The sequence below is a fragment of the Streptomyces sp. NPDC021115 genome (assembly GCF_044333065.1).
Taxonomy (GTDB): Bacteria; Actinomycetota; Actinomycetes; order Streptomycetales; family Streptomycetaceae; genus Streptomyces.
The window spans coordinates 1-54965 of the sequence record NZ_JBIRQF010000003.1 but is presented as its reverse complement, the minus strand read 5'-3'; the positions used below and the strand labels follow the sequence as shown (position 1 = coordinate 54965).

Sequence of the window (54965 nt, the reverse complement as noted above, 5' to 3'; positions counted from 1 at the left end):
GGTCCAGCGGACCGGTGCTGGGCAGGCCGATGCGGCCGCGGGCGTGCTGGAGGCAGGACAGCTCGTGCCGCACGAGCAGGTCGAACAGGAACGCACGGTCGGTCAGCGGTTTGGTCAGCGGGCCGGTCGGTGATTCGGTTCGCGCGGTGGCCGTGGGCGGGTCGTAGCCGCGCCCGGTCAGCATGTCGGCGGCGGCCTTCGACCAGATGACGAGGTTGTCGCCCTCGGCCGTGATGGTGGACTCGATCGGCGTGATCAGGTCCACGATGCGGTTGACCGACAACAGGCCCTGGGCGCCGCAGCGTTCGCGGCATTCGCTCACGATGTCCCTGGCCTGCCAGGTGATCCAGCCCTTCGCCGCCGCGACCAGCACCTCCGCCTCGGCCGACTCGGGATCGTCCTGCCCGGTGCGGTGGCGGGTGGCCTCGCGCAGCAGGAAGGTCGCCGCGTAGGCGCGGGCCGCCGCGCCGAGCAGCCTGGTCTGGTGGCAGCGGTAGGCGAAGAGCGGGACGCCGGTCCGGCTCGCCGGGGCGAAGGTGTGCCGCCGATGGGCGTACCGCACGGCCACGGTGAGGCCCGCCCGGGCCCCGCCCAGTGCCGCCGCTGCCAGGCAGAGCTTGCCCGTGGTGACCCGCTGGATGGACCGCAGGAACCGGCGGCGACGGCTGCCGACCGCGCTGCTGAAGGCGCCTTCGGCGGTCAGGTCCGCGTGGTCCCCGGCCAGCAGCGCCGTACGCTCCAGCACGACCCGGTCGAACGAGGTGATCGCGTGGTCGACGGCCGACCCCGGGGTCTCCGAGAGGGGGCGTATCCGGATGCCGGGCAGCGGCCCCCGCTCGTCGCGCAGCGGCACGAGGAACAGGAACACGCCGCAGTCCTGGCCGCGGACGATCAGCCGGGCGGCGACCAGTCCGCTCTTGGGGCCCCCGGCGGGGCCGGTGTTGGGCATGAACTTCTGGGCCCCGGCCGACGGGGTGTGCAGGACGAAGGTGTCGTCCTGCGGCTGGTGGACGGCCGTGGTCTCCAGCTCGGCCGCGTTGTTCCCGTAGCCCAGCTCGGTGATCAGCACCGCGCCGTACCGCCGCAGCCGGGTGAACGGTGTGAGATCCACGGTGCGGCGGGGGTCGAGGCGGAGGAGGCTGCCGAGAAACAGGTTGTAGTGGATGGTCGCCAGAGTGGTCAGCGAGCCGTCGACCATGCCCAGCCACTCGTGCAGCGACACCAGCCAGTCCGTCGCCCTGACCAAGTCCTCAACGGAATCGATTCGTTCATTGACGATCCGCAAACGCTCATAAGCGAGCTCCGAACGCTCCGACGGCGACAATCCATCGCGGTAATGGAAAATGTCCCGCCGTAAATGCTCCGTCCAGGGACGGTGCAGATCGTCGAATCGCCCGTCGAAAAGCACCTCGGTCAGCAGCGACACCTGTGCCCGGCCCGCCATGACGGCAGTGCCCATCTCCGCCCTCTCCCCCGCCCGCCGCGAACTCAGCTCACAGTGAGCCGAAGAGCAGATGGCTCGCCGTGTTGGCCGGGTCCTCGTCGCGGTAGTACTGCGTGGCGGCGGTCATCAGCTGGTCCTCCGCCAACTGCCCGCCCTGGCCGCCCTGCTCGGTCAGCCGGTCGAAGGCCGCTCCGGCCTCCGCCTCGGGGACGCCGATGGCGGAGATGACGGCCACGAAGTCCGCCCTGCCGACCAGCCCGTCGTCATCCCGGTCGGCGAGCTGGAAGCCCGCCCGGTAGAGCGGGCCGACCAGCAGGTCGAACTGGTCGCTGACCTGGTGCAGGGCCTGACGGAACTCACCCCTGTCGATCCGGCCGTCGCCGTCGGCGTCGGCGGTCTCGCGCAGCGCACGCCAGTACGTCGTCAACGCGTCGGCGTACTCCTTGCCCTTGGCCGCCGTGCGCTCCTCGCCGACGGCGGCCAGTACGCGGCCGCCCATCAGCTCGAAGTCGTCCTCGGCGATCACACCGTCGCCATTGGCATCCAACAAGGCGAACAGCTTTTCATATTTCTGGTCCAGTAGTGCGCCCACAGGGTCCCCACCCTCCAGTGCCGACGGTTCGCCGCGCCTCGAATATTTTCCGAAGCGCATGAAAGATTACCGAGGGCTGTCAGCGGAATTCACCCGTGCGGGAATCTCTTTGGAGTGAAAAACGCGCCTCATACGTGACGTTCAGGCATCGCGGCGGCACACCGCCCGCCAGCCGGCCAGCAGCGCGGCGCCCGCCCACAGCGCCGTCACCGCGAGGCCCGTCCAGGGGCCGAGGCTTCCCTCCGGAGCCTGGTGCAGCACCTGTTGTCCGGCGTGGTCCGGCAGATAGTCGGCGACGCTCCCGGCCAGGTCGCCGACCACGAAGCCCACGATCAGGATGAACGGGATGAGCAGGCTCAGGACCGCGGTGGCACTGCGCAGCAGGAAGGTGAGTCCGGCGGCGAACAGGACCATCAGGGCGAGGTAGATCCCCGCGCCGACGCAGGCCCGCAGCGCCCCCGGTTCGCCGAGGCCGATGGCGTGCTCCCCGAGGAACGCCTGGCCCGCGAAGAAGGAGGCGAAGGACGTCGCGAGCCCCACGGCGAGGGCGGCACCGGCCATGGCCGCCGTCTTGGCCGCGTAGAAGAGGCTCCGGTGCGGTACGGCCCACAGGGAGATCCGCAGCGCGCCGTGTCCGTACTCGGAGGAGACGGCGGTGGCCCCGAAGGCGATGGCGGCGATCTGGGCGAAGTTGATCGCGTAGAAGGCCCCGAAGACGGGGTCGTCGGTGCCGTCCAGCTCCGCCCGGCCGACGGTCGCGAAGACCAGCACGGTGATGGCCAGCGTGGCGGCGAAGACCGCGATGAGGGAGCCGAAGCCGGCCCGGATGGTTCTGATCTTGAGCCATTCGGAGTGCAGTACCGCTGTGAAGGACATGGTCGGGCCTCCAGTCAGGTGGTCGGGAACGCGGTCGTGGGGGCGGCGGTGAACTCCGCCTCGTCCGCGGTGAGGGCCAGATACGCTTGCTCCAACGAGGCGCGCTCATCGGCCAGTTCGAGGACGGGGATGCCTTCGCGGGCCGCGAGCGCCCCGATCTGCTCGGCCCTGGCGCCCTCGACCACCCATCCGCCGTCCTCGCCGCCCAGGACCGTGTATCCGCCGTCCAGCAGCGCGGCCTTCAGCCGGGTGGGGGCGCCGGTGCGCACCCGTACCCGTGCCTGACTGTGCCGTTCGATGAAGCCGGGCATGGAGACATCGGCGAGGAGCCGCCCCCGGGCGAGGACGACGAGGTGGTCGGCGTAGGTGGCCGTCTCGTTCATCAGGTGGCTGGACACCAGGACCGTACGGCCCTCCCGGGCGAGGCGCCGCAGCAGCCGGCGGATCCAGACGATGCCCTCCGGGTCGAGGCCGTTGGCGGGCTCGTCCAGCAGGAGCACCGGCGGGTCGCCGAGGAGCGCGGTGGCGATGCCGAGGCGCTGGCGCATGCCGAGCGAGAAGGTCTTGATGCGGCGGCCCGCCACGGTGGCGAGACCGGTCTCCTCGAGCACTTCGTCCGCGCGGCGGCCCGGCAGGCGGTTGCTGACGGCGAGGCAGCGCAGATGGTCGCGGGCGGTGCGGGAGCCATGGGCCGCCTGCGCGTCGAGCAGGGCCCCGGCGGTGCGCAGGGGTTCGCGCAGCGTCGCGTAGGGGCGGCCGCCGATGGTGGCGGTGCCGGAGGTGGGCCGGTCGAGGCCGAGGACGAGGCGCATGGTGCTGGACTTTCCGGCGCCGTTGGGGCCGAGGAACCCGGTCACCCGGCCCGGTTCCACGCTCAGCGTGAGCCGGTCGACGGCCCGGGTGCTGCCGTGCTCCTTCGTCAGGTTGTGCACGTCGATGCTGGTCATGGCATCAAGCCTGGCCGGGTGGCCCGGTGGCGGGCATCCCCCGCCGGAGGAGACCGGCTCCCCCGTGCGGGGGAGCCGCCGCCCCGCCCGCTCTGCCACGATGACGGCATGCCGGGCCTCCTGCTGCCGCTGACGCGCGCGGTCACCTACACCCGCCTGCTCCATCTGCTGGTGGGGGCGATCGTGCCGTTCGCCTGCGCCATGATCTATCCGGGGCTGGCCCGTCCGTCGACGGCCGAGTGGGCGCTGATCGCCGTCCTGCCGGTCCCCCTGGTCCTGGCGGCGGCCGTGGTGCCCGAGGTGCGCCGGGCGGAGGGGCTTCAGGCGCGGCTGATGCTGTTCCCGGGGCCGCACGCACGCGTGCCCGGCGAGGAGGACCCGGGGGTCTCGGCCGCGCCGTCCGCCTCGTGGAGCGACCGGGCCAGGACCGGCGTGTGGCTGGTGCTGCGGCTGGAGGCGGGGCTCGCCGTCGCGCTGGTGACCGGACAGCTGATGGCCCTGTCCCTGTCGCTCACCGCGGCGGCCGCCGGTGAACCCGGCCTGGGTGACGCGCCGTTGCGGGTGCCCGGTACGGGCTGGGCGTACGCCTTATTGGTACCCGTTCCACTGTTGGTGATGGCCGCCCTGGCCGCCGGGGCAGGCGCTCTCATGGCGGTGGCCGCCCGCCGCCTGCTCGGCCCTTCGGCGAAGGAGCGGCTGGGGGAGCTGGAGGAACGTACCGAGCGGCTACTCGAACGAAACCGCATCGCCCGGGAGTTGCACGACTCGCTCGGCCACGCCCTCACCCTGGCCGTGGTGCAGGCGGGCGCCGCCCGGGCGGCGGGCGACCCGGAGTTCACCGACCGGGCGCTGGAGACCATCGAGGAGTCGGGGCGGGCCGCGCTGGAGGATCTGGAACGGGTTCTGATGCTCCTGCGCGAGACGGCGCGCCCGCCCGGCGCCCGGCCCGCCCTCGGCGACGCGGACCGTCTGCTGGAGTCGGCGCGCTCGTCGGGGGCGCGGATCGACGCCGAGGTGACCGGTCCACTGGAGCGGGTCCCGGGGCCGGTGTCCCGGGAGGGCTACCGCATCCTCCAGGAGGCGCTGACCAATGTGCTGCGGCACGCGGGCCCCGTCGCCGTCCGCGTGCGCATCACCGTGGACGAGGCCCGGCTGCGGCTGGAGGTGCGCAACCCCCTGTCCGCTGCGGCAGCGGTGGCCGCCGGGGGCGGTGGCAGCGGGCTGCGCGGCATCCGTGAGCGCGCGGCGCTGCTCGGCGGCGAGGCCCGCACGGGCCAGGACGAGGGCCACTGGCTGGTCCGCGTCGACCTGCCGCTGCGCTGATGCCAGGGCGCTCAAGGCACCGCCTATGCTGGGCGGATGCTCACCGTTCTCCTGGTCGACGACGAGCCTCTGGTGAGGGCGGGCCTGCGCGCCGTGCTGGAGGCGCAGCCGGACATCGAGGTGGTGGGCGAGGCGGCCGACGGTGCCGCCGTGATCCCCCTGGTGCGGCAACTGCGCCCCGATGTCGTCGCCATGGACGTACGGATGCCGCTGATGGACGGCATCGAGGCCACCCGGACCGTGCTGCGCACGGTGCCTGACCCGCCGAAGATCATCGTGGTGACGACCTTCGAGAACGACGAGTACGTGTACGGGGCGCTGCGCGCGGGCGCCGACGGGTTTCTGCTGAAGCGGGCACGTCCGGCGGAGATCGTGCACGCCGTACGGCTGGTGGCCGAGGGCGATTCGCTGCTGTTCCCGGCGGCGGTGCGCGCGCTGGCCGCCTCGTACGGCGAGACCCGGGGCAGCGCCGAGGGCCGGGCGACCCTGGAACGGGCCGCGCTGACCGAGCGCGAGGGTGACGTACTGCGGCTGGTGGCCCGCGGACTGTCGAACGCGGAGATCGCGGCGCGCCTGGTGGTGGGCACCGAGACCGTCAAGTCGCACATGAGCTCCGTGCTGGCGAAACTCGGCGCGCGGGACCGCACCCAGGCGGTCATCGCCGCGTACGAGTCCGGCTTCGTGTCACCGGGCGGCTGAGCCGCAAGAGGTCGTTTTGCTGTCCCGATGTTTCATCACGGAATGTGTCTTTGCCCCCCTCGCCAGTGAATTGCGTCTGGGTAAATCATTAGTTCTCGGAGCGGAACTCGGGGAGGCCCGGCCGGTCACCGCCGAGCTCCAGATCGATACGGCCATGCCGCAGGTCGTCCGTGTCGCCGGAATGCTCGGCCAGCACCCGTAGCTGTACGCCGGGGGCCTGCTGCTGGATCCTGCCGACCAACACGGGCACCAGCGACGCGGCGAGCGTGTCATGACACTGGATCGTGAAGGTGCGTTCCAGTTCGGCGAGGTCCAGCTCACGGCTCGGCGAGAGTAGCTCGTGCGCCTGTCTGACCAGCCTGTGAACGTCTTCCCGGATCGCCACTGCATACGGCGTCGGGGCCATGTGTGGCCCGTGCGCACCAGGATGTCGTCGCCGGTGACGTTGCGGAGCCGGCCGAGCGTGCGGCTGACCGCAGGTGACGACAGGTGCAGCCGCTCAGCCGCGCCCATGACGCTGCCCTCTTCGAGCAGAGCGTCGAGCACGGTGAGCAGATTCAGATCTACTTGCATGACAGTAAATCTTACTCACCCAAAGATGCTTCGAAAGCAATGAATGAAGAAGTCAATTGACTCATGATCCGCTTGCGGCCACCGCAGCGGCCGTCCGTCACGCCGGCGGACAGCTGTTGCAGCGGTACTCCACCGAGACACGACAGTCCGGACTCACCGAGCTTCTCGCGACGGTCGACGACTACGACGCGATCGTCGTCGACACGCTGCAGCCGGCGCTGAGCGAGATCCTGCCGGACGCGGGCTGGCTCAACGACGAACACGGATCGGGCCAGCTGGACGCTGGTGAGTGGTGGCTCATCGACCCGGTCGGCGGCAACATCAACGCGGTACACGGCATGACCGACTGGAACATCGGCGTGAGCCTGGTCCGTGATGGGCGTCCGGTGCTGGCGGTGCTGTACTTCCCGTTGCTCGACCAGATGTTCACGGCCACCGAGGGTGGCGGGGCATTCCTCAACGGCGTACGGCTGCGAGTGTCCGACAAGACGTCGCTGGACGGTGCACTGGCCGGCACCGGCCAGGCAAAACCCGGCCAGGATGCCGAAATCGCGGACCGGATGGGCTCTTCGTTCGCCGCGATGATGAAAGCGGCCATCTACGTACGGATTTCCGTGCCAGTGACCACCAGCTCGCCCAAGTCGCCGCAGGCCGGATGGACCTGCACCGGCAGTTCGACCACGTACGTTCCCACGTGGCCGGAGTGCTGCTGGTCCAGCAGGCCGGCGGCATCGTCACCGACCTCGACGGCAAGCTGTGGCAGCTGACCAGCAAGAGCTACATCGCCGCCGCACCGGGCGTCCACGCTGCCGCGCTGGAAATCCTCACCAACTGACCAGGAGACAGACGGTACACCGGCCCGGTACGCACACGATTCGGCACCGTTCCAGGAGAACACACTGCTCGCGATCGGTGTCGGTGTCGGGGTGCGTTCGTGGTGACCGGAGCCATCGAGGCCGTACGCCACGTCCGCCGTCGCAGGAGCGCCGTCGCACCCGACGCCGAGTCGGCCGACCGGACGGCGGCGTCCGGTCGGCGCGATCGTCAGGTGAAGAGTCCTATGTAGGACGAGGCCAGGCTTGAGACCAGCCAGAACAGCCCGAACGCGATACCGATGATGATCAGTATCGCCAGGACTCTGTCCACTTTGCCGACGGACGGCGTGAGCGGAGGTTGGGGCTCCGGGTCACGTAAGCTCATTCGCCAAACATACGGCACGAAGTCGATGCGTGTGGAGAGTGGTTGGCGAAGCACCCCCAGAGCGAGGGGCTGCTCACGGGAGGGTTCGAGCGGGTTCCGGTGGTGTGGTAGCGGCGACGGAACACGTATGATCCAGCACGATCAGCGGGATCACGCAGGGTCCAGGGGGATCCAGGGGGAGGAAAAAGTGGCCGTGGTGAGTGAACACGCGGTGGACGGAAGACCGGACGGGCTGCGTTCGCCCCGCACCCTCGCGCTCGTCTCGGCGGTGCTCACCGGAACGATGGCGCTGTACATCGCGCTCGTCGCGTTCGGCAACATCACCGACTTCGGCACCAACCAGCAGTTCGTGCGGCATGTCCTGGCGATGGACACCACGTTCAAGGACGAGGACCTGATGTGGCGGGCGATCACGTCCACCGCGCTCCAGGACGCCGCCTACATCGCCATCATCGTGTGGGAAACCCTCGCCGCGCTCGTCCTCATCGCCTCGACCGCCCTGTGGTGCGTGAGTCTGCGCGGCGGCAGCGGCGATGGAGCCCGGCGCGCCCGCCGGGCCGGGACCGTGGGGCTGTTGATGCTGATGCTGCTGTTCGGCGCCGGGTTCATCGCCATCGGCGGCGAGTGGTTCTCCATGTGGCAGTCGAAGTCGTGGAACGGGCTGGACGCCGCCACCCGCGTCTTCCTGCTCTCCGGGATCGTCCTGGTGCTCACCCACCTGCCCGCGGGCCCGGCATCAGCATCAGCCTCAACTGGGCGAGCCGAGTCCGGCGCCGAGGGCTGACCTGATCGCCGGGACGTCGCCGTCCAGGAAGGCGAGGAGTTCGGCGCGGGTCGGCCCGGTGGCGGGCCCGTGCCGGGTCACCGCGAAGGCGGCGGCCGCGTTGGCGCCCCGTACGGCGTCGAGCGGGACCAGCCCGCTGCCGAGGAGGGCGAGGAACGCACCGGTGTGGGCGTCGCCCGCGCCGTTGCTGTCGACGGCGGCCACCGGACGGCCGGGGACGTGTACGGCCTCGCCACCGGGCGGTACGAGCCAGCACCCGGCCGCGTCGGCCCGTACGATCACCCCGGTGTCCGGGCCCAGCCGGGCCGCGAGCACGGCCGCGGTCCCCTGGACGTCGTCCAGGCCGGTCATCAGCCGCCCCTCGCGCTGGTTGCAGCTGATCCAGTCGCAGCGGGCGAGGGCCGCGCTCAGCACCTCGTCGGGGATCTCGGAGACCAGCGGCCCCGGGTCGAGGAACACCCGCGTGTCCGCGGGCAGCCGCGCGATGAGCCAGGCCAGCACCGGGCCGCCCACCGGGTGGGCGAGCCCGTACCCGGAGATCTGCACCAGGTCGCCGGGGCGCAGCGCGGCGAGCACCGCCGCCGCGTCGGCCTCGGTCAGCCGGGCCTCCGCGCCGAGGCTGGTGGCGAAGGTGCGCTCGCCGTCGTCGTCCACGAGGGCGACGCAGAACCCGGTGTCGGTGTCCGGCATCGGCGGCAGCAGCACCTCGACGCCCTCCCGCGCGAGGTCCGCGCGGACCCGGTCCGCGAACGGGCCCGAGCCATGGCCCCCGGCGTAGACGGCGGGCAGACCGAGGCGGCGCGCGGCGGCGAGGACGTTGAACCCGCCGCCGGTGACGAAGGTGGTGTCGGTGGAGACCACGTCGCCACCGCGTTCGGGCAGTGCGGGGACCCTCATCACCAGGTCGACGATGGCGTTGCCGCACAGCACCATCCGGCTCATGCGTGCTCCTGTGCGGTCGGCTCGGGCAGCGGGTGGGAAGCGGGTACGGGTTCGGCGCCCAGGCGCCGCAGCACCGCGTAGACGCCCGCGGCGAGGGCGAGGGTGACGACCCACCCCAGGCCGTTGGTGCCGATCCAGGTGCCGGAGAGCGGTCCGGCGAACCACACGTCGGTCTTGCTGGTGGCGGCCTCGGTGAAGAGCAGCCCCACCACGATGGCCACCAGCCACGCGGCCAGCGCGGACCACTGGACGCCGCCCCGGAACCAGTAGCGGCTGGTGCGGCTCGTGTCCATCAGCGCGGCCCGGTCGTAGGACTTACGGAGCATCAGGTCGACCGCGAACACCCCGACCCAGGCGGTGATCGGCACGGCCAGGAGGGTGAGGAAGGTGATGAACGGGCCGTAGAAGTCCTTGGCGATGAGGATGAAGTAGATGCCGCCCGCGAAGGTGACGACCACGTCCAGCCCGACGGCAACGGTGCGCCGGACCCGTATCCCCAGGGTGATCATGGTGAGCCCGGCGGAGTACACGGACAGGTGGTTGGAGAGCAGCAACCCGCCGAAGGCCGCGATGAGATACGGGATCGACATCCACGACGGCAGCATCGCGTTGATGGCCGAGACCGGGTCGGCGGCCGAGGCGAGGTCCGGCTGCCCGGCCGCGAGCAGCGAGCCGAGCGAGATGAGCACGACCAGCGGGATGCCCGCGCCGAACGCGGAGGCGGCCACCAGCCTGCGGCCGGGGATCTGCCGGGGCAGATAGCGGGCGTAGTCGGCGCCCGCGTTGGCCCAGCCGATGCCGGTGCCCGCGGCGACCATGCCGGTGCCCACGACCATCGCGCTCACCGGGCCCGCCTGCGCCTGGAAGACCTTGTCCCAGGCCACGGTGGCCCCGAGGAAGGCGATGACGACGAGGTTGAGCACCCCGAAGGCGTAGGTGGCCCACTTGTTGATCCACATGATGGTGGCATGGCCGAGACCGCTGATCAGCAGCGTGCAGCCGATGAAGACCAGCAGGCAGATCACCGTGAGGACGGCGTTCTGGCGCACCCCGAACGCCACGTTGAGCAGGGCCAGCAGCGCGAAGGCCGCCGTGGTGGTGTTGATGGTCTCCCAGCCGAGGCGGCTCAGCCACGTGATGAGGGTGGGGCCCGCGTTGCCGCGCACCCCGAACACCGCGCGGGAGAGGGTGAGGGCGGGCGCGCCACCCCGCTTGCCCGCGATGCTCAACCCGCCCACCAGGGCGAACGAACCGAACGAGCCGATGACGGCCACGATGGCCGCCTGCCAGATGTTCAGGCCGCGGAAGCTGACGAGGGCGGCGCCGAGCGGCAGCCCCAGGATGCTGATGTTCGCCGCGAACCACGTCCAGAACATCTGTCCGGGGTGGCCGTGGCGTTCGCTGTCGGGCACCGGTTCGATGCCGCGGGTCTCCACCGCGCCGACGCGGTCGTCCTGCGAAGCGGCCATGGTCGTACCTGTCTTTCTGTGCGGGGGTGCAGGCCGTCCGCGCCGCCCCGGGGACTGGGCGTGTGGCGCGGGAACGGGCAGGTGGTCACCCGGCTGCGGCGGCCCGCAGCGCGAGGAGGGAGGTGGCCAGCGGCTCCGGGTCGAGGCCGTTGACGGAACGGAGGGTGGTGAGCGCGTCGGCGGGGAGGGCCGAGGCGCCGCTGATGGATCCGGCGATCGCCCCGGCGATGGCGCCGACGGTGTCGCAGTCGCCACCGAGGTTCGCCGCCAGGAGGCAGGCGCGCCACGGGTCGCCGTCGGCCAGGGCGAGCACGGCGAAGGCCGCGGGCACGGACTCCTGGCTGGCGACGCTGGTGCCCACGAGGTCGCTGATGCGGTCCAGGGCGTGTTCCTCGGGCAGGCCGCGGACCAGGTCGACGGCCCATTCGATACGGGCCGCGATGGAGGCGCCGTACACCCAGTGGCCGCGCTCGGCACCGGCCGCGGCGGCCGTGACGGCCGCCGCGAACACGTCCTCCAGACCGCCGCCGCCGACGCCACGGCTCACCGCCGCTCCCACGGCCGCGGCGGAGGCGATGCCCAGGGTGGTGTCATGGGTGACCCGGCAGGCCGCCGCCACGTGGTCGACGAAGGTTTCGAGGGGCTTGTCGGGGAAAGCGACGCCGACCGGGGTGATCCGCATGGCGGCGCCGTTGGTGGAGCCCGACCGCCCCGCCTCCTCGGGCGGCACCCCGCGCGCCACGGCCTCCAGCGCGGCCTTGGTGGAGGGGCCGAGCAGGTCGTACGAGCCCTTGGCCTTCATGCCGCGCTCCCACTCCAGCAGCTCCTCGGCCAGCCGCAGCGGGTCGATGTGTCCGCCGCCCTCCACCAGCAGACGTCCCACGAGGACGGCCTGTTCGGTGTCGTCGGTGACCGACCCGGCGGGCATCCCGGCGCTCACCGGGTTCTCCGCCGGGCCCGGCTCGAACCCGGTCACGGTGCCGAACCGGGCGACGATCGACCGCCGGGGCATGATCTGGGTCGGCATGCCGAGGGCGTCGCCCATCGCCAGGCCGTACAGGGCTCCGAGTGCGCGGTCGTGCTGGTGGTTCATCGGGACTTCCTGATCGTGGGTGGGGGGTGGTGGCGGGCGGGCGGCGGTTCAGCTGGGCGCTTCGCCGAAGCCGAGGTGCAGCTGGAAGCGGGCGGGGTCCAGCAGGCTGGTGACGTATTCGGCGACACGGCCGTCGGCCTCGCGGCTGACCCTGCGGGTCCGCAGGAACAGGTCCCCCTCGGGGCGCCGCAGCAGGGTGGCCTCGTCGGCGTCCAGCCCGGCCACGGACGCCCACTCGTCGCCGTGGGTGGCCCGTACCCCCGCCGCGGTCAGGGTCTTGGTGAGCGAGCCTTCGAGCAGTCCGCGCAGCGGCACGTCGACGAGCGCCGGAAGCAGCGGGACCCGGCTGCGCTCCAGCGAGACGGGGATGCCCTCGGGCAGGATGCGCAGCCGGTCCAGCGCCAGGAACTCGGCCCCCTCGATGCCCAGCTCTTCCGCCAGCCGGACGTCGCGCACGGCCTCCAGGCGCAGCACCTCGGTGGTGATCTTGGCCCCCTGGTCGGCCAGCGCCCTGGTCCAGCCCAGCCGGTTGTCCAGCAGACCGCCGTCGAAGGTGACGAACGAGCCGACTCCGGCGTGGGTGGAGATCAGGCCCCGCTTGCTCAGCTCGTCCAGCGCCTGCCGGACGGTATTCCGGCTCACCGCGAAACGCCTGGTCAGCGCATGTTCACCGGGCAGCCTGCTGCCCGGCTCCAGGGCACCGCTGTGGATCTCACGAGCCAGGACACCGGCGATGCGCTGATGCTTGAGGACCTGTTCAGTCATGTCCAGAAGCTAGCCATACCTGTTCAGTCCTGTCCAGTACCCCGAGCGAAGTCCCTGTCTCAGCGGCCGCCCATCCAGCGCTCCAGGCCCACGGCGTCCAGCGGCAGGTCGGCGGACAGCACCTCGGCGCCTTCCGGGGTCACCAGGAGGTCGTCCTCGATGCGGATCCCGATGCCGCGCAGCTCCGGCGGAACCGTCAGGTCGTGGGCGTGGAAGTACAGGCCGGGCTCCACGGTGAGCACCATGCCGGGCGCCATCTCGGCGCCCTGGTACGCCTCGTACGAGGACTGGGCGCAGTCGTGCACATCGAGCCCGAGGTGGTGGCCGATGCCGCAGACCAGCCAGCGGCGGTGGTGCTGGCCGCGCTCCGACAGGGCCTCGTCCACGGAGACCGGGAGGAGCCCCCAGTCGTGGAGGCCGTGCGCGACGACCTCCATCGCGGCGTGGTGGAAGTCGGTGAAGCGCTTCCCGGGGCGTACCTGGGCGAGCGCCGCGCGGTGGGCCTTCTCGACCAGGTCGTGGACCTGGGTCTGCGCGGCGGAGAAGCGGCCGGAGGCGGGGAAGGTGCGGGTGACGTCGGCGGTGTAGAGCTCGCGGGTCTCGACGCCCATGTCCAGCAGGACCACGTCGTCCGGGCGCACCGGACCGTCGCAGCGCACCCAGTGCAGGGTGGGGGCGTGGGCGCCGCTGCCGACGATCGTGGCGTAGCCGGGGCCGTTGCCGTGGGTGCGGGCGTGGCGTTCGAAGGTGCCTTGCAGCCAGCGTTCGCCAGGGCCTTCGAGGGCGGTGGGGAACTCCGCGACCACGGCGGCGAATCCGGCGACGGTGCGGTCGACGGCCTCGCGGAGCCGGGCGATCTCCCAGTCGTCCTTGATCATGCGCAGTTCGGCGAGGGTGCGTTCCAGTTCGGCCGAGGGCTTGTGGTGGTCGTCGGCGGTGAGGGGCCCGGTGATCAGCGGGTCGGCGAGCCCGGTCAGCGCGGTCTCCAGCTCACCGGCCGGGCGGACGTCCAGCTGGAGCGCTTCCGCCCAGTCGCCGGGGCCGGGTGCGGCGCCGACCCACAGCTCGCCGTAGGCGGCGTCGGTGAAGAACCCGGGCTCGCCGGGGTGGGCCGGGGGCGGCAGATACAGCGTCGCGTCGTGTCCTGCGCCGGTGGGCCGCAGGACGAGGACGGCGTCCTCGGCCCCGCAGCCGGTGAGCCAGGCGAAGTTGCTGTCCGGGCGGAAGTCGTAGCGGGTGTCGTTGCTGCGTACGGGCGCGCCGCCACTGGCCACGACGAGGGCCCGGCCGGGGAACAGCGCGCCGAGCCGGGCGCGGTGTGCGGCGGCGGCCTCGGGCGCGCCGGGGGTGGTGGGCGGCGTACGGTCGGGGGTGGCCCAGCCCTGGCCCATGTACGCGGCGAAGCCGGGGATGTCGCCGAGCCGCGGCAGCCGGGGGTCCGGTGCGGCGGGAACGGGCCCGGAGCGGCCGGGTGGTGTCCGGTCGGCCATGGTGATGCCTCCTCAGGGTCGGTCGTTCGCCCAGTCGTTGGCGCGTCCGCCCGAGGCGGCGCGGGCGCGGCGGGCGCGGTCCCAGGCGGGGTCGATGCGCGGGATCGCGGCCAGCAGGGTGCGGGTGTACGGGGCCTGTGGCTCGGCGAAGACGCGTGCGCACGGGCCCGTCTCCACGACCCGTCCCTCGCTCATGACCGCCACCCGGTGCGCGATGCGCCGCACCACGGCCAGGTCGTGGGCGATGAAGAGGTACGCGTAGCCGCTCTCGCGCTGGAGCCGCCGCAGCAGGTCCAGCACCTGGGCCCGGACCGAGACGTCCAGGGCGGAGACCGCCTCGTCGCAGATGACGAGCCGTGGGCCCACGGCGAGCGCCCGGGCGATGCCGATGCGCTGGGCCTGCCCGCCGGAGAACTGCGCGGGGTAGCGCTGGGAGTGGTCGGGGTCGAGGCCGACCCGCTCCATCAGCTCCTTGGTGAGCGCGCGCCGCCCGCCCTTGGGGGCGATGCCCTGGTAGTCCAGCGGCGCCATGAGGATGCGTTCCACGGTGTGCCGCGGGTTGAGCGAGGAGTACGGGTCCTGGAACACGACCTGGACGCTCTTACGGAACCGGGCGAGCGCGGGCCCTTGGGCCCCGGTGACGTCCTCGCCCGCGAACTCCAGGCCACCGCCGGTCGGTTCCATCAGCTTCGCGGCCATCCGGGCCGTGGTGGACTTCCCGCTGCCGGACTCTCCGACGACGGCCAGGGTCTCCCCCGGGTGGATGTCGAAGCTGACCCGGTCGACGGCGGTGAACGCGACCTTCCGGCCGAGCACCCCACCGGGCCCGCGGCCGGTGAAGGTCTTGGTCAACTCCCGTGCCCGCAGCAGTGGTTCGCTCACGGACGCACCTCCACGTCGTCGTCGACGCGCGGCACGCTCTCCAGCAGCGCCCGCGTGTACGGATGCCACGGATCGGAGAAGACGCGCTCGGCCTCCCCGTACTCGACCTGCTCGCCCTCGCGCATCACCAGGACCCGCCGCGCGAGCGAGCTGACCACGGCCAGATCGTGGGTGATGAACACCATCCCGGTGCCGGTGCGCTCCTGGAGCCCGGCGAGCAGCGCCAGGATCTGCGCCTGCACGGTGACGTCGAGCGCGGTCGTCGGCTCGTCCGCGATCAGCAGCGAAGGGGAGCACACGAGCGCCATGGCGATCATGACGCGCTGGCGCTGCCCGCCGGAGAACTGGTGCGGATAGTGGCCGGCGCGCCGCTCGGCGTCGGCGATGCCCACCTGCGTCAGCGCCTCGACGGCCACCGCCCGCGCGGCCTTCCGGGAGCCGCCGCGATGCGCCCGGTAGACCTCCTCGATCTGGAGGCCCACCGTGTAATAGGGGTTGAGCGAGGACAGCGGGTCCTGGAACACCATGGAGATCCCGTCGCCCCGGATGCGGCGCAGCTCGCGGTCGGGGCGGCCGAGCAGTTCCGTGCCGTCGAGGCGGACGCTGCCGGTGACCGTCGCGCCGCGCGGCAGCAGCCCCATGACGGCGAGGCTGGTCATGGACTTGCCGGAGCCGGACTCGCCGACGATGCCGAGGGTGTCGTCGGCGTCGACCGTGAAGGACACGCCCTTGACGACGTCCACGGGGCCACGGGTGGTGGGCAGGGTGACGGTGAGCTCGTCCACCACGAGCAGTCCGGGCCCGCGCACGGCACTCATCGGATCCTCACTCTCGGGTCCAGGGCGGTGTAGACGAGGTCCACGACCACGTTGCCGACCACCACGAAGAAGGCCGCCAGCAGCGTGACCGCCATGATCACCGGCTGGTCGTTCTTGGCGATGGAGTCGGCGGCCAGCTTCCCGATGCCACCGAGGCCGAAGACGGTCTCGGTGATGAGGGCGCCGCCGAGCAGCCCGGCGAAGTCCATTCCGAGCAGGGTGGTGACGGGGGTGAGCGCGGGCCGGAGCGCATGGCGGCGCAGTACGAGGGACCGCCCCAGCCCCTTGGCCCTGGCGGTGCGCAGGAAGTTCTCGGACAGCGTCTCGATGACATGGGTCCGCGTCAGCCTCGCGTAGAGGCAGGCGTATCCGGCCGCGAGCACCATCCATGGCATCAGATACGACTGGAACCACCGCGCCGGATCGTCCGAGAAGGCGACGGCCGAGGGGAACGGCAGCCATTCGAGCTTGACGACGAGCACGTACTGAAGGACCAGCGCGAGTACGTAGTTGGGGACGCTGATCCCGCCGAGGGCCAGGGCCATCGCGCCGCGGTCCCACCACGTCCCCTGCCGTACGGCGCTGAGCAGCCCGGCGGCCACCCCGACGAGCAGCCACAGCACCGCGGCGCCGACGGCCAGGGTGACGCTGACCGGAAGCCGTGCGGTGATCATGGACCAGACGGATTCGTCGGTCTGGAAGCTGTAGCCGAGGCAGGGCGCCGGGCAGTGGACGAGGGTGGCGCCCGAGCCGTAGTCGCGTCCGGCGAAGAGCCCGCCGAGGAACGCCCCGAACTGGCTGAGGAACGGCCGGTCAAGACCCAGCGCCTCGCGGATGGCGCCGATCCGCTCCTCGGTGCAGGTCTTGCCGCAGATCATCACGGCGGGGTCGGGCGAGAGCTGGAAGAAGATGAGGTAGGTGAACAGGCAGACGGCGAAGAGGATGAGGACGACCCCGGCGAGCCGTCCGATGAGGTAGCGGACCATCAGGCGGCGGCCTCCCCCTCGTCGATGGCGTGCCGCAGCCGGTCCCCGAGGACGGTCAGCGACAGCACGGTGAGGAAGAGGAACGCGCCCGGGATCACGAAGTACATCGGGTCGACCTGGTACCAGCTCACCGAGTTCGCGATCATCTGCCCCCAGGACGGGGTGGGCGGGGTGATGCCGACGCCGAGGAAGGAAAGCCCGGCCTCGGTGCCGATGTAGCCGGGCACGGCGAGCGTGGCCAGGACGGTGATCGGGCCGCGCAGATTGGGCAGGATCTCGCGGAACACCAGATCGCGGTCGCGGGCGCCCGACGCCCTGGCCGCCTCCACGAACTCCCGGCTCGCCAGCGCCATCGTCTGCCCCCGCACGACGCGGGCGAGATACGGCCAGCCGAAGCCGCTGATGACCACCACCAGCAGCACCGGCCGGTTGCCCGTCGGCAGCGAGGACAGGATCGCGATCATGAAGATCAGCGCGGGGAACGCCATCAGGAAGTCCATGAGCCGGGAGATCACCTGGTCCACCCATCCCCGGTAGAACCCGGCCAGCATGCCGAGGACGACGCCGAGCACCCCGGTCAGCAGGGTGCAGGAGAGCGCGATCAGCAGGGACACCCGGGCGCCGTGGACGATGCGCGCGAGGACGTCCCGGCCGTTCTGCGGTTCGACGCCGAAGAGGTGCTCGGCGCCGATGCCCCCGTACGAGCCCCGGGGCGCCCCGCCGAGCCCGGTGTCGACGGCGGAGGAGTCGAAGGCGTACGGGCCCCAGCCGGTGAGCGCGGTGATCAGCGGCGCGCACAGCGCCATCAGGCAGAGCAGCCCGAGGAACACGGCGGCGGCCACCGCGGCGCGGTCGCGCCGCAGCGCGCCGACGACGCGGCGGCCCGAGGTCGGCGCGGGCGACGGGCTCGTGGCCAGGCCCTGCGCCTCGGCGTCGGGGAGCGGTGTGCCGGCGACGCTCATCAGGACTTGTCCGGGTCCGCGAGGCCGACGGAGACGAGGTCGATGCCGCCGGAGAAGCCCGCGTGGAGGTACGCCCCCGCGATGTTGCTGCCCACGACGCCGACGTACTTCTCGTACATCAGGGGCACGACGGGGGCGAGCTTCATGATCTGCTCGTCCAGTTCGCCGTAGGCGGCGTTCTGCTGGTCGACGTCCTTCATGGCGGCGATCGCGTCGATCCGGTCGTTGACGCCCTTGTCGTCGAGCTGCGCGAGGTTCTGGTTTCCCTTGGCGGCGATGTGCCGGCCGTCGAACAGCGGCGGCAGGAAGGTGGCGCCGGACGGCCAGTCCGGGCACCAGCCGGTGATCGCCGCGTCGTGCTGCTGGGCGGGGGTGCCGATGGCCTCGTAATAGGTGGCGGTGTCGATGGTGTTGAGCTTGACCTTGATCTTCAGCGGGGCCAGCGCCTGCTGGAGCGCCACGCCCTGGGCCTGCATATACGGCTGGGAGCGGATGTCGAGGGTGAGGGTGAAGCCGCCGGTGGCCCCCGCCTCGCGGAGCAGCCGCCGTGCGGCTGCCAGGTCGCCCTTGCCGCCCTCGCTGGGGTACGGGTCGTACGCCTTCCGTCCGGCGATGGTCGGCGGCTGGATGGACGTGGCCCGCTGCGCCTTGGCCGTGCCGCCGACCGCGTCGACCTGGGTCGCCTTGTTGACGGCGTACGCGATGGCCTGGCGCACCTTGATCTGGTCGAGGGGCTTCTTGGTGGTGTTCAGGCCCAGATAGGTGGTGCAGCCGGTGAATCCGCTCAGGGTGCGCTTGCGCAGTTCGGGGGTCTGGATGCGGGCGACGGTGGCGGGCTGGATACCGGCCCCGCCCGCGATGGCGCTGGCGTCGTCGCCCTGGCCCGCGATCATGCGCTCGTCGATGGTGGCGCCGTCCAGGCCGAAGGTCCACGCGAAGTGGTCGGGCAGGGCCTTGCGGATGGTGTCCGTGTCCGGGTCCCAGTGCGTGTTGCGGTCCAGCGTGAGCGAGGCGCCGCGCTTGTAGGAGGCGACCTCGTACGGGCCGGAGGCGATGGGCGCGCGGTCGAACTCCCCCTTGCCGCCGGTGCCCTTGGGGAAGGGGACGAACGTGGGCTGGGCGGTGACGCTGCCGAAGTCCGCGTAGGGCCGCTTCAGATGGAAGACGATCGTCCGCGCGTCCGGGGTCTCGATCGTGGGCAGCTCCCCGGAGGCGTACGGGCCCCGGTAGCCGTCGGGGGCGTCGATGAGCTGCTTGGCGTACGGGGAGCCGATGCCGATCTCGGGGTCCCAGGCCCGTGAGACGCCGAACTTCACCTCGGCGCTGGTGATGGGGTCGCCGTTGTCGAAGCGGAGCCCCTTCTTGAGGGTGAACGTCCAGGTCCTGCCGCCGTCGGAGGGGGTCCCGGTGTCGGTGGCGAGGTCGGGCCGGATGGCCGTACCGGCCTTGCCGGGCGCCGCGCCCTGGGTGGTCAGGGTGCGGTAGATCAGGCGGTAGAAGTTGTTGACCCCGCCGTCGAAGCCGCGGGCGGGGTCGAGGTGGGAGAACGCCACGTTGGTCAGGACGCGCACGGTGCCGCCCCTGGCCGCCTTGCCGCCGGGTCCGGCCGCGGACGAGGCCCCCTGCGGGCCGCCGCCGGAGCAGGCGGCGAGGGCCAGGGCCGTCAAGGAGGCCAGCGTGGCGATCCGGAGGGAGCGCGGTCTTTTCGCGGTGCTTTTCACTGTGCCTTCTTTCGGGGCTGGGCCTGAGCTGGGCCACCGACGGGCGCTATGTGACATTGCACTGGTGCTCATGACGGTAAAGGGCGGGCGGGGAGTTGCCAAGATGCCGGATCCGGAACGGTGTTGGAGCCCCCGGCGCGGGCCGGGGGCTGCCGTGGCGGGGTTACGGGCTCAGCGGCCGCAACGCAGGTCGCGCAGCGCGATGGCGTCGCCCATCACCCGCATCCCGGTGTCATTGGGGTGGAGATGGTCGCCGCTGTCATAGGCGGGCAGCATCCGGGTGGGCGCCTCGGGGTCCCGGACGGCCCGGTCGAAGTCCACGACCGCGTCGAACGCACCGCTGGTGCGGATGAAGGTGTTGACCTGTTGACGAACCGTCTCGTCGACGGCCTCGTACTCCCGCCATCCCTCGTACGGCATGACGGTCGCCCCGACCACGCAGACGCCGCGCGCGTGGGACCGGTCGATGATCTGCCGGTAACCGGCGATCAGTTCCTCGGCCGTCGGGCCCGGGGTGGCCTTGATGTCGTTGATGCCCTCGAGAAGGATCGTCGTGCGCACACCGGCCTGGGAGAGCACGTCCCGGTCGAGCCGCTTCAGCGCGCTCTCGGCGGAGCCGTCGGCGAGGATCTTGTTGCCGGAGATGCCCTCGTTGGCGACGCCCTTGAGCGGGGTGCGGGGGTCGGCGAGCAGTCGGCGGGCGAGGAAGTCCGGCCAGCGGCGGTTGGTGTCCTGAGAGGAGGCGGAGCCGTCGGTGATGGAGTCGCCGAACGCGACGACGGCGCCGGTGCCAGGGCGCGGGCGCACGACGGCCGCGTCCAGGTAGTACCAGGAGGTGATCGCTTGCGTGTACGCGTCGGCACCCTCCTCGGCGGCGTGGTCACCGGCCGGTGCGACGTACGAGGTGGCGCGGGCCCCCTTGTGGCCGGTCGCGAGGGTGCCCGCGCTGCGAACGTAGAGGCTGATCGCCAGGTCCGACTGGGCCCGGACCCGGCCCGGCAGCGGATCGCTGTACACGACACCGCCCGCCGGTACGGTCACCGACGAGGCGCCGCGGAAGGTCAGCCGCCCGTTGCTGCCGGGCACGACCGCCGCGCCGGACGCCCGGACGCCCGCGTACGCGCGCCCGAAGGTCACCGGCTGGTCGCCGTAGGCGTTGGAGAGCCGGATGCGCAGGTCCCGGCCGCCGACGCTGGTGTGGATGACGAACCGGTAGGTCAGGTCCTGGGCGGCGGTTCCGGCGGGGTAGGCGCTGGAGCCCCAGGTGACGACGGAGGAGCGCGGGGCGGGGGCCACGGTGGCGGACTGGGCGGCGGCGTAGGACTCGGTTCCGGAGGCCACGACGACCCCGAGGGCGGTGGCGGTCACGGCGAGGATGCCGACGGCACGTACGGATAAGCCAGGTCTCTGCATGATGCGGTGGTTGCCTCTCTCGACAGTGGAGCGACAGTTGAGTGATCGGATGAATTGATACGCATTCCGATCGCCCTGTCGAGAGAGGGCGCCAAACTCCGAAACTTTCGAGACCTATGGCCTTACATCATCGGATCTCTTCGGCCTTTTGGAGATCCGCCCGGTCGGCGGCCGCGACCACCCCGTCCCGCTCGGCGCGACTGAACAGCCCCTCGGACAGCCAGCGGTCGGCGAGGGTGCGCACCGCCCGGACGAAGCGGCCGGAGGACGCGAAGGGGGCCTGCGCCCAGAGCACATCGAGGAACGTGAGGCCGTCCCCGCGGGCGCGGTTCGGCACGCCGGAGTCGGCCGCGCCGAACACGACGACCGGCTCCGCGCGCTTGAAGTACGCGTGGTACGGGACGTCGTCGGCGAGGTGGAACGGCGCGAGGGTCAGGCCGTGGGTGGTGAAGTGCAGCGGCCGGTCGCCGGGCCGGATCGCGTCGGCGAGATCGCCGCGGAGGGTGAAGTCCTTGTAGAAGGAGAACGCGCGGAACTCCGTCGCCCCGCTCCGGGCGACCAGCAGGACCGGCCCGTAGAACACCGACTGCACGGCGGGATCGTCCAGGGCCCGTTCGACGCGCAGGCGGTACGGGGCGGAGATCCGGACCCGGTCGCCGCGCCGCCAGTCCCTGCTGAGGGTGAGATAGCTGCCGGGCACCGCCTTCGCCCGCTGCCGCACCCCGTTGACCGTGACGGTGAAGCCTCCCGTGGCCCAGGACGGAACCCGGAGCTTCAGGTCGAGCCTCCCCCGGCCCGCGCGGAACGCCAGGGTGCGGGCGCCCTCGTCCGGGTAGTCGCTGGTCTGCTCGATGACGAAGCCCCGCTCCGGCCACCGCAGCGTCGAGGCGAGGGAGAGGTTGACGTAGAGCGCGGTGCCATCGGCGGAGCGGAAGTACACCGAGTCCTGGTACTTGGTGTGGTTCTCCATGCCCGTGCCACCGCAGCAGGTGCCGGTGTTGTCGTACTCGCGCCGCACCCCGGGGCCCATCCCGACGAAATAGGTGACCTCCGGGCTGTCCGTGCTCGGGGCGTCCCGGCGGGAGGCGAGGATGTGGTTGGTCAGGCCGCGCTCGTAGTAGTCCATGTACGCGGCGTCCGGCGCGCGGAAGAACAGCTGTCGGCTCAGCTTGAGCATGTTGTACGTGGCGCAGGTCTCGGCGTTCTTGTCGTCCAGGGTGGCCGCGATGGCGTTGCGGGCCCGGAACATCTCCCCCTGTCCCGTGCCGCCCAGGCTGTACGTCCGGGGGCCCGCGACCATGCCCCAGAAGTTGCGGGCCGCGTCGGCGTATTCGGCCTCCCCGGTGTGGTCGAACAGCCTCAAGTAGCCGGTGAATTGGGGGATGTGCTGGTTGGCGTGCTTGCCCTCCAGGGTGTCGCGGTCCTCGGCGCAGGCGCCCAGCAGCGCGGTGTTGTCGAAGCAGCGGGCGGCGGCGAGATGTTCCGGGCGGCCGGTGAGCGCGTACAGGTCCGCCATCACCTCGTTCATCCCGCCGTACTCACCGGCGATGTAGATGGACCACATCCGCTCCAGCTGGGCCTTCGGCAGCCGGCCGAGGCGGCTGTGCACCCAGTCGCCCATCCCCGAGGCGATCTTCAGGGCCTGCTCGTTCCCGGCCAGGGTGTGGGCGTCGAGCAGACCGCGCATGATCTTGTGGCAGGTGTAGTACGGCGCCCAGATGGTGGGGTACGTGGTGTAGCTCTCCAGCAGGATGAACTGGGTCTCCGGATACGCCGCCAGATACCCGGGGCGGCTGGGTCTGGGCGAACCGTGCTCCGCGAGGGCCTGCTGGCACTCACCGAGCGCGCCGACCAGATGGTCGAGCTTGGTCCGGAGCGCGGCCTCCCCCGTGTCGGCGCACGCCTGGGCGATGAGGCTGAGGAAGTGGCCGCCGTAGTGGCCGCGCAGATTGCCGTCTGAGGTCTCCCAGCCCCCGGGCGGCAGGGCGCCACGGGTGTCGAGCCCGGCGTTGGTCCGGAAGACGGCCAGGATGCGGTCGGCCGGATAGGACCGGGCGTAGTCGAGCATCAGATCGCGCTTGCGGCGGAACACACCGTCGCCGAGGGATACCTGGTCCAGCGGGAAAGGGCGTACGGACCAACTCGCCGACGCGTCCGGGGCGTTGGCCGTGGCCTCGGCGGCGTGCGCCTGCGGCAGGGCGTACCCGAACGGGGCGGCGGCCGCGGCTCCGGCGGCGAGCCGCAGCGCGTGGCGGCGGGAGGGGGTCTGGGACATGCTCGGACTCCGATCGTCGGTCGAGGTGACGCGCGATGGATGTGGCGGGGCATGACGCTGTGACGGAAGCGGGCCGCAAGGGCTTTCAGTGACGGTAGAACCCGGCTCATGACCCGTCAACGCGGCCGTGGTGCTCGGCGTCGACCCGTGTGGTGACACCGGTGTCGGCCAGGGTGCGGGTGGCGTCCACCGAGGCGTGGATCCACAGGATGCGCATCGGCTCGGTGGCGGAGGCGTTGCGGAAGCGGTGCGGGGTGCCCGCGGCCACGTAGGTGGTGTCGAAGCGGGTCAGCTGGTGTTCGACGCCGTCGATCTCGGCGATGGCATTGCCTTCGAGGACGGTCACGCCTCAGGGGGGTGTTTCTCCTTGTCAGGGGCGCGGAGTGGGCCTCAGCGCTGCGCGGCGCCGGATTCGACGGCCTTGATGACGGCCGCGGTGAATTCGGTGGTGGAGGCGGTGCCGCCGAGGTCGCGGGTGGAGGTACCGGTGGCGATGGCCTGGGCGACGCCCTTCTCGATGAGCTGTGCGAGCCGGGCCAGTTTCTCGTCGCCGTGTTTGGCGGCGAGCCATTCGAAGAGCATGGCGCCGGAGAGGGTCATGGCGACGGGGTTGGCGGTGTTCCGTCCGGCGATGTCGGGGGCGGAGCCGTGGGATGCCTGGGCCATGGCGGTGGTGGCGGAGGCGTTGATGGAGGGTGCGGTGCCGAGCGAGCCGGAGATCTCTCCGGCGAGGTCGGAGAGGATGTCGCCGAACATGTTCTCGGTGACGATGACGTCGAAGTCCTGGGCGCGGCGTACCAGGTGGACGGTCATGGCGTCGATGTGGAAGTCGTCGACCGTCACGTCCGGGTAGTCGCGGGCGACTTCCTGGCAGACGGTGCGGAAGAGGCCGGTGGTGAGTTTGAGGACGTTGGCCTTGTGGACGATGGTGAGCTTCTTGCGGCGTGAGCGGGCCAGGTCGAAGGCCACGCGGGCGACGCGTTCGGTGGCCTGGCGGGTGATGATGCCCATCATGATGGCCGTATCGGGGGTGGGCATGAATTCGCCGGTGCCGGCGAAGGTGTTGCGGTCGGCGTAGAAGCCCTCGGTGTTCTCGCGGACGATGACCAGGTCGGCGCTGTCGCAGACGGCTTTCGCGCCGGGGAAGCTCTTGGCGGGGCGGATGTTGGCGAACAGCTGGAAGTGCTTGCGCAGGGTGCCGGACGGGTTGAGGGCGGATGCGTGCGGTTCGGGGTAGCTGACGGAGTCGTGCGGGCCCAGGTACCAGCCGTCCAGGTCGGCCAGCACGCTCTGGGTCCCGTCGGGGACCGGGGTGCCGTGCGACTCGATGGCGCTCGCGCCGAGCGGCAGGGTGACCCAGTCGATGGCCACGCCGGTGGCGCGGGCGGCCGCGGTGGCGATCTCCACGGCGGACGGGACGATCTCGGGCCCGATGCCGTCACCCTCCAGGACACCGAGGCGGTACGTGGTGCTCATGGTGTGGGTTCCTCTCCGATGAGTTCACGGGGTGGGCGGCGGCCGCACACCGGGGTTCCCCGCTTCGGTGCCGCCGCGTCACTCTAGGCAGCCCCGGATAACTGGTCAACCGGTTAACCGGATGTGGACGTGCAGGGCCCACTCCCCCGCCGGGCGGCGACGGTCAGTCGTCGGCACCCTGCTCCAGCGCCTCCTTGAGCCGCCGCGAGGCGCCCTCCATGTGCCGGGACATCGCCTTCCGGGCGGCCCGCGCGTCGCCCTTCTCGACCGCCTCGAAGATCGGCACATGGTCGGCGTACGCCACCTCGCGGGTCCGGACGGCGCCGGTGCGCTCGACCCAGCCGCGCTGGATCATGGCGCGCATCCCCTTGAGCATGTCCCGCAGGACGGAGTTCCCGGCCAGCTCGGCGAGCGCGGCGTGGAACGCGGTGTCGGCCTCGGCGAACTCCACGTCGGGACAGCCGCGCATCGTGGCCAGCCGGGCGCGCAGCAGCTCCACCCCGGCCTCGTCGCGGGCCTCGGCGGCGAGCCCTGCGACCACGACCTCCAGTTCGGCGCGGGCCCGGAGCATGTCCTTCGCGCCGCGCTCGCCCAGCACCAGGCCGAGCTCGAAGAGGCGGTAGAGCACATCGGAGTCGGGGCCGCGGAAGTACGTACCGCTGGACTGCCGGATCTCCAACAGACCAAGAAATCCAAGGGACTTGATGGCCTCGCGCACGGTGGGCCGGTTGACCCCGAGCATCTCGGTCAGCTGCCGCTCCGACGGAATGCGGTCACCGGGCTGCACCTCGCCGGACATCAGGTACTCGATGAGGCGGCGCGAGACCTCGGCGGCCAGCGGCTCCCGCGGCTCGACCGTGATTCTCGAGAGTTCGGCCATGGGATTCCCTCACTTCGCTCGCGACGACCGGCGGCGAGTCTAGTGTCCCGCGGGGCGGACCGGTCGACCGGTCGTCCGGATCTCACCCGCCCTGACGGACCTCACCCGCCCGCGCCGACGCCTACGCGCCGCCCAGCGCTCAGGGAGCCGTGGGACGCCCGCGGGGGTCGAAGGCGTACAGGTCCAGGATCTCCGGCAGCGGCGCGACGCCGGGGCCACCGGCGGAGACCCAGGCGGCGATGTCCTCGGTCGCGTCCGCGTCGTTGACCAGCCCCAGCCAGACCGGTCGCGCACCGGCGGCGCGGCCCTCGGCGGAGGGCTGGACGACGACCACGTTGGCCTGGTCGCACACGTCGAGGCAGTCCGAGATCCGCACCGGGGCCACCTCGCGCAGCCGCTCGGTCTGGGCGGCATGGTCGACGCGGGTGATCTTGGAGCTGCCGCAGCAGCAGTCCCGGCACACGACCACACGGCAGGGCGGCGGTACGGGCCTCATCGGCATGAGCTTTACCTTTCCTTTGACAGCGGACGAGCCCACCGCATAACTTCAACATCACCTGTATCGCACAAGGATCCGAGGGGGCGGCCGTGCGGACACCGCTTCTCACCAAGCGCCGGTATCTCGATCTTCGCAGGTCCACCACCACGGGATGTTGAGCGGTCCCTTCCCCGCGGCACCCTCCGTTCTTCTCCCGCGCCTCCCCTGGACCCTCATGCCTCCCGCCCGCATATCGCGGCGCGGCCTGCTGTCGCTGGCCGCCGCCTCGTCCGGTTCCGCCGCGCTGTCGGCGTGCTCCGGCGCCGACTCCGGCGGCACGGTCGTGCCGTTCTACACGACCGAGTCGGACCCCACCTCGCTCGCCTTCTACCGCTCCGTGATCAAAAAGTTCGAGCGAAAGCACCCCGGTGTCACCGTCAAGATGACGCTGTACTCGGACGAGAACCAGCTCCAGTACCTCCAGACGGCCATGCAGACCGGCACCGACATCGGGGTCTTCGCGCCGCCTGCCGCGAACATCCTCGACTGGGCCGTGAAGGGCTATCTGCTGCCCCTCACCGGCATGATCGAGGACATCGGCGAGGACGACTTCCTGCCCGGCACCCGCATCGTGCACCGCGGCGAGGACTACGCGATGCCGTTCCAGGCAGGCGCCTCCGTCCTCTACTACCGCAAGGACCTGCTCGACAAGGCGGGCATCGCCCCGCCCCGCGCTTACGGCCAGTTCCTCGGCGCGGTGCGCGAGCTGCACGGCAGGGACGGCATCGACGGCATCTCGTCCGGCGCGGGCAACACCCCCGGGATGACGACCCAGTTCCTCTCCCCGTACGTCTACCAGGCGGGCTGGGACTACTACGGCCCGGACGGCGAGGTCCTGTTCGGCAAGGACGAGGTGCTGGACGCCGTGAAGCGGCATGTGGCCATCATGCGGTACGCGCGCAAGGGCGCGTACAACACCAACTACCCGGACCTGATGAACACCTACATCTCCGGGAAGGCCGCCTTCGCGACGATGGCGGGCAGGCTCGGCGTCAACCTCGCCCAGCAGAACCCGCGGATCGCCGACGTCACCGGCGTCCTCCCGGTCCCCGCGGGCCCGTTCCGCACCGGGCGGCTGGCGTACGGCGGCAAGAACCAGTACAGCGTCTTCGCCCGCACCCGGCACAGACGCGTCGCCAGGGCCTTCCTCAAGGAGCTGACCACCGGCGAGAACGCACTGAAGTTCGCCCTCACCGTCCCCGGCCACCTCGTGCCACCGCTGAAGTCCGTCAAGGACCGGCTGCGCGAGGAGATCGGCGTCTCGGACGACCCTTACCTGAGGAAGCACGGCGACTGGGTGCGCACCATCCTCGACCTCGTGCCGCACGCGATGAGCCCCGACATGGCCATGGGCTCGGTCGTGAACGGACACTACGACGGCAAGCTCTCCAACCCCTGCCCCTGGGCGGGCAAGGCATGGGCGCCGCCACCGGCCGACGCCACGATGGTTCAGTCGATCCTGCTGCGCGGCGACGACCCCGAGCAGGCGTGGCGCCGGGCCGTGGACCAGTTCGCCTTCGCCGCCCGCGACTGGCGGTCGGCCAACCCGGAGTGGAGGCCCGCGGCATGAAGACGCTCCGTCTCGGGCGGGTCCTCCAGTACGTGGCGCTGGCCGCCGCCGTGCTCATCGCCGATCTGCCGCTGCTGTGGATCCTGTTCACGGCCGTCAAACCGGACGAGGAGATCATCTCCTATCCCCCGACGTTCCTCCCGCACACGCTCACGCTCGACAACTTCCACACCCTCTTCGAGATCTCGTCCTTCGGCTCGTATCTCACCAACTCGCTCATCGTGGCCACGGTCTCGACGCTGCTGGTCGTCGTGCTTGGCACATGTGCCGCGTACGCGCTCATCCGGTTCCGGATCCCCGGGCTGCGGTGGGTCGGGGAGCTGTCGCTGTTCGCGTATCTGGTGCCGCCGATCCTGGTGCTGGTGCCGGTCTCGCAGCTGGTGGCGCGGCTCGGGCTCGCCAACAACCTGCTCGCGCTGATCGTGATCTACACGGCCACGCTGCTGCCGTTCGCGCTGTGGACCCTGCGCTCGTACTTCCACGGGCTCACCGTCGAGCTGGAGGACGCGGCGATGGTCGACGGCTGCACCCGGTTCGGCGCGTTCGTACGGGTCGTCCTGCCGCAGTCGGTGCCGGGGGTGATCGCGACCGCCGTGTTCGCCTTCAACGCGGCCTGGAGCGAATACCTCTTCGCCTCCACGCTGATGGCGGAGCCGGAGAAGCTGACGCTCAGCCCGGGGCTCTCGCTGCTCATGGACCAGACGAGCGTCTACTCGTGGGGCGTGCTGATGGCCGCCGCGCTGATCGTGGTGGCGCCCGTGCTGGTGCTGTTCGTGGTCGTCCAGAAATTCCTCGTCGGCGGCATCGGACAGGGGGCCGTGAAGTGACTGCCGTATCCGGATCCCGGACGTCCCGCACCGCCGCGGGGTCGCGTGAGCGGGCCCGGCGGCGGGGCCTGTCCGACCGGGCGCTCGGCACCCTGATGCTGGTGCCCGCGCTCCTGCTGCTGCTCGTGTTCGCCGTCTACCCCTTCCTCGCCTCGGTGTTCGACAGCTTCTTCCGCGTCGACTTCCTCACCCGCGAGCACACCTTCCTCGGCCTCGACAACTACCGCCGACTGTGGGAGGACCCGGCCGTGCGCGGCGCGTTCGGGCGCAGTGTGCTGTGGGTCGCGGGGAACCTCGTGATCCAGGCCGCCGCCGGGGTCGCCGTCGCGCTGCTCCTCAACGCCGGGCTGCGCGGCCAGACCCTGGCCCGCGGGCTCGTGCTGTTCCCGTACGTCGTACCCGCCGTGGTGGCCGCGATGGTGTTCCGCTTCGCGTTCAACGACACCTCGGGCGTGGCCGGTTATCTGCTGCGGACGCTCGGGCTGAGGGACACCCTGGTGAACCCCTTCGCCGACCCGGCCATGGTGATGTTCGCGCTGGTCGCGGTGAACTGCTGGAAGTACGTTCCGTTCATCGTTATCGTCGTCCTCGCCCGCCTCCAGACCCTGCCGGGCGAGCTGCGCGAGGCGGCGGCGCTGGACGGCGCCGGGCGGTTCGGGATCTTCCGCTATGTGACGCTGCCGTGGATCGCCCCGGCGCTGATCGTCGCCATGCTGATGCGCACGATCTGGACGGCGTACGACTTCGACCTGCCCTATCTGCTCTCCGGCGGCGGCCCGATGGACACCTCGACCACCGTCCCACTGGAGATCAAGAAGCTGGCCTTCGCCGACCAGGACCTCGGCCTCGCCTCCGCGCTGGCGGTGTGCGTGGCCATCCTCCTGGTCGCGGGCGCGCGCCTGTACCTGCGCGCGTACAAGGCGAGCGAGGACGCGACGGGCTGAACACCCCAGGCACTTGCGAGAAAGGCACCACCAACCGTGTCCGAAACGTATGACGTGATCGACACCGCCGCCGGTACGCCCACCGCGCTGCGGACGTACCGCGAGAAGGCGTACGTCCACACCCGGGGCGCCCATGACGCGCTGCTGACCGGCACCGACGGCCTCCCCCGTGCCGAGCGCGCCGCGCTCGCCGCCCACACCGCCGAGCTGGACGGCGCGCGGGCGCTGGCCGCGCACTACCGGAGCCTCGCCCCGGCGCCCGCCGCGTCCGCGCGCTTCGCGGCGCTGCTGCGCCACGCCGAGCTGCTCGTCCTCGCCCCCTCCACGGCGGGCCCGAAGGACATCGCGGCCCTGACGGAGGCGGGCTGGAGCGCCCCCGATGTCGTCGCGGCCTCGCAGCTGATCGCGTTCGTCACGTACCAGGCGCGGCTCGCGGCCGGGCTGCGGGCGCTCGGCGGGCTCCCGCCGGAGGGCGGGGAGGCGCCCGCGTACGGGGTGGCGAGCGAGGGGCGCCCGTTCACGATCGAGGCGCTGGAGTGGGACGCCTGGGTGGAGACGGTGGACGTGGAGCGCGCCACGCCCGAGCAGATCGCCGTGCTGGAGGAGTCGCTGCCGACGGCGAAGACCTCCCCGTACTACCTGGCCCTCGTCCACGATGTGACGGCGCTGCGCGAGCGGTCGCGGCTCTACAACGCCATCATGTACGCGCCGCGCGGGCTCGACCGCCGCGACCGGGAGATCGCCGCGCTCGCCGTCTCGCACGTCAATGGCTGCGTGTACTGCGCCTCCGTCCACGCGCGGCGCTTCGCGCAGCTCGCCAAGGACGCCGGACCCGCGCAGGCGCTCCTCGACGCGGGCCCCGGCGCCGACCTGGGCACGGCGCGGCGGCGCGCGGTGGCCGACTTCGCCGTACGCCTCACCCGCGAGCCGAACCGGCCGCTCGACCTCACGGCGCTGCGGACGGACGCGGGCCTGGACGACACGGAGATCCTGGACCTCGTCCATGTCGTCGCCGTGTTCGCCTGGGCCAACCGCCTGATGCTCACCCTGGGCGAGCCCCGATCCCCGCGTTCCACCGCAGAGGAGCACTCCGCATGACCGCCACGCCCGACCATCCCCTCGTCGCCGCGGCCCGCCGGCTGGCCGACGACGTCCTCTCCCCCGCCGCCGAGGCGCACGACCGGGAGGGCGTCACCCAGGAGGCCATCGACGCCGTCAAGGCGTCGGGGGTGCTGGGGGTCAACGCACCGGCGGCATACGGCGGCGCCGAGGCTCCGGCGGCCGTCGGCCGGGAGATCGCCGAGATCCTGTCGGGCGCCTGCTGCTCGACGTTCTTCATCCAGGCCCAGCACCACACGCCGGTGCGGACCCTGGCCACCGGCGAGGAGGCGGCGCGCGAGCGCTGGCTGCGCCCGCTGAGCGACGGCACCCTGCTCGCCGGAATCGCCTTCTCCCATCTGCGCGCCTACCCGAAGCTGCCCGTGCGGGCCACCCGGGTGGCGGACGGCTGGCGCTTCGACGGACGCGTGCCCTGGTACACGGGCTGGGGCCGGAACGACGTGTTCCTGCTGGGCGGCGCCACCGAGGACGGCGAGGTGGTGTTCGGCGTCGCCGACGCCCGTGAGCAGCCGGGCCTCACCCCCACAGGCCCGCTCCAGCTCGCCGCGCTCACCGGTTCGCACACCGTCGGACTGGTGCTCGACGGGCTCGTGGTGCCCGACGAGGCGGTGGCGGTGCGCCTGCCGCACGAGCGCTGGGCGACGGAGGACCGCCCGAAGAACACCAACACCAACCCCGCCGTCTTCGGCGTGGCCCGCGCCGCCCTCGACCTCCTCGACGCCTCGGGCGACGGGGAGGCGAAGGACACGGCGGGCGTCCTGCGGACACGCTTGGCGGCCGTACGCCGCGACGCCTACGCCCTGGTCGACGAGGTCCCGCCCGCCGAACGCCTGGACGACCGGCTCGCGGCCAAGACCCGGGCATACGATCTGATGCGCGCCGCCACCACGGCCGCCATCGCCGCGGGCGGCGGCCGCGCCTTCGGCCTCTCCCACCCGGCCCAGCGCCTCGCCCGCGAGGGCCTGTTCCTCGTGGTCCAGGGCCAGACCCCCGAGGTCCGCACGGCCCACCTGGCGGCGCTGCGGTCCTGAAAGCCGCGGCCCTGAAACCGGGGGACATATAAATGGCCCTCACCGACGGGGGATGCGGTGAGGGCCTGCGTTCAGTGTGGCACGGATGAAGGGCGGATGTACCCCTTCCGCTCAACAAACTTGGCATATATCTATAACTTGACTCCCGATCACCACATCTGCCACAGCTGTTTCAGGGCCCCGACAGCTCGTTGAGGCACCGCTCGTTGAGGCACCATGAGCGCATGCCACGATCACACCGCTCTCCGGCCGAGCCGTTGCCCCGCCCGCGCATCGTCGCCCGTGACGCGCGGGGTCCCGAGCACGTGGCCGTCGACGGCGCGGGCCGGATTCTCACCGGGACCGCGGACGGGGCGATCTGGCGGCTGACCCTGTCGCGGACGGCGGACCTCCTCCGGGCCGAGGTGATCGCCGAGACCGGCGGCAGGCCGCTGGGCCTGCTCCCCTCCCCCGACGGCGATCCGGACGGCGATGTGCTGGTGTGCGACGCCCGGCGCGGTCTGCTGCGCGTCGCTCCACGGAGCGGGGCGGTACGTGTCCTCGCCGACCAGGTGGACGGCGTCCCGCTGCGGTTCGCCAGCAACGTCACCGTGGCGGCGGACGGCACCCTCTACTTCACCGTCGCCAGCCGCCGTTACGCCCTGGAGGACTGGCTGAGCGACATTCTGGAGGACACCGCCACCGGGCAGCTGCTGCGGCTGCGGCCCGGTGGCGAGCCGGAGGTGCTGCGGGACGGACTGCGGTTCGCCAACGGCGTCGCGCTGGCCCCTGATGAGTCGTTCCTCGCCGTGGCGGAGAGCGGCGCCCGCCGGATCAGGCGCCACTGGCTGACCGGTCCGCGCCAGGGCACGGACGACACCCTCATACGCGATCTGCCGGGCTACCCCGACAACCTCACCCGCGGCGCCGGCGAGGTGTTCTGGGTGGCCCTCGCCGGACCGCGGGAACCCGCCGTGGACGCGCTGCACCACGCCTCCCCCGCCCTCAGAAGGACGGTCGCGACCGCCGCCAAGCCCGCCCAGCGGCTCCTTCCCCTCCCCCGGCCCACCGTGCGCGTCCTGGCGATCCGCCCCGACGGAAGCGTGGCCCGCCACCTGCTGCACCGCCGGTCCCCGTACCGGATGGTCACGAGCGTGTGCGAACACGGCGACCGCCTGGTGCTGGGCAGCCTGCGGGAGCGGGGCATCGCGGTATGCGCGCTGCCCGGCCCCTCGGCACCTCGCGCCTAGGGGACATCACGCCGCCTTGGCCTCGATCTGGTCGTGCAGCCGGGCGCAGGTCCGGTTGATCAGCCGGGAGACGTGCATCTGGGAGATGCCGAGCTGTTCGGCGATCCGGCCCTGCGTCTCCTCGCGGAAGAAACGCAGGTAGAGGATGTGCCGTTCGCGTTGGGGCAGGGCGCGCAGCCTCGGCTTGAGGGCCTCGCGCTGGATGATGCGGTCGTAGGAGGGCTCCGGTGTCCCGAGGGTGTCGGCGAGGGAGTATCCGTCCTCGGCACCCGGCAGTTCGGCGTCCAGGGACAGCGCCGAGAAGCTTTCCATCGCCTCCATCCCCAGCAGGACGTCCTCCTCGCTCATCCCGGTGTGCCGGGCGATGTCCGCCACGCTCGGGGTGCGGTCGTCGGGGGTAGCGTTAAGGTCCTGCACGGCGGCGCGCACCCGATTACGGAGCTCCTGCACACGGCGCGGCACATGCACGCCCCACATGTGGTCCCGGAAGTGGCGCTTGATCTCTCCGACAACGGTCGGCACGGCGAAACTCGCGAAGGCACTGCCACGGTCCGGTTCGTACCGCCGGACGGCCTTGACCAGGCCGAGCATGGCCACCTGCCGCAGATCCTCCGCGGATTCACCGCGGTTGCGGAACTGCCGCGCCAGCCGCTCCGCCATCGGCATCCACGCGCGGACGACATCCTGCCGCAGCGCCTCCTTCTCCGGGCCATCGGGCAGATCGGCAATGCGCCGGAACTCGGCGGTGGTGTCGGGAGCGTCGTCGTGCGAGTGCTTGCTCCGGGTACGTACGGCAGTCATTGCGCGGTCTCTCCCTCATCATGCGGTGGATAAGCACCGTGGGAGAAATCTGCTTGCATGGGGTGCGGACAGAGCACACCCCGAGCAGCCGAACTGCTCCCATGGGCGTGCCTCCAGTCCGAAGCACGTCATGCGCCTGCCCTGCGTACGCACCCCCAAACAACCTCGTGTGTCCGGCGACATGGTTCGATGGACATCCGCGTTCCCGGAGGTCCGAGGCGTCCATGTTCCGGCGAGTACTCGCGGCCGTCGTGAGCGTGGCCGCGCTGATCACCGTCCCCTCCGCCGCGCCCACGGTGTCGCGTCCCCTGACGGTGGCCACCGACAAGGGCGAGGTCCGGGGAGCCGCGGCGAACGGGGTCCGCCGGTTCTTCGGCATTCCGTACGCCGCGCCACCGGTCGGCGACCGGCGCTGGCAGCCGCCCGCGCCCGCGGCCCGGTGGCCGGGTGTCAGGGCCGCGAACCAGCACGGTGCGCGCTGTGTCCAAACGGCCACCGGCAGCGGCCCGGGCACGAGCGAGGACTGCCTGTACCTCGACGTCTACGCCCCCGCGCGGCGCGTGCACCATCCGCTGCCGGTGCTGTTCTGGATCCACGGTGGTGGCTTCATGAGCGGTTCCGGCGACCTCTACGACGGCTCGCTGCTCGCGCGGACCAACAACGTCATCGTCGTCACGGTCAACTACCGGCTCGGCGTGTTCGGCTTCCTCGACCTGCCCGGGCTGAGCGCGCGGGGCGGGGGCAACTACGGGATGCTCGACCAGCAGGCGGCGCTGCGCTGGACCCGGCGGAACATCGCCGCGTTCGGCGGCGACCCCGGCCGGGTGACGGTCTCCGGCGAGTCGGCCGGTGGCCAGTCGGTGTGCGCCCTGCTGGCCTCGCCACCGGCCCGCGGCCTGTTCGACCGCGCCATCATCCAGAGCGGCGGCTGCCCGAGCCTCACCGCCGCGCAGGCCACCGCGCGCGGCAGGAGCTACGCCACCGCGGCGGGCTGTGGCGATCCGGCGACCGGTGTGTCGTGTCTGCGCGCCGAGCGGCCGGACGAGCTGCTGGCCGCGGGACGCGACTTCGGTGGCATCCTGAACGGCCCCCTGCCGGTGTCCGGGACGCCCGAACTGCCCGTCGCGCCGGGCGTGGCGGTGCGAACCGGCCGCTTCGCCGACGTCCCGCTCCTCATCGGCAGCAACCGCGACGAGATCCGCAAGTGGGCGCTGCCGTTCGCACAGGCCACCGAGGAGCAGTACGAGCGGGTCATCGGGCGGCAATTCGGCCCGCACGCCAACGAGGTGCTCGCCCGCTACCCCTACGATGCCCACGGCCCCTCGTACAACGCGGCGTACGCGCTGGGCGCGGTGTGGACCGACAGCAGCGTCTTCTACGGAATGGGCGGATGCCAATACCAGCGCCTGGCGGGCCGGTTCGCCTCCCAGCAGCCCAAGACGTACTTCTACGCGTTCGGCGACCGCGACGCGCCACCGGGAGCGGGATCGCCTCCCCCCGGCTTCACCGTGGGCGCCTCGCACGCCGCCGAGCTTCCCTATCTGTGGCCCAGCATGGCCCCGAAGCCACTGACACCGGAGCAGCGGCAGCTGTCGCGGACGATGGTGCGCTACTGGGGTGCGTTCGTCAGGGGCCACGCCGCGTGGCCGTCGTACCGCGGCGGCAAGCTGATGTCACTGCTGCCCGGCGGCCGCAACAAGGTGGTCGGCTCCGCGGCGTACGCGGCGCAGCATCAGTGCTCGCTCTGGAACGGGATCGACTACCGCTGGGAGACCATCGACCCCGCGTACCTCGCGCGACGGGCCGGGGTACGCTGACAGACTCCCCCAGGCTCAGTGCCCGGGGTGCCATGCGAACGCCGCGAAGGGTTCGTCCACCGGCGCCTCGGTCATGCGGTTCGCGAACGTCGAGAGGGTGTACACGCCGAGGCCGAGGACGACTTCGAGGGCATTCCTCCGGGTGTATCCGGCGCCCAGGAACGCCTCCATGTCCTCCGGCCCGACATGGCCACGCCCCTCGATCACGGCAAGAGTGAACACCCGCAGCGCCTCAAGGCCCGGGTCCCCCAGGGCCTTGCGCCCCCGCAGCGCGGCGATCAGGGTCTCGTCGGCGCCGTTACGGGTCAGCAGGGCGCTGTGCATCGCCACGCAGTAGTGGCATTGGACCGAGGTGGCCATGGTGACGATGACGACCTCGCGTTCCAGCTGGCCCAGCGTGGTCTTGTTGAACAGCGCGTTGCCGTTCATGAACCCTTCGAGGAGCTGCGGGGACTCCGCCATCATCGCGACCGGCGCGGGTACGAAGCCGAAGCCCCTGGCGGTGTTCTCCATGATCGGCCGGGAGCTCTCCGGAGCCGAGGAGACATCGTGACGGATGAACTCAGTGGCCATGAGGGGTCCTCTCCCACGCTATATAAAGTTGCTTTACTCGCCGCGAGTAAAGCCGCTTTACATAGGTGTGTCAAGATGAGCCATGGACGCCGACGACCCTCTCGAGCGCACCGAGCTGACCTTCCTGCTCGGGATGGCCTTCCAACTGGTCCTGTCCGAGTTCACGAGCCGTCTCGATGCCGCGGGCTACACCGAACTGCGCCCCGTGCACGGCCTGGTGTTCCAGTCGCTGCGCGGGGCGGGCGCGACGACGAGTGAGCTGGCCGAACAGCTCGGCATCACGAAGCAGGCCGCCGGGCAGATCGTCGACGACCTGGAGAAGCGCGGTTACGTCGAGCGCGGGCCGCATCCCGCCGGGGGGCGGCGGAAGCTCGTCGTGCTGACCGGCAAGGCCCTGGACCACCTCGCCGTCGCCGGACGGATCCTGCACGAACTGGAGTCACAGCTGGCCAAGCGGCTTCACGAGACCGGGCTTGAGCTTCCGCGGGCCGAGATCGCCGCGGTCATCCGGGCCTTGGCGGGCGACTCGGTTCCGCCGCTCCGGCCCATCTGGTGAGGCCCCCTCCCGGCCGCCTTCCTCCATTGGGGGGACGCTGATCCACAATTCCCGACCGAAAGGGCACTATACGGAGGGAGCCGGACCTATCCGGCGAAACACCTCAGCGAGGAGACCCCATGCGTATCCAGACGGCCCTGTCCACGCTCGCCCTCACCGCCGCGGCGCTCGCAGTCGGCGTGGGTGGCGCCGCGGCCGCCGATGGGCCCGATCTCAACTTCTACAACACCAGCAACACGGCCTTCCCCGGCGTGTGCGCCAGCAACCAGTTCTCCTTCGTCTCCGTCCCGGTCGATCTCCTGGGCGCGCAGGACTCCAGCTCGTGCGGGGGCCGCTGATCAGCTCGGCGCCTTCGCCAGCAGCGCCCGTATCTCGGCTGCCGAAGCGGGGCCCGCCGCCAGGGACAGGAACGCGGCCGTGGCGGGGCCCGCCGTGAGGGGGACGGACGACTCGGCGGGCAGCTCCGTGTAGGGGGCGCCGTACGCGGGCGTGCCCGGCGCGAAGAGCGCGCCCCGCGCCAGCGGTCCCGCGTCGACGGCGTCGTACCCGAGGGCGTCGAGGAGCGCGGTCGCGTGCCGCTTCGCCTCGGCGTCGTCCCCGGCGATGGGGAGCGCGGTGCGGTCCTCGGCGCCTGACGGCCTGTGCAGCGCGGCGAGGTGAGTGTGGTGGATGTTGTTGAACGCCTTCACGACGTGCGCCGACGCGCCGAGGTGCCGCTGAAAGACCTCGCTGCTCGTGGTCGCGTGGCTCTCCAGGGCCTCGATCCTGCCGTCGCGGTGCGGGGAGTAGTTGGTCGTGTCGATGACCGTCTTGCCCGCGAGCGGCGCGCCCGGCACGGATGCGTACGCCCCGAACGGCACGGACACGACCGCCCAGTCGCCCGCCGCCGCGGCCTCCGCCGCGGTCGCCGCCCTGGCCCGGGGGCCGAGTTCCGCGGCCAGGTCGGCCAGCGTCTCCGGGCCGCGTGAGTTGCTGAGCACGACGTCGAGTCCGCCGTTCAGGGCGAGTCGCGCGAGGGTGGTGCCGATCGTTCCACTGCCGATGAGTCCCAAGGTAGCCACGCCGGGCCAACCCGCGGGAATCCGCGGGTATTCCGCCCGCAAGCGACAGGTCAGGGCCGGGACGTCATCAGCGGCTGGATGCGCGTGCCGAAGTTCTCGATGCCCTCGAGGAAGTCGTCGAAGACCAGCATGATGCCCTTGGTACCGGGGACCCCGGCGACCTCGTCCAGCATCGCCGCGACGGTTTCGTACGAGCCGACGAGCGTGCCCATGTTGAAGTTCACCGCGCCCTCGGGCAGCGCGATGGTCCGGGCGGTCGAGGAGCCGTCGGAGGTCGTGTCCGTGGCCGTCTCGCCCGCCATGTACGCCAGCGCCGCGTGGTCGGCGTTGTCGTGGTAGTCCCGCCACTTCGCCTGGGCGGCCTCGTCGGTCTCGTCCGCGATGACCATGAACAGCGAGAGCGCCCCGACGTCCCGGCCGGTCTCCCCCGCCGCGTCCACGAGCGTGGCGGTGGTGTCCGAGAGCGCGAGCGGGGTGTTGACGCCGCTGCCCAGGATGAAGTTGTACTCGGCGTGTTCGGCGGCGAACTTGATGCCGGTGCTGCTCTGCCCGGCGGCGACGATGTCGATGTGGCCGTCGGCCGGGCGCGGGGACAGCACGCAGTCGTCCATCGTGTAGAACTCGCCCTTGAAGTTGCTGACGCCCTCCTGCCACAGCTCCTTCATGACGGTGACGTACTCCGCGGCCCGCGCGTAGCGGTTGCCGAAGTGGTCGTCTCCGGGCCACAGCCCCATCTGGGAGTACTCGCCCGGCGCCCAGCCGGTGACGATGTTGACGCCGAACCGGCCGGGGGCGATGGAGTCGACCGTCGTGGCCATGCGCGCGGTGATCGCCGGATGCAGGGCGAGGATCGGGGTCGACGCGTACAGCTTGATCCGCTCCGTCACCGCGGCCAGGCCCGCCATCAGCGTGAACGACTCCAGGCAGTGGTCCCAGAACTCGGTCTCGCCGCCGAATCCCTTGAGCTTGATCATCGACAGCGCGAAGTCGAGCCCGTGTTCCTCGGCCTTCCGCACGATGTCCCTGTTCAGCTCGAAGGACGGCATGTACTGCGGAGAACTCTTCGAGATGAGCCAGCCGTTGTTGCCGATGGGAATGAAGACGCCGATGTCCATGCCGCTCCTGAACGGTGCCGTGAGGTGATCCGGAACAGCAACCGTGTCATGCGACGCTGGGCCGTGATCAAATCCGCCTCGCCGACGGCGGGCACGTGTCCCCCTAAGGAGCCGTCATGCCGTCCTCGCAGGACCCCGTACTCCTCGACGAGTCCTTCTTCACCGATCCGTACGCCTCCTACGCGGCCTTACGGAGTGAGGGCGCCGTCCACCGGGCCGTCTCGGCGGACGGCGCCCCGCTCCATCTCGTCACCGGATACCGGCAGGTGCGCGACGCGGCCACGCATCCCGCGCTGTCGCTCAACAAGCGGCATGCCAGGACCGAAGGCCGGGACGGCGCGTCCATGCCGCCCGAGCTGAACGACCACCTGCTCAATTCCGACCCCGCGGACCACGCCCGGCTGCGGCGGGCCGTGAACGGAGCGTTCACGGCCCGCCGCACCGAGCTGCTGCGCGACGACGTGCAGGAGATCACCGACCGGCTCCTGCACCGGATGGCCTCCCGCCCGCGCGCCGATGTCGTGGCCGACTTCGCCATGCCCCTGTCCATGGAGGTCATCTGCCGTGTGCTCGGAATTCCCCCGGAGAACCGGCCGGATTTCCGCGCATGGACGAACACCCTGCTCAGCCCCGATCCCCGGGCCGCCCAGCAGTCCCGGGAAGCCATGCGGCACATGCATCGCTTCCTCGTCACGCTGATCGACCGCAAGCGGGAACACCCCGCCGACGACCTGCTGTCGGGACTCGTCCTCGCCCAGGAGAACGACGACCGCCTCAGCCCCGGCGAGCTGGTGGCCATGGCCTTCCTGCTGCTGTTCGGTGGCTACCACAACACCGGAAGCCTGATCGCCACGAGCGTCATGGCGCTGCTCATCCACCCGGCACACCGGGCCGCCTTCGCCTCCGGGGAGCTGTCCCCGCACGCGGTGACCGAGGAAGCGCTGCGCTGGAACTCGCCCACCATGCTCGCGGTGCGCCGCTTCGCCACCCAGGACGTGCGGATAGCGGGCACCGACATGCTGACCGGGGACCGCGTCTGGCTCTCGTGGGCATCGGCCAATCGCGACCCGGAGCGTTTCGAGGAGCCGGAGGTGTTCGACCCGTACCGGAAGGACAACGCCCATCTCGCCTTCGGGCACGGGTCCCACCACTGCCCCGGCGCGGCCCTGGCCCGGCTGGAGAACGCCATCGCCGTGACCTCGCTGATGCGGCGCTTCCCCGAGGTGTCGCTGATCGGTTCCCCTGACGAGCTGCGGTGGTTCGTCTCACCGCGCATCCGCAGCCTGTCCGAACTCCCGGTCACCCTGTGAGACAAACGCCGCCACCTCACCCGGCCGGGGCCCCGGAGGCACGCCCTCCTGCCCCGCCGAGCCCCGGCGCGGCCGCCAGGAAGGTGTCGAGCACTCCGTCGGCGACGCGGACCGGTCCCTCGGGGCGGGTCTCGCCGGGGATCGTACGGATCCGCCCGGCCCGCTCGGCCAACGACGACGCCTCGGCGAACCACCGGGTCGCGCGCGGGGTGTCGCCGTCGAGCCGGGCGCCCAGCGCGTCCAGGGTGCGGACGAACGCACGGCCCCACAGCGTCAGCGCGTCCAGCCACGGCGCGCTGTCCGCCACGAAGCCGCGGTCGGCCACGCCCGCCCTGATGGTGGCGGACGCCGTGGCCAGCTGCGCCGCGGAGGGGCGCAGGGCGTTCAGCGCCGCCCGCCGCCGTCCCGCGTCCCAGTCGGTACGGAACCGGGCCAGCCGCGCGGCCAGTTGGGGCGCCTGGGGCTGCCAGGGTTCGGCGCCGAAGGTGGGCGCGAGGTGCTGGGTGTCGAAGAAGGCCAGCAGCGCGGACACGGTGGCCGCGCGGTCCGAGCCGTCCCCGACCAGATGCGCGGCGGCGGCCCGCCAGGTGCGGTCCGCGTCGTAGCCGATGTCGTTCCAGGCGAAGTCCGCCCCGCCGAACAGGGCGACCTTGCTGGCGGCGGCCTGGTTCATGGGGTTGAGGACCAGCCCGGACAGCTGCTGGTGCAGACCGGGCTCACGGGCGTCGTACGGGGCGAGCAGCAGCCGCCCCTCGGCCTGGCCGTAGTCATTGACGGGGTAGTTGTCCCAGACGAACACCTTGCGCCCCCACACGGCGGCGGCCCGCGTGGCGTCGGCCACCGTGATCCGCGGCGGCACCACGTCCGTCCCGGTCCACATGACCTCGACCCGCGGGTCGAGACGCTCGCGCAGGGCCTGCTTGTACGCGGTGTCGGTGACGTCGCCGTACTCGGTCGGCACCGTCTGGAGCGGCGCGGTGCCCTCGCGGGTGTCCAGGAACTCCTTCTGCACCCGGTTCAGCAGATCGGCCTGCGCCCGGCCCGCTGCCCGCTGCGAGGGCTCGCCGTAGGCCGCGCGGTCGGCGTCGCAGTTCCACCGGGTGTAGCTGATGTCGTCCAGCGGCACCGAGAAGCTGCGCACCCCGAGGTCGTACACCGCGCCCAGCTTGGCCTGGAGCGCCGTGAACTCGGCGGGGTCGCTGTAGCACAGGGAATTGCCGGGCGAGAGCGCGAAGGTGAACCGCACATGGTGGTCGGCGGCCTGCCGGGCCAGCTCACCGAGCTGGGCCAGCTTGTCGGCCGGGTACGGCTCGCGCCACTTCTCCCGGTGGTACGGGTCGTCCTTGGGCGCGTAGATGTACGTGTTCATCTTGACGTCCCCGTAGAACGCCAGCTGGTCCATGCGCTCGGCGTGGGTCCACGGGCTTCCGTAGAACCCCTCGATCACCCCGCGCAGCGGCATCAGCGGATGGTCCACGACCGACACCGAGGCGATGCGCCGGGCGCCGGTGACCAGCTGACGCAGCGTCTGCGCCGCGTAGTACGTCCCGTCGCCGTCCGCGCCCGCGAGCGCCACCGCGCCACCGCGCGCGGCGAGCGCGTACCCCTCCGCGGGCAGGTCCCCTGGGACCCGCCCCCCGGCGGCCCGCAGCGCCGCCGCGACCCGGGCGTCGGCGAGCCGCCCGACCGTCACCGTCAGCCCCGGCCCCGGGCCGCCCCGCAGCCGCTGCGCCCCGGCCCGGCGCAGCACGGCGGCGACCAGCTCGCGCGTGGGCCGGTCCACCCCGTCGCCGTAGACCACCCGCACCTCGGCGGGCACCCTGACGTCCGGGCCCAGCCGGGCCATCTCCTGCGGCGTCGGGACGACGGACGGCAGCGAGCGGGTGGGGGCGGGCGTGGCAGCGGCGTCGGCGGGCAGCAGCAGCCCGAGGAAGGTGAGTAACGCGATCACGGCGGCCAGAGGGCGGGAGCGGGGACTACGACGCATGGACTTCTCCTCCGTGGCGTGGCATGGCGTGGCGTACGGCGGTGCACGACGGTGACACGTGGAGCGGAGTGAGCGACGTGACGGGCGGGGCGCCCGGTGCGCGACGTTCCGCGAACACATACCCACGCCCCGGGACCGGCGAATCCCTGCGGGGTCGTTTCGCTGGGAGCGCGCCCTCCGGAGCCGCCCTCCGGCGCTCCGGCTCAGCGGAGTTGCGCCTTCATGCCGATTGCGCCGACTCCCTGTGGGCAGAGTGCCTTGTTGTACTCCTGGCGCCAGGGCCGCTCACTGGCGTGCCAGGTGCCGTCGGCGCACGCGACGCTCACATGGACCGGGTGGCCGTCGCATTCGGCCTGCGCGACACCGCGGCCGTCGACGTGGTCGATCCATCGCGAGCAGAGCGCCGCCGAGGCCGTCCGCGCGGGCCGGGCCGTCCCCGCCGCTCCGCCCGTACCGTGCGCCCCGTCGAGACCGCCGAGACCGCCGAGACCCCACATCAGCCCGGCCGTGGTGGCCGCGACGCCCAGCGCCGCGCAGGCGAGCTGCCACGGGCGCGGCCGCCGGGGCGGACCGTCCGGCTCGTCCTCCCCGAGCGCGTGCGTCCGGTGCGCCCTGCTCGCCTCGGTCGCGCCGCGGGCGCGGTGGGCGAGTTCCCAGGCGCGGATGAGCCGTTCGGGGTCGGCACCGGTCATCATGCCGAAGGATTCCACCGCCTGGCGGGGCGGCAATTTCGAACCGTTCAGATAGCGCTGCCAGGAGGATCTGCTGTACGCCGAGTTGGCCTCCAGCTTGTTCAGGCTCAGGCCCGTCCGGTCCTTGAGCACACGCATCCGCTCTGCCAGATGCCGTACCTCCGGTTCCAAGTCCGGCGGTAACGGTCGCCAACGTCCCACCCCGCCCCTCCTTCCCCCGAGGGCCCTGCCGTTCGCTCCCCGCCGCGGCGAGTCGGCGGGGTACGCATACCCGGATCTCCATGGATAATCCGGAACGGTTTCCGCGGGACGGCCCGGGGACCTGGGTCCTCGCAGGCGGGCGGGGTGGGACGGCCCAGGGACGGCCCGGGACCCGCGGGGCCGCTGTGCGGGAGGCCGCGGCGCCGCACGATCGGTTCGGGACCCACACCCGATGGGTCCGAACCCGAAAGGATCGCAAGGACATGAACGTACGCAAGGGGATCGCCATCGCCACGACCCTGGTCGCCTTCGGCGGCGGTCTGCTGGCCGCCCCGGGCGCGATGGCCGCTCAGAAGGCGCCCACCAGCATCAACGACTGCCCGTCCGGCGCCATGTGTCTGTGGACCGGCAAGAACTTCTCGGGCCGGATGCTCCAGTACCGCGACACCGGCTACTGGCAGAACCTCCCGGCGCAGGCACTCTCGTACTACGACAACCGCGGTGACGACGCCGCCGTCGCCCCCGGAAGCGGAGGATCCGGGGGCAAGACGTGCGTGGACGGCAAGTCCCGTAACTCCTACGCGCACAGCGGCGTGAAGTCCGTCTACCTGGCGCACACCGGCAACAACTGCTGAACGCACCCCTCCAGGGGAGCCGCCCGCCGCTCCGGCGACGGGCGGCTCGCCGCGTGCGGGGCTGAACGGGTCGTGGACGGTGGCTTCAGGACGCGGTGACCGGCACCGTGGCCATCTCGGCCGCCTGGCGCAGCGCCTCGACCATGCTGCCGGGCTCGGCCGTGCCCGTTCCGGCGATGTCGAACGCGGTGCCGTGGTCGACGGAGGTGCGGATGACGGGCAGGCCCACGGTGAGGTTGACGCCCGCCTCGATGCCCAGGACCTTGACCGGGCCGTGGCCCTGGTCGTGGTACATCGCCACGATGAGGTCGTAGTCGCCGCGCGAGGCGAGGAAGAAGGCGGTGTCGGCGGGGAGCGGGCCCCGGGCGTCGATGCCCTGGGCGCGCAGCGCCTCCAGCGCCGGGACGATCTTCTCGTCCTCCTCGCCGTAGCCGAAGAGGCCGTTCTCGCCCGCGTGCGGGTTGATGCCGCAGACGCCGATGACGGGCTTCGGGGTACCGGCGCGGACCATCGCCTCGTGGCCGCGGCGCACGGTGCGCTCGACCAGGCCCGGCTCGATGCGGTGGACGGCGTCGATCAGGCCGATGTGGGTGGTGACGTGGATGACCTTCACCTTCTCGGTGGAGAGCATCATCGAGACCTCCTCGGTCCCGGTCAGATGGGCGAGGAGTTCGGTGTGGCCGGGGTAGAGGTGGCCCGCGGCGTGCAGGGCCTCCTTGTTGAGCGGTGCGGTGCAGATGGCGTGCACCTCCCCCGCCACGGCGAGGGCGGCGGCCCGCTCGACGTACGCGTACGCGGCGCCGCCCGCGGCCGGTGACAGCGCGCCCCAGGGCAGGTCGGCGGGGAGCAGGCCGAGGTCGACCACGTTGACACGGCCGGGGGTGAACGCGGCGTCGCGCGGGTGGTCGACGGCGGTGATCTCGCAGTCGAGGCCGAGGATGCGGGCGGCCTCGCGCAGCCGCCGCGCGTCGCCGATGACGACGGGGCGGCAGCGGGTCAGGACGGCGTCGTCGAGCAGGGCCGCGACGACGACCTCGGGGCCGATGCCCGCACCGTCGCCCATGGTGACGGCGATGACGGGGAGGGGGGTGGGCATGAGGGCAACTCCTGGGCGGGAGGCGGGCGGTGACAGGGTCGGGTGGCTGCCGTGGCGGGGACATCTGCCGGTTCCAGCGGCGCGGGGTGCGCGCCGCGTGCGGTGAGGTGCGCGATCCGCGCAATCGTTGTGGACTCGGCGGTCCCACCGCGGCCACTGTGTCCAGGTCGGCAAGGATCATGACACAAGTTGCGTGAAGTGCGCGAGACCTCTTGCGCGAATTACGCAGTCGTGCGAGCGTTCCCGTGGCGTCGGCGGCCAGCACCGCGACCGCACCACCTGCACCATCAGCACCACCCGCCTCGGAAGGAACCCCGCCGTGACCGTCGGCCTCGCACTCCCCCATGTGCCCGTCCCGCTGTCCCCGCTCGTCCTCGGGACGATGACCTTCGGCGACACGGCCGACCGCGCGACGGCCGCCGCGATGGTGGACGCCGCGCTCGACGCGGGCATCACCGGGGTGGACACGGCCAACGGCTACGCGGGCGGCGAGAGCGAGCGCATCCTGGCCGAGCTGCTGCCCGGCCGCCGCGACCGGGTCGTCCTCGCCACCAAGGCGGGCATCCCGCACCCCGACCAGGGCGAGCACGCGCCGCTCTCCCCCGAGGGCCTGCGCGCCGCGCTCGACGGGAGCCTGAAGCGCCTGGGCACCGACCGCGTCGACCTCTTCTATCTGCACCAGCCGGACCGCCGGACGCCGCTCGCCGCGACACTGGCGACCGTCGCCGAGTTCGTCCGGGAGGGCAAGGTCCTCGCCCTCGGCGTCTCCAACTTCGCCGCCTGGCAGATCGCCGAGCTGAACCGGGTGGCCGACGAGGTCGGCGCGCCCCGCCCCGTCGCCGCCCAGCAGCTCCACAACCTGCTCGCGCGCCGCGTGGAGGAGGAGTACGTCGAGTTCGCGGCCAGCACCGGGCTGCGCACCGTGGTCTACAACCCGCTCGGCGGCGGCCTGCTCACCGGCCGCCACCGCTTCGAGGACGTACCCGACAGCGGGCGCTTCGGCGACTCCAAGCTGGCCGCGATGTACCGCGAGCGGTACTGGAACGAGGAGGTGTTCCGCGCCGTCACCGACCTCACCCGCATCGCCTCCGACGCGGGCCTGCCGCTCACCGACCTCGCGCTGCGCTGGCTGCTGTCGCGGCCCTCCACCGACGCGCTGCTCCTCGGCGGCTCCAAGGTCGAGCACCTGAAGGCCAACATCGCCGCCGCGGCCGAGGGCCCGCTGCCCGCGGACGTCCTGGCCGCCTGCGACGAGACCGGCGCCCGGCTGCGCGGTCCGATGCCCGCCTACAACCGCTGAAGCACACACTTCGCCCCGCACACGCCTCGCAACGCCTCGTACACGTCGCTACGGAGACCCCACACATGGCAACCGACCGCACGTCCGCCCAGTTCACCGCCGCCCTGCGCAACCGCGAGCGGCTCATCGGCTACTGGTCGTTGCTCGACTCGCCGATCGCCGCCGAGCGCCTCGCCCGCATCGGCTACGACTACCTGGCCTTCGACGCCCAGCACGGCCTCTTCGGCTACCAGGGCATGCTGAACAACCTCCTCGCCACCGACACCAAGGGCAGCACCGCCGTCGGCATGGTGCGCGTGGAGGCCAATGACCTCACCTACATCGGCAAGGCACTCGACGCGGGCGCGACCGCCGTGATCGTCCCGCTGATCGACAACGCCCAGGACGCCGCCGAGGCCGTCTCCGCCGTCCGCTACCCGCCGATGGGCCGCCGCTCGTACGGCCCGATGCGCGCCCAGCTGCGCATCGGCCCGAACCCGGCCGACACCCACGACCAGACCGCCGTCCTCGCGATGATCGAGACGGCCGACGGCCTGGCCAACGTCGAGGAGATCTGCCAGACCCCCGGCCTGGACGGCGTCTACGTCGGCCCGTCCGATCTGCGCCTGGCCATCGGCGGCGCGACCTCCAGCGACCCCGCCGTACAGGACGAGTTCGAGCAGGCCCTCGCCCGCGTCCGCAAGGCCGCCGAGGCGGCGGGCATCGCGGCCGGTATCCACAACGCCGACGGCGCGAGCGCCGCCCGCCGCCTCGACGAGGGCTTCACCTTCGCGACGGTCGCGGCCGACGTCGTCCACCTCCAGCAGATCGCGACGTCCCACCTGGAGGCGGCGCGCGGCGGGGCGCGCTGATGCAGACCACGCTCATCACCACGCCCACCTTCGCCCGGCATTCGGCGCGCCCCTGGCAGATCCTGGAGGAGGCCGGAGCGGGCCCCCTGCGCCCCCGCGAGGACGCGGCACTGCCCACCGCCGAACTCCTGGAGCGCGCGGCCGAAGCGGACGCGCTGATCGTGGGCATGGACCCGATCACCGCCGAGGTGATGGACGCCGCGCCCCGCCTGAAGGTGATCGCCAAGCACGGCGTCGGCGTCGACACCATCGACGTGGCCGCCGCCCGGGCGCGCGCGATCCCCGTGGTGTGCGCGCCGGGCAGCAACTCGCGCGCGGTGGCGGAGTACACCTTCGGCCTGCTGCTGTCCGCGACCCGCTCGCTGGCCGCCTCGCACACCGCGGTGGCGGCGGGCGGCTGGCCGAAGCTGTTCGGGCCCGAGCTGCACGGCAAGACGCTGGGCATCGTCGGCTTCGGACGCATCGGGCGGCTGCTGGCCGGGTACGCCCGCGCCTTCGGGATGGAGCTGCTGGCCCACGACCCGTACGTGCCCGAGCCCGACGTCCGCGCGCAGGGAGCCGAACCGGCCGCGCTCGACACCCTGCTGGCGCGCGCCGACGCCGTCAGCCTGCACACCCCGCCCGACCCGTCCGGCGCCCCGCTGCTCGACCGCGCCCGGCTGGCGGCGATGAAGCCGGGCGCGGTGCTGGTCAACGCCGCGCGCGGCGGCCTCGTCGACGAAGCCGCGCTCGCCGACCTGCTCGGCTCCGGGCACCTCGGGGCCGCGGCCCTCGACGCGTTCAGCACCGAACCGCTGCCCGCGGGCCACCCGCTGCGCGACGCCCCGCGCACGCTCCTCACCTCCCACATGGCCGCCTGTACGCCCGAGGCCAACCAGGCCATGGGCGCGATGGTGGCCGAGGACGTGGTCCGCGTCCTGGCGGGCGAGGAGCCCCACCACCGGGCGCCGTGACCCACCACGGCACACCGCACCCCCCACGCGTCCCCTGTTCCGGATACCGGCGACGGCGCCGGAAGATCCCGTAAGGACCTGAATATGGCCACCACGACGGACGGCGCCACGGCGGCGCCGCCGCCCGCGCAGCCCGACCCGTACGCGCTGCGTGCCGAAGACGCCCAGCCGGCCCCCGACACCTTCGGCGGGCGGGTGCGCCGGCTCGGCCCCGGGCTCGTGCTGTCCGCCGCGGTCGTCGGCTCCGGTGAGCTGATCACCACCACCTCGCTCGGCGCCAAGGCCGGGTTCGCGCTGCTGTGGCTGGTGATCGTGTCCACCGCGGTCAAGGTGTGGGTGCAGATGGAGCTGGCCCGGTGGACCATCCTCAACGGCCGCCCCGCGCTCGACGGCTTCCGCGACGTCGGCCCCCGGATCGGCAAGCTGAGCTGGATCAACTGGCTCTGGATCGGCATGGACTTCGCCAAGATGTTCCAGCGCGGCGGCATCATCGGCGGCACCGCGGCGGCCTGCTCGATCCTGCTGCCGATCCACGGGGCGGCGCTGAGCGCGTCGTCCCTGACGATCTGGGCCTTCATCGTCACCGGCGCGGCCATCCTCATCCTCCAGACGGGCAAGTACCACGTCGTGGAGCGGGTCGAGGTCATCGGGATCACCCTCAAGACGGTCATCACCTGCGGGCTGGCGCTCGCCCTGCCGCTCACCTCCTTCGGGTACGGCACCAAGCAGCTGGCCGGGGGCCTGAGCTTCGAGATCCCCGCGGGCACGGTCGGCATCGCGCTGGCCATGTTCGGCATCACCGGCGTCGGCGCCGACGAGATGACGACGTACACGTACTGGTGCCTGGAGAAGGGCTACGCCCGCTGGACCGGCCCCGACGACGGCACCGAGGAGCGCGCCCAGCGGGCCGAGGGCTGGCTCAAGGTCATGCGTCTCGACGTGGCCGTCTCGTGGCTCGTGTGCACGGTCTGCACGCTGTCCTTCTACGTGATCGGCGCCTCGGTGCTCCATCCGCAGGGCCTGGTTCCCGAGGGCAACGACATGATCACCACGCTGTCGCACATCTACACCGACACGCTCGGCCCGTGGGCCGAGTACCTGTTCCTGGCCGGTGCGATCGCCGTGCTCTTCTCGGTCACCGTCGCCTCGTCGGCGAGCGTGCCCCGGCTGTGGACCAACACGCTCGGACTGCTCGGCGTGGTCGACTGGAACGACATGCGCGCCCGCACCCGCACCATCCGCATCCTCACCTGCTGTCTGCCCCCGGTGTGGATGTGCATCTTCCTGTGGGTCCAGTCCCCGGTCCTGATGGTGCAGATCGGCGGCATCGGCGGCGGCATCTTCCTGCTCGCGGTCGTGGTCGCGGTCTGGCGGCTGCGCTACACCGGCGTCCCGCCCCGTTTCCGCGCCAACCCCTGGCTGACCGCCGCCCTCGTCATGAGCAGCGTGGCGATCCTGTTCCTCGGGGTCTACGGGGTGCTCGACACCCTCGAACTGACGCCGGGCGCCTGAATCCGGGACGTCCGCTGACACGGCGGTGGCCGAGCCGGGATGATCGGCCGGTGACCACTTCCGTGACGCTCACCGCCCCCGCGACACCGACCGCACCCGCGCTGCTGCTCCGCCCGTGGCGCCCGGACGACGTCCCCGACCTGGTCGAGGCGTACCAGGACCCGGTCCTGCGCCGCTGGACCAGCAGGCCGGTGACGGGCGAAGCCGACGGGCTCGCGTGGGTGCGGGCCCAGCGGCAGGGCTGGGATGCGGGCAACCGGTTCGGCTTCGCCATCCTGGAGGAGCACCCGGACGGCGGCCCGCGGCACCTGGTCGGCGATGTGATCCTCAAGGAGATCGCACCGGGCACACCGTCCGCCGAGGTCGGTTACTGGACAGCGGCACCCGCCCGAGGGCGCGGTGTCGCCGTCCGGGCGTTGGGCGCGCTCACCGCGTGGGCCTTCGCGACGTTCCGGCCCGATGGGCTCCAGCGCCTCGAACTCCTCCACCAGGTGGACAACACGGCCTCGTGCCGCGTCGCGAAGAAGAGCGGCTACGACTTCGCCAGGGTGCTGCCCGCGGCGCCGCCCGCGTACCCCCTCGACGGTCATCTGCACGTCCGCTGCCCGTCCCCGGAGGTCAGCGCGAGGTCCGATTTCCGCCAGCAGACCGCCGGGGGCCACCGCACAGTGGGAAGGTGATCACCGACGACAGCAAGTACGAGGCGGTGTGCGGCCGCGATGCCCGCTTCGACGGCGAGTTCTTCTTCGCCGTCACCACCACCGGGATCTACTGCCGCCCCAGCTGCCCGGCCACCACGCCGCTGCGCCGGAACGTGCGCTTCTTCGCCACCGCGGCCGCGGCCCAGGGGGACGGCTTCCGGGCGTGCATGCGCTGCCGCCCGGACGCCGTGCCCGGCTCCGCCGAATGGAACGCCCGGGCCGACGCGGTCGGCCGCGCGATGCGGCTGATCTCGGACGGCATCGTCGACCGCGAGGGCGTGGCCGGGCTGGCCGCGCGGCTGGGGTACAGCGCCCGGCAGGTGCAGCGGCAGCTGAACGCCTCGGTGGGCGCCGGGCCCATCGCGGTGGCCCGCGCCCAGCGGGCGCACACGGCGCGCATCCTGCTGGAGACGACGGACATGCAGGCCGCCGAGATCGCCTTCGCGGCCGGGTTCTCCAGCGTGCGGCAGTTCAACGACACCGTCCGGCAGATCTACGCCGCCACCCCCAGCCGGCTGCGAGGGGCGGTCGGCCCGGCGGACGGGACGGCCGGGGTGCCGCTGCGGCTCGCCTACCGTGGCCCGTACGCCGCCGCCGAGGTCTTCGACTACCTCGGCAACCGGGCCATCGACGGCATCGAGGAGCTGACCGGGGAGCGCGGGGGCCGCGTCTACCGGCGCACGCTGCGCCTGCCGCGCGGCACCGGGATCGCCGAGGTCGGCGAGGCCCCGCAGGACGGCTGGCTGGACTGCCGTCTGCACCTGAGCGATCCGCGCGACCTGACGACGGCGACGCAGCGGATGCGCCGGATGTTCGACCTCGACGCCGACCCGTACGCGGTCGGCGAGCGCCTGGCCACCGACCCGGCGCTCGCCCCGCTGGTCGCCCGGCGCCCGGGGCTGCGCGCCCCCGGGGCCGCCGATCCGCATGAGCTGGCCGTCCGCGCCGTACTGGGCCAGCAGGTGTCGGTCGCGGCCGGGCGCAAGCTCGGCAACGCGCTCGTGGCCGCGTACGGGCAGCGGCTGCCGACCCCGAGCGGCGCGCTGACCCGCCTCTTCCCCACCGCCGACGTCCTGGCCGACGCCGCGCTCGGCGAGCTGGGGATGCCCGAGTCCCGCCGCCGCACCCTGCGCACGCTCACCGCGGCCCTGGCCGACGGCACCGTCGCGCTCGACCCCGGCGCCGACCGCGACCTCGCCGAGACGAAGCTGCTCGGCCTGCGCGGCATCGGCCCCTGGACGGCGGGTTACCTCCGCATGCGGGCCCTGGGCGACCCGGATGTGCTGCTGACCGGCGATGTGGCCGTCCGGGCCGGTATGCGGTACGCGGGTGCCGACACCGGCGACGCCGAGGCGTGGCGGCCGTGGCGTACGTACGCCATGCACCACTTCTGGAACGCGGCGGCGGACCAGCGCCGGGCCACCCGAGCGTGATGTCCGAATACCGCCAGCATTCCCCGGCGCGCACCCGCATCGTTGACAGTGAAGCCAAAGAGAACGAGAGAGCACGGCGATGACCATCTACACCACACTGGACAGCCCCCTGGGCGAACTGCTCCTGGTGGGCGAAGAGACTCCGGACGGCATCACGCTGACCTCGCTGTCCATGCCCGGGCAGAAGAACGCCCCGGCCATACAGTCCGGATGGCGCCACGCCCCGGAGGGGTTCGCGGACGTGGCCCGGCAGCTGGGCGCGTACTTCGACGCCGGACTCACCGCGTTCGACATCCCGTTCACGCCCGGCGGCACGGACTTCCAGCGGCGTGTGTGGCAGGCGCTGGAGGACATCCCGCACGGGACCACGACCACCTACGGAAAGCTCGCCGAACGACTGGGCGTACCCCCTGGGCAGGTCCAGGGCGTGGGCTCGGCGATCGGCGCGAACCCGCTGCTGCTGGTGCGGCCCTGCCACCGGGTGATCGGCGCGGACGGGACCATGCGCGGCTACGCCGGGGGCGTCGAGCGCAAGGTGTGGCTCCTCACCCATGAGGGCGCGCTCCAGCCGACACTCATCTGACCCGCGCCGCGGGCCGTGACAATCACCGGAGGAACGAGGCCGATGACGGTCTACACCACGATGGACAGCCCCCTGGGCGAACTGCTGCTCGTCGGCGAGGAGTCGGCGACCGCGAAGGGCGGCATCGCACTGGCCTCCCTGTCGGTTCCGGACCAGAAGCGCCGCCCCACCGTGAGGGACGACTGGACCGAGGACGCGGACGCCTTCGCCGACGTCGTCCGCCAGCTCCGCGCGTACTTCGACGGCACGCTGACCCGCTTCGCCGTCGACTATGTCACCAGCGGCAGCGCCTTCCAGCAGCGCGTCTGGAAGGCCGTGGACACCATCCCGTACGGCACGACCCTCAGCTACGGCGAGATCGCCGCCCTGATCGAGGCCCCGCGCGCCGCCGTCCGCGCCGTCGGCACGGCGATCGGTGCCAATCCGGTGCTGGTCGTCCGCCCCTGCCACCGCGTGATCGGTGCCACCGGCGCGCTGACCGGATACGCGGGCGGCCTGGAGCGCAAGCGACGGCTGCTGGACCTGGAGCACGCCCACCCGGCCGCCTGACGATCCCCACCGAAGGAACCGCACACCATGACCGACACCATCCGCTCCGCGAGCCAGGTGGCCGACCGCGTCGCGGCGGACGACTGGGACGGGCTCGCCGAAGAACTGGGCGAGCACGGCCACGCGCTCACCGGACCGCTCCTCACCCCCGCCGAATGCCACCGCGTCGCCGGGCTGTACGACGACGCCGAGCGCTTCCGCAACACCATCGACATGGCCCGCTACCGCTTCGGGTCCGGCCAGTACCGCTACTTCACCCACGACCTGCCGGACCTGGTGCGCGAGCTGCGCGAGGCGTTCTATCCGCGGCTGCTGCCCATCGCCCGCGACTGGGCCCGCAAGCTGGACCGGCCCGCGCCGTGGCCGGACAGCCTTGAGGAGTGGCTGGCGATGTGCCACGAGGCGGGGCAGGCCAAGTCCGCGCAGATCCTGCTGCGGTACGGCCCCGGCGACTGGAACGCGCTGCACCGGGACGTGTTCGGCGACATGCTCTTCCCGCTCCAGGTCGTGGTCGGCCTCGACGCGCCCGGCGAGGACTTCACCGGCGGCGAGTTCATCATGACCGAGCAGCGCCCCCGCGCGCAGTCGAGGGGTTCGTCGACCACCCTGCCCAAGGGCCACGGGCTGATCTTCACCACCCGGGACCGCCCCGTGGCCTCCAAGCGCGGCTGGGCGAACGGCCCGATGCGGCACGGGGTGAGCACGGTCCGCTCCGGACACCGCCACACCCTCGGCCTCGTCTTCCACGACGCCGCATGACGCCCGCCGCCCCGGCCCGCCCCCGCACCCTGATCGGCCCCGACGGGGTGCCGTATCGCAGCGCCACGCCGGGGCGTCTCGGCGGGCACCGGGGCATGCGGCTCTACGGGCGGCTGGACTGCCCGTCCGCGCTGCGGGCCATCGCCCGCGGCCACTATGTGAAGCACCGGGTGTTCTTCGCGGACGAGGCCACCGCGGTCGCCGCCGGATACCGGCCGTGCGCCGTGTGCCTCCCCCGGGAGTACGCCCGGTGGAAAGCCGACAAGGCCGATGAAGCCGACCGGGAGAACACCACCACACCATGAGCGCTCTCACGGGACCACCGGCGCCCCGCTCGCCCCTGATCCAGGCGGAGGAGCTGGCCGCGTACGGCGAGCTGCCCACCCCCGCGCCGCACACCGCCCCCGAACTCGACGCCCTGATGGGCCTGTTGACGTCCGGAAAGCGCCGCGTCGAGACGGTCGCCATCGGCCACAGCCGGGACACCGCCTCCCGTGCCGCCGCCGAGGCGTTCGAGGCCGCGTGGAAGGCGGGTGGCGGAAAGGTGCTCGCCCGGGTGGACTGGCCGGAGAGCGCCGCGTCCTGGCTGCGGCCCGCGCGGCGGCTGACCGCCGAGGAGCCCGGCGCCTGGGTCATGGCAGCGGCCCCGGTCGGCTTCGCCCAACTGGCCCGGCGGCTGCGGCACTCCACCGACTGGGACCCGGCCCGTACGGTCGCCTTCGCCGCCCTCAGGGACTCCCGGCTGCCCGCGCTGGCCGGTCCTGAGACACTGCACGGGCTGCGCGGCGCCACCGCCGATGGCGGCACCTGGGAGGTTCGCCGGCGCTGGGTCACCTCCTACCCACCGGCCGGGAGGAACGCATGAGCGCCCTGATCCCCCGCCCCGCCATGGAGATCGCCCCGGGGGCGGTGCACCTGCCCGGCTGGCTCACCCTGGAGCAGCAGCGCGAACTCGTCACCGCCTGCCGCGCCTGGGCCACGGGCCCGGTCCCGATCCGCCACACCCGGCTGCCGCGCGGCGGGGTCATGTCGGTGCAGACGGTGTGCATCGGCTGGCACTGGCAGCCGTACAAGTACACCCGCACCGCGGGCGATGTGAACGGCGAGCGCGTCGCCGCATTCCCCGGCTGGATGGTCGAGTTGGGCCGCCGCGCCCTGCTGGACGCGTACGACGACGCGCCGGGCGCGGCCGCGTACACCCCGGACACCGCGCTGATCAACTTCTATGACGGCCAGGCCAAGCTGGGCATGCACCAGGACAAGGACGAGAAGTCCTCGGCCCCGGTCGTCTCGCTGTCCATCGGCGACACCTGCGTCTTCCGCGTCGGCAACACCGAGACCCGCACCAGGCCCTACACCGACATCGAGCTGGCCTCCGGCGATCTGTTCGTCTTCGGCGGCCCCTCCCGGTACATCTACCACGGTGTGCCGAAGGTCTACGAGCACACCGCCGACCCCGACACCGGGCTGACCTCCGGGCGCCTGAACATCACGATGCGCGTCACCGGCCTCAAGGACTAGGCAGTTTCGTTTGGATCAGCGTGCTGACCAAAGGAAGATGCCCGCGATGTGGAGTCCGGCCAGGTAGATGGTCGCGGTCTTCTCGTAGCGG

At 72.0% G+C, this 54965-nt stretch carries 55 protein-coding genes and 2 pseudogenes (1 of these 57 running past the window's edge); 29 read left to right on the top strand and 28 right to left on the bottom strand.

The annotated features are described in order from the left end of the window. The 4 genes from ACH4TL_RS10765 to ACH4TL_RS10750 all read right to left on the bottom strand — a co-directional run. A protein-coding gene (locus tag ACH4TL_RS10765) for an acyl-CoA dehydrogenase (protein ID WP_398326167.1) crosses the window boundary here: on the bottom strand, positions 1 to 1246 show its 5' portion. 377 nt of this gene lie to the left of the window's left edge; the window shows 1246 of its 1623 coding nt (coding positions 1-1246); the start codon lies at positions 1244 to 1246; its stop codon lies beyond the left edge, outside the window. A gap of 247 nt (positions 1247 to 1493) precedes the next feature. After that, the gene (locus ACH4TL_RS10760) at positions 1494 to 1994 is read right to left on the bottom strand and encodes an EF-hand domain-containing protein (RefSeq protein ID WP_398326164.1); all 501 of its coding nucleotides are present in this window, start codon (positions 1992 to 1994) and stop codon (positions 1494 to 1496) included. A gap of 183 nt (positions 1995 to 2177) precedes the next feature. Then, positions 2178 to 2912, bottom strand: coding sequence for an ABC transporter permease (locus ACH4TL_RS10755; RefSeq protein WP_398326161.1), 735 nt, complete (start codon positions 2910 to 2912; stop codon positions 2178 to 2180). A gap of 14 nt (positions 2913 to 2926) precedes the next feature. Continuing rightward, positions 2927 to 3859, bottom strand: coding sequence for an ABC transporter ATP-binding protein (locus tag ACH4TL_RS10750; protein ID WP_398326158.1), 933 nt, complete (start codon positions 3857 to 3859; stop codon positions 2927 to 2929). Between the two features lie 108 nt (positions 3860 to 3967). Between ACH4TL_RS10750 and ACH4TL_RS10745 the strand changes: the two genes are divergently transcribed. Both ACH4TL_RS10745 and ACH4TL_RS10740 read left to right on the top strand, forming a co-directional pair. Beyond that, positions 3968 to 5182, top strand: a complete 1215-nt coding sequence (locus ACH4TL_RS10745) for a sensor histidine kinase (RefSeq protein WP_398326156.1) — start codon at positions 3968 to 3970, stop codon at positions 5180 to 5182. Between the two features lie 36 nt (positions 5183 to 5218). Then, on the top strand, positions 5219 to 5881 hold the full coding sequence (locus tag ACH4TL_RS10740) for a response regulator (protein ID WP_398326153.1): 663 nt from the start codon (positions 5219 to 5221) through the stop codon (positions 5879 to 5881). Positions 5882 to 5972: 91 nt separating this feature from the next. On the opposite strand, the pseudogene ACH4TL_RS10735 reads toward ACH4TL_RS10740, so the two are convergent. Then, positions 5973 to 6394 (bottom strand): annotated as a pseudogene (locus ACH4TL_RS10735) (LysR family transcriptional regulator); the annotation flags it as partial. On the opposite strand from ACH4TL_RS10735, the gene ACH4TL_RS10730 reads away from it, so the two are divergent. From ACH4TL_RS10730 to ACH4TL_RS10715, 4 genes and pseudogenes are all read left to right on the top strand, one after another. Further along, positions 6371 to 6514, top strand: a complete 144-nt coding sequence (locus ACH4TL_RS10730) for a hypothetical protein (RefSeq protein ID WP_398326448.1) — start codon at positions 6371 to 6373, stop codon at positions 6512 to 6514. The pseudogene ACH4TL_RS10735 and the gene ACH4TL_RS10730 sit on opposite strands and share 24 nt — an antisense overlap. Then, positions 6511 to 6912, top strand: a pseudogene (locus tag ACH4TL_RS10725) (inositol monophosphatase family protein); the annotation flags it as partial. The gene ACH4TL_RS10730 and the pseudogene ACH4TL_RS10725, both read left to right, overlap by 4 nt. A 197-nt stretch (positions 6913 to 7109) precedes the next feature. Then, the gene (locus ACH4TL_RS10720; protein ID WP_398326150.1) at positions 7110 to 7289 is read left to right on the top strand and encodes a hypothetical protein; all 180 of its coding nucleotides are present in this window, start codon (positions 7110 to 7112) and stop codon (positions 7287 to 7289) included. A gap of 597 nt (positions 7290 to 7886) precedes the next feature. Beyond that, positions 7887 to 8438 (top strand): DUF2165 domain-containing protein, encoded by a 552-nt coding sequence (locus ACH4TL_RS10715; RefSeq protein WP_398326427.1) that lies wholly within the window; start codon positions 7887 to 7889, stop codon positions 8436 to 8438. Here ACH4TL_RS10715 and ACH4TL_RS10710 read toward each other — a convergent pair. The 16 genes from ACH4TL_RS10710 to ACH4TL_RS10635 form a co-directional block, all read right to left on the bottom strand. Further along, positions 8403 to 9380: a PfkB family carbohydrate kinase gene (locus tag ACH4TL_RS10710; protein WP_398326147.1), complete on the bottom strand. Its 978-nt coding sequence runs from the start codon at positions 9378 to 9380 to the stop codon at positions 8403 to 8405. The genes ACH4TL_RS10715 and ACH4TL_RS10710 overlap by 36 nt on opposite strands. Further along, on the bottom strand, positions 9377 to 10849 hold the full coding sequence (locus ACH4TL_RS10705; protein WP_398326144.1) for a purine-cytosine permease family protein: 1473 nt from the start codon (positions 10847 to 10849) through the stop codon (positions 9377 to 9379). Before ACH4TL_RS10705 ends, ACH4TL_RS10710 begins: the two co-directional genes overlap by 4 nt. A gap of 85 nt (positions 10850 to 10934) precedes the next feature. Further along, the gene (locus ACH4TL_RS10700) at positions 10935 to 11942 is read right to left on the bottom strand and encodes an ADP-ribosylglycohydrolase family protein (protein WP_398326141.1); all 1008 of its coding nucleotides are present in this window, start codon (positions 11940 to 11942) and stop codon (positions 10935 to 10937) included. 48 nt (positions 11943 to 11990) lie between these two features. Next, entirely contained in the window at positions 11991 to 12707 is a 717-nt protein-coding gene (locus ACH4TL_RS10695) for a GntR family transcriptional regulator (protein WP_398326138.1), read from the bottom strand. 59 nt (positions 12708 to 12766) lie between these two features. Then, a complete protein-coding gene (locus ACH4TL_RS10690) occupies positions 12767 to 14197 on the bottom strand; it encodes an aminopeptidase P family protein (RefSeq protein ID WP_398326135.1) in 1431 nt (476 codons plus the stop codon). Between the two features lie 12 nt (positions 14198 to 14209). After that, the gene (locus tag ACH4TL_RS10685; protein WP_398326132.1) at positions 14210 to 15079 is read right to left on the bottom strand and encodes an ATP-binding cassette domain-containing protein; all 870 of its coding nucleotides are present in this window, start codon (positions 15077 to 15079) and stop codon (positions 14210 to 14212) included. After that, entirely contained in the window at positions 15076 to 15897 is an 822-nt protein-coding gene (locus ACH4TL_RS10680) for an ABC transporter ATP-binding protein (RefSeq protein WP_398326129.1), read from the bottom strand. Before ACH4TL_RS10680 ends, ACH4TL_RS10685 begins: the two co-directional genes overlap by 4 nt. Continuing rightward, positions 15894 to 16883, bottom strand: a complete 990-nt coding sequence (locus ACH4TL_RS10675; RefSeq protein WP_398326125.1) for an ABC transporter permease — start codon at positions 16881 to 16883, stop codon at positions 15894 to 15896. Before ACH4TL_RS10675 ends, ACH4TL_RS10680 begins: the two co-directional genes overlap by 4 nt. Beyond that, entirely contained in the window at positions 16883 to 17845 is a 963-nt protein-coding gene (locus tag ACH4TL_RS10670; RefSeq protein WP_398326122.1) for an ABC transporter permease, read from the bottom strand. The genes ACH4TL_RS10675 and ACH4TL_RS10670 overlap by 1 nt, the downstream gene beginning before the upstream one ends. Further along, positions 17845 to 19512: an ABC transporter substrate-binding protein gene (locus ACH4TL_RS10665; RefSeq protein WP_398326119.1), complete on the bottom strand. Its 1668-nt coding sequence runs from the start codon at positions 19510 to 19512 to the stop codon at positions 17845 to 17847. Before ACH4TL_RS10665 ends, ACH4TL_RS10670 begins: the two co-directional genes overlap by 1 nt. A gap of 225 nt (positions 19513 to 19737) precedes the next feature. Next, positions 19738 to 20979, bottom strand: coding sequence for an SGNH/GDSL hydrolase family protein (locus ACH4TL_RS10660; protein WP_398326116.1), 1242 nt, complete (start codon positions 20977 to 20979; stop codon positions 19738 to 19740). A 127-nt stretch (positions 20980 to 21106) separates the two neighbouring features. Beyond that, positions 21107 to 23254: a glycoside hydrolase family 127 protein gene (locus ACH4TL_RS10655; RefSeq protein ID WP_398326113.1), complete on the bottom strand. Its 2148-nt coding sequence runs from the start codon at positions 23252 to 23254 to the stop codon at positions 21107 to 21109. A 106-nt stretch (positions 23255 to 23360) separates the two neighbouring features. Further along, positions 23361 to 23600 (bottom strand): cupin domain-containing protein, encoded by a 240-nt coding sequence (locus ACH4TL_RS10650; RefSeq protein ID WP_398326110.1) that lies wholly within the window; start codon positions 23598 to 23600, stop codon positions 23361 to 23363. Positions 23601 to 23644: 44 nt separating this feature from the next. Then, positions 23645 to 24730, bottom strand: a complete 1086-nt coding sequence (locus tag ACH4TL_RS10645) for an isocitrate/isopropylmalate dehydrogenase family protein (RefSeq protein WP_398326107.1) — start codon at positions 24728 to 24730, stop codon at positions 23645 to 23647. A 163-nt stretch (positions 24731 to 24893) separates the two neighbouring features. After that, entirely contained in the window at positions 24894 to 25610 is a 717-nt protein-coding gene (locus tag ACH4TL_RS10640; protein WP_398326104.1) for a FadR/GntR family transcriptional regulator, read from the bottom strand. Between the two features lie 139 nt (positions 25611 to 25749). Continuing rightward, complete coding sequence (locus ACH4TL_RS10635; RefSeq protein WP_398326101.1) at positions 25750 to 26112, bottom strand: (2Fe-2S) ferredoxin domain-containing protein; 363 nt, start codon at positions 26110 to 26112, stop codon at positions 25750 to 25752. A gap of 211 nt (positions 26113 to 26323) precedes the next feature. Between ACH4TL_RS10635 and ACH4TL_RS10630 the strand changes: the two genes are divergently transcribed. The 6 genes from ACH4TL_RS10630 (at position 26324) to ACH4TL_RS10605 (ending at position 32868) form a co-directional block, all read left to right on the top strand. Next, positions 26324 to 27718 (top strand): ABC transporter substrate-binding protein, encoded by a 1395-nt coding sequence (locus tag ACH4TL_RS10630; protein ID WP_398326098.1) that lies wholly within the window; start codon positions 26324 to 26326, stop codon positions 27716 to 27718. Then, complete coding sequence (locus ACH4TL_RS10625; protein ID WP_398326095.1) at positions 27715 to 28545, top strand: carbohydrate ABC transporter permease; 831 nt, start codon at positions 27715 to 27717, stop codon at positions 28543 to 28545. The genes ACH4TL_RS10630 and ACH4TL_RS10625 overlap by 4 nt, the downstream gene beginning before the upstream one ends. After that, complete coding sequence (locus ACH4TL_RS10620; protein WP_398326092.1) at positions 28542 to 29489, top strand: carbohydrate ABC transporter permease; 948 nt, start codon at positions 28542 to 28544, stop codon at positions 29487 to 29489. The genes ACH4TL_RS10625 and ACH4TL_RS10620 overlap by 4 nt, the downstream gene beginning before the upstream one ends. Positions 29490 to 29525: 36 nt before the next feature. Then, complete coding sequence (locus tag ACH4TL_RS10615; protein WP_398326089.1) at positions 29526 to 30587, top strand: CMD domain-containing protein; 1062 nt, start codon at positions 29526 to 29528, stop codon at positions 30585 to 30587. Continuing rightward, positions 30584 to 31639 carry an acyl-CoA dehydrogenase family protein gene (locus ACH4TL_RS10610; RefSeq protein ID WP_398326086.1) on the top strand — a complete coding sequence of 352 codons (1056 nt, stop codon included), beginning with the start codon at positions 30584 to 30586 and terminating at the stop codon, positions 31637 to 31639. Before ACH4TL_RS10615 ends, ACH4TL_RS10610 begins: the two co-directional genes overlap by 4 nt. Before the next feature lie 224 nt (positions 31640 to 31863). Next, entirely contained in the window at positions 31864 to 32868 is a 1005-nt protein-coding gene (locus tag ACH4TL_RS10605) for an SMP-30/gluconolactonase/LRE family protein (protein WP_398326083.1), read from the top strand. 6 nt (positions 32869 to 32874) lie between these two features. Here the strand turns inward: ACH4TL_RS10605 and ACH4TL_RS10600 are convergent, their stop codons facing one another. Further along, positions 32875 to 33669 (bottom strand): SigB/SigF/SigG family RNA polymerase sigma factor, encoded by a 795-nt coding sequence (locus ACH4TL_RS10600; RefSeq protein WP_398326080.1) that lies wholly within the window; start codon positions 33667 to 33669, stop codon positions 32875 to 32877. Positions 33670 to 33893: 224 nt separating this feature from the next. Here ACH4TL_RS10600 and ACH4TL_RS10595 point away from each other — a divergent pair, with 224 nt between their 5' ends. Next, complete coding sequence (locus ACH4TL_RS10595; RefSeq protein ID WP_398326077.1) at positions 33894 to 35486, top strand: carboxylesterase/lipase family protein; 1593 nt, start codon at positions 33894 to 33896, stop codon at positions 35484 to 35486. Positions 35487 to 35501: 15 nt separating this feature from the next. Here the strand turns inward: ACH4TL_RS10595 and ACH4TL_RS10590 are convergent, their stop codons facing one another. Further along, on the bottom strand, positions 35502 to 36059 hold the full coding sequence (locus ACH4TL_RS10590) for a carboxymuconolactone decarboxylase family protein (RefSeq protein WP_398326074.1): 558 nt from the start codon (positions 36057 to 36059) through the stop codon (positions 35502 to 35504). 82 nt (positions 36060 to 36141) lie between these two features. Between ACH4TL_RS10590 and ACH4TL_RS10585 the strand changes: the two genes are divergently transcribed. Both ACH4TL_RS10585 and ACH4TL_RS10580 read left to right on the top strand, forming a co-directional pair. After that, positions 36142 to 36615 (top strand): MarR family winged helix-turn-helix transcriptional regulator, encoded by a 474-nt coding sequence (locus ACH4TL_RS10585; RefSeq protein WP_398326071.1) that lies wholly within the window; start codon positions 36142 to 36144, stop codon positions 36613 to 36615. 119 nt (positions 36616 to 36734) lie between these two features. After that, entirely contained in the window at positions 36735 to 36953 is a 219-nt protein-coding gene (locus ACH4TL_RS10580; protein ID WP_398326068.1) for a hypothetical protein, read from the top strand. Here ACH4TL_RS10580 and ACH4TL_RS10575 read toward each other — a convergent pair whose 3' ends face one another. Then, entirely contained in the window at positions 36954 to 37676 is a 723-nt protein-coding gene (locus tag ACH4TL_RS10575) for an NADPH-dependent F420 reductase (RefSeq protein WP_398326065.1), read from the bottom strand. Positions 37677 to 37726: 50 nt separating this feature from the next. Continuing rightward, positions 37727 to 38791 (bottom strand): pyrimidine utilization protein A, encoded by a 1065-nt coding sequence (gene rutA, locus ACH4TL_RS10570; RefSeq protein ID WP_398326062.1) that lies wholly within the window; start codon positions 38789 to 38791, stop codon positions 37727 to 37729. Positions 38792 to 38907: 116 nt separating this feature from the next. Between rutA and ACH4TL_RS10565 the strand changes: the two genes are divergently transcribed. Further along, complete coding sequence (locus tag ACH4TL_RS10565; RefSeq protein WP_398326059.1) at positions 38908 to 40101, top strand: cytochrome P450; 1194 nt, start codon at positions 38908 to 38910, stop codon at positions 40099 to 40101. A 16-nt stretch (positions 40102 to 40117) separates the two neighbouring features. Here the strand turns inward: ACH4TL_RS10565 and ACH4TL_RS10560 are convergent, their stop codons facing one another. Next, the gene (locus tag ACH4TL_RS10560) at positions 40118 to 42088 is read right to left on the bottom strand and encodes a beta-N-acetylglucosaminidase domain-containing protein (RefSeq protein ID WP_398326056.1); all 1971 of its coding nucleotides are present in this window, start codon (positions 42086 to 42088) and stop codon (positions 40118 to 40120) included. Between the two features lie 203 nt (positions 42089 to 42291). Next, positions 42292 to 42981 (bottom strand): helix-turn-helix domain-containing protein, encoded by a 690-nt coding sequence (locus tag ACH4TL_RS10555; RefSeq protein ID WP_398326052.1) that lies wholly within the window; start codon positions 42979 to 42981, stop codon positions 42292 to 42294. Between the two features lie 263 nt (positions 42982 to 43244). On the opposite strand from ACH4TL_RS10555, the gene ACH4TL_RS10550 reads away from it, so the two are divergent. Further along, positions 43245 to 43616 carry a peptidase inhibitor family I36 protein gene (locus ACH4TL_RS10550; RefSeq protein ID WP_398326049.1) on the top strand — a complete coding sequence of 124 codons (372 nt, stop codon included), beginning with the start codon at positions 43245 to 43247 and terminating at the stop codon, positions 43614 to 43616. Positions 43617 to 43701: 85 nt separating this feature from the next. Here ACH4TL_RS10550 and pdxA read toward each other — a convergent pair whose 3' ends face one another. After that, positions 43702 to 44712, bottom strand: a complete 1011-nt coding sequence (gene pdxA / locus ACH4TL_RS10545) for a 4-hydroxythreonine-4-phosphate dehydrogenase PdxA (protein WP_398326046.1) — start codon at positions 44710 to 44712, stop codon at positions 43702 to 43704. Positions 44713 to 45031: 319 nt separating this feature from the next. On the opposite strand from pdxA, the gene ACH4TL_RS10540 reads away from it, so the two are divergent. The 12 genes from ACH4TL_RS10540 (at position 45032) to ACH4TL_RS10485 (ending at position 54874) form a co-directional block, all read left to right on the top strand. Next, a complete protein-coding gene (locus tag ACH4TL_RS10540; protein ID WP_398326043.1) occupies positions 45032 to 46012 on the top strand; it encodes an aldo/keto reductase in 981 nt (326 codons plus the stop codon). Positions 46013 to 46077: 65 nt separating this feature from the next. Continuing rightward, a complete protein-coding gene (locus tag ACH4TL_RS10535; RefSeq protein WP_398326040.1) occupies positions 46078 to 46863 on the top strand; it encodes an HpcH/HpaI aldolase/citrate lyase family protein in 786 nt (261 codons plus the stop codon). Next, on the top strand, positions 46863 to 47816 hold the full coding sequence (locus tag ACH4TL_RS10530) for a phosphoglycerate dehydrogenase (protein ID WP_398326037.1): 954 nt from the start codon (positions 46863 to 46865) through the stop codon (positions 47814 to 47816). Before ACH4TL_RS10535 ends, ACH4TL_RS10530 begins: the two co-directional genes overlap by 1 nt. An 84-nt stretch (positions 47817 to 47900) precedes the next feature. Then, positions 47901 to 49328 (top strand): Nramp family divalent metal transporter, encoded by a 1428-nt coding sequence (locus tag ACH4TL_RS10525; protein WP_398326034.1) that lies wholly within the window; start codon positions 47901 to 47903, stop codon positions 49326 to 49328. A 50-nt stretch (positions 49329 to 49378) separates the two neighbouring features. Further along, positions 49379 to 50008 (top strand): GNAT family N-acetyltransferase, encoded by a 630-nt coding sequence (locus tag ACH4TL_RS10520; RefSeq protein WP_398326031.1) that lies wholly within the window; start codon positions 49379 to 49381, stop codon positions 50006 to 50008. Beyond that, positions 50008 to 51462, top strand: a complete 1455-nt coding sequence (locus ACH4TL_RS10515; protein WP_398326424.1) for an AlkA N-terminal domain-containing protein — start codon at positions 50008 to 50010, stop codon at positions 51460 to 51462. The genes ACH4TL_RS10520 and ACH4TL_RS10515 overlap by 1 nt, the downstream gene beginning before the upstream one ends. Positions 51463 to 51541: 79 nt before the next feature. Then, entirely contained in the window at positions 51542 to 52045 is a 504-nt protein-coding gene (locus ACH4TL_RS10510) for a methylated-DNA--[protein]-cysteine S-methyltransferase (RefSeq protein WP_398326028.1), read from the top strand. A 42-nt stretch (positions 52046 to 52087) separates the two neighbouring features. Beyond that, positions 52088 to 52594 (top strand): methylated-DNA--[protein]-cysteine S-methyltransferase, encoded by a 507-nt coding sequence (locus ACH4TL_RS10505; RefSeq protein WP_398326025.1) that lies wholly within the window; start codon positions 52088 to 52090, stop codon positions 52592 to 52594. 27 nt (positions 52595 to 52621) lie between these two features. After that, positions 52622 to 53353 carry a 2OG-Fe(II) oxygenase gene (locus ACH4TL_RS10500; RefSeq protein WP_398326022.1) on the top strand — a complete coding sequence of 244 codons (732 nt, stop codon included), beginning with the start codon at positions 52622 to 52624 and terminating at the stop codon, positions 53351 to 53353. Then, positions 53350 to 53658 (top strand): Ada metal-binding domain-containing protein, encoded by a 309-nt coding sequence (locus ACH4TL_RS10495; RefSeq protein WP_398326019.1) that lies wholly within the window; start codon positions 53350 to 53352, stop codon positions 53656 to 53658. The genes ACH4TL_RS10500 and ACH4TL_RS10495 overlap by 4 nt, the downstream gene beginning before the upstream one ends. Beyond that, entirely contained in the window at positions 53655 to 54218 is a 564-nt protein-coding gene (locus ACH4TL_RS10490; RefSeq protein ID WP_398326016.1) for an ABC transporter substrate-binding protein, read from the top strand. Before ACH4TL_RS10495 ends, ACH4TL_RS10490 begins: the two co-directional genes overlap by 4 nt. Further along, the gene (locus tag ACH4TL_RS10485; RefSeq protein ID WP_398326013.1) at positions 54215 to 54874 is read left to right on the top strand and encodes an alpha-ketoglutarate-dependent dioxygenase AlkB family protein; all 660 of its coding nucleotides are present in this window, start codon (positions 54215 to 54217) and stop codon (positions 54872 to 54874) included. Before ACH4TL_RS10490 ends, ACH4TL_RS10485 begins: the two co-directional genes overlap by 4 nt. Positions 54875 to 54965: the final 91 nt, after the last annotated feature.

What these genes read in the sequence shown, in the direction of transcription:
- ACH4TL_RS10755 (WP_398326161.1), bottom strand. Translation starts at nt 2,912, where the DNA reads ATGTCCTTCACAGCGGTACTGCACTCCGAATGGCTCAAGATCAGAACC.
- ACH4TL_RS10750 (WP_398326158.1), bottom strand. Translation starts at nt 3,859, where the DNA reads ATGACCAGCATCGACGTGCACAACCTGACGAAGGAGCACGGCAGCACC.
- ACH4TL_RS10745 (WP_398326156.1), top strand. Translation starts at nt 3,968, where the DNA reads ATGCCGGGCCTCCTGCTGCCGCTGACGCGCGCGGTCACCTACACCCGC.
- ACH4TL_RS10740 (WP_398326153.1), top strand. Translation starts at nt 5,219, where the DNA reads ATGCTCACCGTTCTCCTGGTCGACGACGAGCCTCTGGTGAGGGCGGGC.
- ACH4TL_RS10720 (WP_398326150.1), top strand. Translation starts at nt 7,110, where the DNA reads ATGGACCTGCACCGGCAGTTCGACCACGTACGTTCCCACGTGGCCGGA.
- ACH4TL_RS10710 (WP_398326147.1), bottom strand. Translation starts at nt 9,380, where the DNA reads ATGAGCCGGATGGTGCTGTGCGGCAACGCCATCGTCGACCTGGTGATG.
- ACH4TL_RS10705 (WP_398326144.1), bottom strand. Translation starts at nt 10,849, where the DNA reads ATGGCCGCTTCGCAGGACGACCGCGTCGGCGCGGTGGAGACCCGCGGC.
- ACH4TL_RS10700 (WP_398326141.1), bottom strand. Translation starts at nt 11,942, where the DNA reads ATGAACCACCAGCACGACCGCGCACTCGGAGCCCTGTACGGCCTGGCG.
- ACH4TL_RS10695 (WP_398326138.1), bottom strand. Translation starts at nt 12,707, where the DNA reads ATGACTGAACAGGTCCTCAAGCATCAGCGCATCGCCGGTGTCCTGGCT.
- ACH4TL_RS10690 (WP_398326135.1), bottom strand. Translation starts at nt 14,197, where the DNA reads ATGGCCGACCGGACACCACCCGGCCGCTCCGGGCCCGTTCCCGCCGCA.
- ACH4TL_RS10680 (WP_398326129.1), bottom strand. Translation starts at nt 15,897, where the DNA reads ATGAGTGCCGTGCGCGGGCCCGGACTGCTCGTGGTGGACGAGCTCACC.
- ACH4TL_RS10675 (WP_398326125.1), bottom strand. Translation starts at nt 16,883, where the DNA reads ATGGTCCGCTACCTCATCGGACGGCTCGCCGGGGTCGTCCTCATCCTC.
- ACH4TL_RS10670 (WP_398326122.1), bottom strand. Translation starts at nt 17,845, where the DNA reads ATGAGCGTCGCCGGCACACCGCTCCCCGACGCCGAGGCGCAGGGCCTG.
- ACH4TL_RS10660 (WP_398326116.1), bottom strand. Translation starts at nt 20,979, where the DNA reads ATGCAGAGACCTGGCTTATCCGTACGTGCCGTCGGCATCCTCGCCGTG.
- ACH4TL_RS10655 (WP_398326113.1), bottom strand. Translation starts at nt 23,254, where the DNA reads ATGTCCCAGACCCCCTCCCGCCGCCACGCGCTGCGGCTCGCCGCCGGA.
- ACH4TL_RS10645 (WP_398326107.1), bottom strand. Translation starts at nt 24,730, where the DNA reads ATGAGCACCACGTACCGCCTCGGTGTCCTGGAGGGTGACGGCATCGGG.
- ACH4TL_RS10640 (WP_398326104.1), bottom strand. Translation starts at nt 25,610, where the DNA reads ATGGCCGAACTCTCGAGAATCACGGTCGAGCCGCGGGAGCCGCTGGCC.
- ACH4TL_RS10635 (WP_398326101.1), bottom strand. Translation starts at nt 26,112, where the DNA reads ATGCCGATGAGGCCCGTACCGCCGCCCTGCCGTGTGGTCGTGTGCCGG.
- ACH4TL_RS10630 (WP_398326098.1), top strand. Translation starts at nt 26,324, where the DNA reads ATGCCTCCCGCCCGCATATCGCGGCGCGGCCTGCTGTCGCTGGCCGCC.
- ACH4TL_RS10625 (WP_398326095.1), top strand. Translation starts at nt 27,715, where the DNA reads ATGAAGACGCTCCGTCTCGGGCGGGTCCTCCAGTACGTGGCGCTGGCC.
- ACH4TL_RS10610 (WP_398326086.1), top strand. Translation starts at nt 30,584, where the DNA reads ATGACCGCCACGCCCGACCATCCCCTCGTCGCCGCGGCCCGCCGGCTG.
- ACH4TL_RS10605 (WP_398326083.1), top strand. Translation starts at nt 31,864, where the DNA reads ATGCCACGATCACACCGCTCTCCGGCCGAGCCGTTGCCCCGCCCGCGC.
- ACH4TL_RS10600 (WP_398326080.1), bottom strand. Translation starts at nt 33,669, where the DNA reads ATGACTGCCGTACGTACCCGGAGCAAGCACTCGCACGACGACGCTCCC.
- ACH4TL_RS10595 (WP_398326077.1), top strand. Translation starts at nt 33,894, where the DNA reads ATGTTCCGGCGAGTACTCGCGGCCGTCGTGAGCGTGGCCGCGCTGATC.
- ACH4TL_RS10590 (WP_398326074.1), bottom strand. Translation starts at nt 36,059, where the DNA reads ATGGCCACTGAGTTCATCCGTCACGATGTCTCCTCGGCTCCGGAGAGC.
- ACH4TL_RS10585 (WP_398326071.1), top strand. Translation starts at nt 36,142, where the DNA reads ATGGACGCCGACGACCCTCTCGAGCGCACCGAGCTGACCTTCCTGCTC.
- ACH4TL_RS10580 (WP_398326068.1), top strand. Translation starts at nt 36,735, where the DNA reads ATGCGTATCCAGACGGCCCTGTCCACGCTCGCCCTCACCGCCGCGGCG.
- rutA (WP_398326062.1), bottom strand. Translation starts at nt 38,791, where the DNA reads ATGGACATCGGCGTCTTCATTCCCATCGGCAACAACGGCTGGCTCATC.
- ACH4TL_RS10565 (WP_398326059.1), top strand. Translation starts at nt 38,908, where the DNA reads ATGCCGTCCTCGCAGGACCCCGTACTCCTCGACGAGTCCTTCTTCACC.
- ACH4TL_RS10560 (WP_398326056.1), bottom strand. Translation starts at nt 42,088, where the DNA reads ATGCGTCGTAGTCCCCGCTCCCGCCCTCTGGCCGCCGTGATCGCGTTA.
- ACH4TL_RS10550 (WP_398326049.1), top strand. Translation starts at nt 43,245, where the DNA reads ATGAACGTACGCAAGGGGATCGCCATCGCCACGACCCTGGTCGCCTTC.
- pdxA (WP_398326046.1), bottom strand. Translation starts at nt 44,712, where the DNA reads ATGCCCACCCCCCTCCCCGTCATCGCCGTCACCATGGGCGACGGTGCG.
- ACH4TL_RS10535 (WP_398326040.1), top strand. Translation starts at nt 46,078, where the DNA reads ATGGCAACCGACCGCACGTCCGCCCAGTTCACCGCCGCCCTGCGCAAC.
- ACH4TL_RS10530 (WP_398326037.1), top strand. Translation starts at nt 46,863, where the DNA reads ATGCAGACCACGCTCATCACCACGCCCACCTTCGCCCGGCATTCGGCG.
- ACH4TL_RS10525 (WP_398326034.1), top strand. Translation starts at nt 47,901, where the DNA reads ATGGCCACCACGACGGACGGCGCCACGGCGGCGCCGCCGCCCGCGCAG.
- ACH4TL_RS10510 (WP_398326028.1), top strand. Translation starts at nt 51,542, where the DNA reads ATGACCATCTACACCACACTGGACAGCCCCCTGGGCGAACTGCTCCTG.
- ACH4TL_RS10505 (WP_398326025.1), top strand. Translation starts at nt 52,088, where the DNA reads ATGACGGTCTACACCACGATGGACAGCCCCCTGGGCGAACTGCTGCTC.
- ACH4TL_RS10500 (WP_398326022.1), top strand. Translation starts at nt 52,622, where the DNA reads ATGACCGACACCATCCGCTCCGCGAGCCAGGTGGCCGACCGCGTCGCG.
- ACH4TL_RS10495 (WP_398326019.1), top strand. Translation starts at nt 53,350, where the DNA reads ATGACGCCCGCCGCCCCGGCCCGCCCCCGCACCCTGATCGGCCCCGAC.
- ACH4TL_RS10490 (WP_398326016.1), top strand. Translation starts at nt 53,655, where the DNA reads ATGAGCGCTCTCACGGGACCACCGGCGCCCCGCTCGCCCCTGATCCAG.
- ACH4TL_RS10485 (WP_398326013.1), top strand. Translation starts at nt 54,215, where the DNA reads ATGAGCGCCCTGATCCCCCGCCCCGCCATGGAGATCGCCCCGGGGGCG.